We start from the raw sequence: 47,125 nt of genomic DNA on the forward strand, positions 1-47,125 counted from the left end.
CGGGCCGCGCGGGGGGGGGCATCCCTCGCGCGGCCCGACCGGTCGAGCGGGTGGGTCAGGGCGCGGTGCGCACCCGGACCACGGTCGACCAGGTGGAGTTCCCGGCCAGGTTCACCGCCGCCGCCCGCACGTAGTACGTCGTCGCCGGTCGCAGGTTGGCCGCGGTGTAGCTGGTCGCGCCCGATGATGCGCTCACCGACCTCGAGCCCGCTCCGATGAAGCTCGTCGTACGACTGACCTGCACCAGGTAGCCGTCGGTCGGCACGGTCACCGGGATGCCCGGCGTGAGGGTGACGGGAAGGCTGGTCCTCGTCGGCACGCCCGCCTTCACGCCCGGAGCGACCGGGGCCGCCATCGGCGGTGTCGGCGCGTTGGCCGACGCCGTGATGCCGACGGGTGCGGAGTTGGGCGAGCTGACGGCGCCCACCTGGCCCGAGATCCGGTAGTAGTACGTCCCTCCGGGCGAGACGTTCGAATCCGCAAAGGTGGTGGGCAGTACGCCTCCCCTCGGCGCAGTGAGTCGAGTGCTGTTCAGGTTTCCGACGAAGGCGGCGTTCGTGGCCCGTTGGACCGTGACGGCGGTGTAGGCCGCGGCGTTGGTCCACTTGAGGGTCACGATGCCCCTGCCGGGCGTGCTGGCGAAGGTCGCCGTCAGACCGGTGGGCGCATCGACCGCCGCGGTCCTCACCGTGAACGTGCTGCTCCAGCTGGAGTAGCCGCTCTTGGACTCGGACCGGAGCCGGTAGTAGTAGGTCGTCAGCTTGGTGAGGCTGGTGTCGACGTACGCCGGGCCGCCCGCAGGCACGTTCATCGCCTTCACGCCGACCGTGAACGTCGAGTTCGTCGCCCGCTGCAGCGTCCAGTTGCTGACGACCGGGTTGCCCGATCCCGGCTGAGTCCAGGCCAGTCCGACCGTCGTGGCCTGCACGCCGCCCGGCGAGCTCGTCAGACCGGTCGGCACCGGCGGCGCCGCGTTGACGACCATGGGTCGCATGAAGTCCATCTCCTCGTGGCTGAGCATGTGGCAGTGCCAGACGTACTCCCAGCCGTAGTCCTTCACCGAGTTCGGGACCGTGAGGGCCTGTCCGGTCAGCGGGTCGAACGTGCTGATCGGTGAGCCGATGGGCATGGACGGGTCGATCGGCCGGATCGAGTCGGGGAGCTTGAAGGGCAGGACCGGGATCTGTGGGCGCAGCGCCACGATCGTGTCCTCCAGCGGGTGCATGAGGACGGTGTCCTTCCAGCCCACCTCACCCGGCTCCGGCGCGTACTTCGCGCCGTCCCAACCGACCCGGTTGACGAGCTGCACGTCGAACAGGTGGAAGTGCACCGGGTGGCTGTCGACACCGTTGTGCGTGATCTTCCAGATCTGTGTGCCGTCACCGAGGGTTCCGATCTGCGCGCCGACCTGGTGTGGGTCGAGGACCTCGGTGGCCGGCTCGGCATAGCCGAAGGGCACCGTGGTCTGCACGTTGGCATTGGTGTTGGGCATCTCCGCACCGAGCGTGGCGTTCATCCGACCCCAGGTGGGGTCGAACTCCTCCACGATCGCCTTGGGCTGCATGCCCATCGTCACCGCGCTGGTGCCCCCGACCGGGGTGAAGGTCTTCGTCGTGTCGGCGAGGTTGGTGTAGTTGTTCGAGGTCGTGCTGACGGTCGAGGTGCCGACCGCGGTCGGGGTCGTGACGCCGTTGCCGCTCGGGTCGAGCGACCAGTCGTAGCCCTGGGGAAGGCTCAGGCCGTTGTAGGCCAGCTGCGGGACGATCGGCGCCGGCTGGTCGGCCTGGTAGGCCGTCTTCAGCGCCGCCGCCACCGCTTCCGTGGTGGTGCCACCGCTCTTCCCGAGGGTGGAGTCCACCTGGAACTGCAGGACGGTACGGGTGTTCGGGCCGTAGCCGGGCTGCGTGGTGGGCGCGCCGCCGGAGGTCGTCTGGTCCGGGTCACCGGTGTAGTAGTCGTTGCGCGGGTCGATCGCCGGGTCGGCTGCCGGGGCGTCGTTGTAGAGCACCAGCTTGGCGCCGTCGGGCACCTTGCTGAAGTCGACGAGGACGTCGGCGCGCTCGGCCGGGGCCAGCATCAGGCCGTGGTGCAGCACGTCCAGCACGATGATGTTGCGCCGGTTGTACTCGTAGTCCAGCGGCTGCGCGCTGATCGTCGCCGGCGTCGGCAGGAACCCGCCGTCGTTGCCGATCTGCAGCATGTCCGGTCCCGCGGCGTTGCACGCAGGAACGCCACCGTCGCGTCCGTCGTGTGGCCACGTGGCCTGCTGGGCCGCGGTGCAGCCGTTCGCCGGGTCCTTGAGAGCCGTCGGGGACGCGTCCATCATCGGCACCTCTCCGGCGTTCGCGTCGTTGAGGACGAGCCTGCCGGTGGTGGGGTCCTTCTTCCACATGTCCGCGTTGCTCTTGGCGTAGAACAGCGACAGGCTCAGGTGCCGGTCGTTGCTGCCGTTGAGGATCCGCAGCCGGTAGACCTTCTGTCCGACCTTCTGCGTCGGGTAGGGCGTGCCGTTGACCAGCATCGTGTCGAAGAACGACTCCATGGTCTGGGAGACGTTGCCGTCGGTCCCGTCGGCGTTCGGCCGGTCGAAGCCGGGGTTCTGGGCGTTCTCACAGGCGTTGCTCGCCGGGTCGCAGCTCGGGTCGGAGAGCGGGTTGGCGACCGGGTCGTTCTTCAGGCCGGTGAACGGCGGCCAGAACCAGGGTCCGTAGTCCCAGCGGCCCATCGCGTTCGCACCGTTGTCGTTGGTGGGGTTCTGGTTGGTCATGTAGACGTGCGGCATCCACAGGTTGCCCTTGCCGCCCCACTTGCTCTTCTGCCAGGTCGGGTCCTCGGCGGCCAGCTGGCTGTCGTTCGGGACGAAGGTCTTGTCCTGCAGGACCAGTGGAATGGTGTCCGCGCCGTCCTGGATGTCAGCCGTGGCCGACTCGAACGCCTTCTCCGCCGCGTCGTGGATGATGTACGGCGCCTCCTCGCCGGCATACACGTTCAGTCGCGTGATGCCGTACGAGTGGTCGTGGAAGAACATCATCCGGGCGGACTGCTGGTTGGTGTAGTAGAAGGTCTCGGAACCGTCGCCGGGGTTGTTCGACGTGTGGGTGGCGTCCTGCTTCGCGGACGCGTTCCCGTTCTGGTCGAACCACATGTCCGGCACGTAGGAGACCGAGACGCCCTTGGGGTAGGCGGTGTTCTCGCCGGTCGGGGTGATCCACTGGTGCGGCGTGCCGTCGCTGATCCACGGCGTCTTGCCGCCGTGCAGGTGGATGGTCGCGCGGTTCTGGGCGTAGTCCATGGGCTTGCCGTTGGTGTTCATGCCCAGCGGACCCATGCCGGCGCCCATGACGTTGGTGTCGACCGGCAGGAAGAGGTCGCCGCAGCCGGCGGTGGTGTTGATGGCGGTGCCGTTGATGGTGCCGTTCTGCTGCGGAAGGGTCGTGCGGTCGCAGGAGGCACCCTGCGACTGGGGCAGCATGTTGACGAACTTGACGCGGACCGGGTGGCCGGCCGTCGCCTCGATCATCGGGCCCATGTACTGCGGTGCGTCCGGGGCGACGTCGTTGACGCCACCCGCGTCCGTGCCCTTGTTGAGCTGGACGTAGAGCCGCAGCGTGGTCGGTGGCAGGTCCTTGTGCAGCTGCTTCTGCACCTCGACCAGGCCGATCTCGTAGTAGTCGCTGCCCGGGAAGGTCTTCGTGTCCGGGTGTGCGACGGAGATGTACTGCCCCAGGTCGTTGGCGTTCGCGCTGCCGACGCCCGGCAGGCTGTCGACGAACTTGCGGATGCCGCTGCCGTCCAGGAAGTAGCCCGCACCGCCGCCGTCGACGGTGATGCTGTCGATGGTCCCGGAGACCGATGCGGTCGCGGCCGCGCCACTGCCGGAGGTGGTGCTGCCGAAGGCGACCGTCACGGGGTGCGATGCGTCGTAGCCCGAGCCCGCGTGGTCGATGGAGATGCCTGAGACGGCGCCCGTGCTGTCGATCATGACGGTGCCGGTGGCGAGGTCGGTGCCGGTGGCGGGTGCGCTGAAGGTCACGGTGGGCGGGTTGGCCGGGTCGTAGCCCGTGCCCCCGTGCGTCACCGACACGCCGGTGACGCCGCCGACGACGGTCGCGTGCGCGGTTGCGCCGCTCCCTCCGCCGTCGAAGGTGATCGTCGGGTTCGGACCGTAGCCGGAGCCCCCGTCCGCCACCGTCACGCCGGTGACGACGCCGTTCTCGACCACCGCGCTCGCCGTGGCTCCCGTGCCCGTGGGGTCGGTGACCGCGACGCTCGCACCGCCGGTGGGCAAGGGGCTGTCGGCGTAGTTGGGGGTGTTGCCGAAGTAGTCCGGCTTGCCGCCCGGGTCCAGTGCCGGCGCCGCAGCGGCAGCGGCAGCCGCGGTGGCCGGCGCCGCAGCCGCGGTAGCGGTGCTCTGCGCCGCAGCGGGGGCGAGCCCGGCAACGGCCGCTGCTCGCTTCGTGCCCTTCGCGGCGGCAGCCTGGACCTGCAGCGCCGAGGCCTGGCCATGAGCTGCGTGCTTGCGGGTGTTGCCGGTGACAGCGCGCTTGGCGTAGTCGGCCGCGGTGACGGTGCCGCCGTGGCCAGAGCTCGACGTGCCGCGGTGCGGGGCAGTCGACGCGGCGAGCACCGGCGCTGCCGTCAGCGCCAGCGACGCCGGCGACGACGACAACGTCGTCGCCGCGGCGACCGCGAGCAGCCCTCCGCTCAGCGTCAGGGATCTGAACTTTCCGTGCATCTGTGCCTCCTGCTGTGAACGAGTGCGCATCTCGAGCAGCGCCGCGCCCGGAAGAGGGCGTGAGGTAGCGCGGGATGTGCTGAAGGGCCGTGCTCGGCTGCCGATGTGGTGCCGGGGCGGGTGGGCCACGCGGACCCCGGACGTCTGCCGTGCGAATGTCCGCGAGATGACGCCGGCGCCGGCCCTTAGCTGATCCAGCGTGGTAACGGCGTCATCAGTGACCTCCGTGACGGAGGTGTTTGTGGAATGCTTGAACTGTGCGCGCCGCCCTCACGCCGCGACCTCCAGTTCGCCGTAGCCGTCATTTAGCCCTCATCCGGCCGTCATGTCCGGCTCACCGTTCCGACCAGACCGCCCGCAACGCCGCGTGACGACCGCATGCCGAGGCCCTGGGGTCGCTCTCTGTGGGACTCGGCGTTCGTCGCCGCACGAAGGAGATTCGCGCTGTACTGGGAGACGTGGGCGGCAGCGGGCCGTCCGGAGAAGGGACTCGACGTGCACGGGCGGACACGGCGGAGGCTCAGCGCGGCGCGCGCCGCGACCACCGCGTTCGCCGTCGGTGGCCTGCTGCTGGGCTCGGCGGCCGGAGCCGTGGCGGCGGGGCCGCCGACCCCGACACCGACTCCCGCCCCCCTGCTCTCACCCCTGGTCCCGGGAGCGAGCAGCCCCTCCAGCGCGGCCGCAGCGTCCGGGCCCTCCGGCTCGCAGACACCGATCGGGCCGGGGTTCGGTTCGGTGGCCGGGGACCTCGTGCTCCCGGTCTTCGACGAGATCCGGGTCGCGGCCACCCTCTCGGTCGAGAACTCGTCCCCCGTGCCGGCGGCGGCGCTCGAGCCCGGAGGTGGGACGAGCAGCAACCCGACGCCGTGGACGCCGCGCGCGGTCGTCAAGATCCCCATCGCGGTGCCGCTGCCACGCAAGACCACGGGCGCCAGGAGCACCCTGACCAAGGACGAGATCATCTGGACGGCCTACGTGTCCGCGGCCCAGCGCCAGCGCAGCTGCCACATCCCCGTCATGCTGCTCGCCGCCATCGGCGAGGTCGAGTCGTCGTCGCTGCGCGGGCGCGCCCTCGACGCGTCGCACGACGCCACGCCGCCGGTGATCGGCCCCGCGCTGTCCGGTGGCGGATTCTCGGCGATCCGTGACACCGACGGCGGCCGCTGGGACGGGGACCCCGTCTGGGACCACGCCGTCGGCCCGATGCAGTTCATCCCCGCCACGTGGCGCATCTGGGGCGCGGACGGCAACGGTGACGGGGTCGCCGACCCGCAGAACATCGAGGATGCGGCGCTGGCCGCGGCGAACTACCTGTGCGCCGGTGGCCGCGACCTGTCCCGGCCCGCCGACCTCCAGGCCGCGATCCTGTCCTACAACCACTCGCAGCAGTACCTCGCGACGGTGCTCGGCATCGTCCAGGCGGTCGACTCGGGCCAGCTCGCAGGCCCCTGACCCGGCCCGACGGCATACGCGCATTCCCACCGGTTCGGTGGGATAGGGCCGCACTCTGGACCCGTTTGGGCAGTGATAAGTGCTGGTTATACATTCGATTACATGACCGTCACCGACTCCGCGACCGACACGGCCCCGGTGCGCCCCGGCACCCGACCGCCCCGAGCCGGCCGCTCCAACGGGCAGTGGAAGGTCGACGGCACCGAGCCGCTCAACGCCAACGAGACATGGAAGCAGGAGGAGGGTGGCCTCGGCGTCCGCGAGCGGATCGAGCAGGTCTACTCGCGCGAGGGCTTCGCCTCGATCCCGCCGCAGGACCTCTCCGGACGGTTCCGCTGGTGGGGGCTCTACACGCAGCGCCGGCCCGGCATCGACGGAGGCCGCACGGCCCAGCTCGACGACACCGAGCTGTCCGACGAGTACTTCATGCTCCGCGTGCGCCTCGACGGCGGCGCGATCAGCCTCGCCCAGCTGCGCGTCCTCGCCGACATCAGCCACGAGTTCGCCCGCGGCACCGCCGACATCAGCGACCGCCAGAACATCCAGTACCACTGGATCCGGGTCGAGGACGTGCCCGAGATCTGGCGGCGGCTCGAGGCCGTCGGCCTGCAGACGACCGAGGCCTGCGGCGACACCCCGCGCGTCATCCTCGGCAGCCCGCTGGCCGGCGTCGCCGACGACGAGATCATCGACCCGACGCCCGTCATCGACGAGATCCTCGACCGCTACGTCGGCGACCCCGAGCTCGCCAACCTGCCGCGCAAGTTCAAGTCGGCGATCACCGGCCACCCGAGCCTCGACGTCGTCCACGAGATCAACGACATCTCCCTCGTCGGGGTCGTCCACCCCGAGCTCGGCGCCGGCTACGACCTCTGGGTCGGTGGCGGCCTCTCGACGAGCCCTCGCCTCGCCGAGCGCGTCGGGGTCTTCGTCCGGCCCGAGGAGGCCGCCGAGGTCTGGCACGGCGTCATCCGGATCTTCCGCGACTACGGCTACCGGCGCCTGCGCAACAAGGCCCGCCTCAAGTTCCTCCTCGCCGAGTGGGGGCCCGAGAAGTTCCGCCAGGTCCTCCAGGACGAGTACCTCGGCCGCGAGCTGCCCGACGGTCCGCCGCCTGCACCGGCGAGCGGCCCCGGCGACCACGTCGGCGTGCACCTCCAGAAGGACGGCAGGCGCTACATCGGCGCGGCCCCGACCGTCGGGCGCATCAGCGGCGACGTGCTCACCGGTCTCGCCGACCTCATGGAGCACGTCGGCTCCGACCGGCTGCGCCTGACCCCGCACCAGAAGCTCGTCGTCCTCGACGTCCCGGGCCGCCTCGTGCGCGGCGCCGTCACCCGCCTCGACAGGCTCGGGCTCAGCACGGCGCCGAGCCCCTTCCGCCGCCACACCATGGCGTGCACCGGCATCGAGTTCTGCAAGCTCGCCATCGTCGAGACCAAGGCGACGGCGGCGAGGACGATCGCCGCGCTCGAGCAGCGCCTCGCCGACGTCACCGAGCAGCTCGACACCCCGATCAGCCTCAACGTCAACGGCTGCCCGAACTCGTGCGCCCGCATCCAGGTCGCCGACATCGGGCTCAAGGGCCAGCTCGTGACGATCGACGGCGAGCAGGTGCCCGGCTTCCAGGTGCACCTCGGCGGCGGCCTCGCCTCCGTCGACCGCGACGAGGCCGGCCTCGGACGCACCGTCCGGGGCCTCAAGGTGACGGCCGACGACCTGCCCGACTACGTCGAGCGCGTCGTGCGGACCTTCCTCGACCAGCGCGAGACCGGCGAGAGCTTCTCGTCGTGGACCCGCCGAGCAGACGAAGGAGCACTCCTGTGACCGCAGTCCCCCTCGCCACCCCCCGGGTCCCGCGCAAGCGGCGCACGGACGCCGAGCTCAAGGCGATCGTCGACGACTTCAACGCCACCCTCGCCGCGGACCCCGATCGCGAGCCGACGGCCGACGAGGTCGCGGCCTGGGCGGCCTTCCACTTCGACGGCACCCTCGCGGTGGCCTGCTCGATGGCCGATGCCGTGCTGCCGCACGTGGTCTCGCGCTTCGCCCCCGGCGTCGACGTGCTCTTCCTCGAGACCGGCTACCACTTCTCCGACACGATCGTCACCCGCGACATCGTCGCCGAGGACCTGCCGATCACCCTCGTCAACGTCATGCCCGAGCTGACCGTCGCCGAGCAGGACGAGAAGTACGGCGCGCGGCTCTACGAGCGCGACCCGGCCCTCTGCTGCCAGATGCGCAAGGTCGAGCCGCTCGCCCGGACCCTCCCGCTCTACGAGGCGTGGGTGACCGGGGTGCGCCGTGAGGAGTCGCCGACGCGGACCGACACCCCCCTCGTCACCTGGGACGACAAGAACGGCCTCGTCAAGATCAACCCGCTCGCCGCCTGGACGTTCGACGAGCTCCTGGCGTATGCCGGTGAGCACCAGGTCGAGGTCAACTCCCTTCTCTCCGACGGCTACCCGTCCATCGGCTGCGAGCCGTGCACCCGCCGGGTCGAGCCCGGCGAGGACCCCCGCGCCGGCCGCTGGGCCGGCTTCGCCAAGACCGAGTGCGGACTCCACACATGACGACCACCACCCCGACCACCCGGATTCCTGCCGACGACGGCGCCACGGGTGACACGGCATACGCCCGCTCCGGCGCGAAGAGCGCCGACGACCGGCGCCTGACCCACCTCGACGCGCTCGAGGCGGAGGCGATCCTCGTCATCCGCGAGATGGCCGGCGAGCTCGAGCGCCCGGCGCTGCTCTTCAGCGGCGGCAAGGACTCCGTCGTCATGCTCCACCTCGCGACGAAGGCCTTCTGGCCGGCGCCGATCCCGTTCCCGGTGCTGCACGTCGACACGGGGCACAACTTCCCCGAGGTGCTCGCCTACCGCGACGAGACGGTCGAGCGGCTCGGCCTGCGGCTCGTCGTCGCGAGCGTGCAGGACTACATCGACGACGGCCGGCTCCGTGAGCGCGCCGACGGCACCCGCAACCCGCTGCAGACCGTGCCGCTGCTCGACGCCATCAACGACAACCGTTTCGACGGCGTCTTCGGCGGCGGCCGGCGCGACGAGGAGAAGGCGCGCGCCAAGGAGCGCATCGTCAGCCTCCGCGACGAGTTCGGCCAGTGGGACCCCAAGAACCAGCGGCCCGAGCTGTGGAACCTCTTCAACCCCAAGCACCGTCCGGGCGAGCACGTGCGCGTCTTCCCGATCAGCAACTGGACCGAGGTCGACATCTGGCGCTACATCGACCGCGAGGACATCCCGCTCGCACCGCTCTACTACGCCCACGAGCGCGAGGTCTTCCGGCGCGACGGCATGTGGCTCGCCGTCGGTCCCGTGAGCCGGCCGCGTGACGACGAGCCGGTCGAGACACGGCTCGTGCGCTACCGCACCGTCGGCGACATGTCGTGCACGGGGGCCGTCGAGTCCCCGGCCACGACCAACGCCGAGATCGTCGTCGAGGTCGCCGCCTCGACCCTGACCGAGCGCGGCGCCACGCGCGCCGACGACCGGATCTCCGAGGCCGCCATGGAGGACCGCAAGAAGGAGGGATATTTCTGATGTCCACCACCACGCCGCTCCTCGACCCGGCGGCTGTCGCCGGTGCCGCTCGCGGCACCCTGCTGCGGCTCGCGACCGCCGGCTCGGTCGACGACGGCAAGTCGACCCTCGTCGGCCGCCTGCTCCACGACACGAAGTCGGTGCTGTCCGACCAGCTCGCGGCCGTCGAGCGCGTCTCGCGGGACCGCGGCCTCACGGCGGCCGACCTGGCCCTCCTCACCGACGGCCTGCGCGCCGAGCGCGAGCAGGGCATCACCATCGACGTCGCCTACCGCTACTTCGCGACGGCGAACCGCTCGTTCGTCCTCGCCGACTGCCCCGGGCACGTGCAGTACACGCGCAACACCGTCACCGGCAGCTCGACGGCCGACGTCGTCGTGCTCCTCGTCGACGCCCGCAAGGGCGTGCTCGAGCAGACCCGTCGCCACCTCGCCGTGACGGCGCTGCTCCGGGTGCCGCACGTCGTCGTCGCGGTCAACAAGATCGACCTCGTCGACTTCTCGCAGGAGGTCTACGACCGCGTCGAGGCCGAGGTGCAGGCGGTGGCCCGCGAGCTCGGCGTCGTCGATGCCACCGCCATCCCGGTCAGCGCCCTCGACGGCGACAACGTCGCAGCGCGTTCGCCGCGCACCCCGTGGTACGACGGGCCCAGCCTCCTCGAGCTGCTCGAGGCGCTGCCCCCGTCGGACGACCCCGCGAACGAGTCCTTCCGCCTACCGGTGCAGCTCGTCATCCGCCCCCAGGGTGCGGCCCGTGACGAGGCCCATCGCGACTACCGGGGGTATGCCGGCCAGGTGGCCTCGGGCGTCGTGCGCGTCGGTGACGAGGTCGTGGCCCTTCCCTCGGGTCGCCGCACGACCGTCACCGGCATCGACCTCGGCGAGCGGTCGCTCGACGAGGCGTTCGCGCCGCAGTCGGTGACGCTGCGCCTCGCCGACGAGATCGACATCTCGCGCGGTGACGTCATCGCCTCGGCCGACGACGCGCCGGAGCCGACCCAGGACATCAAGGCCGTCGTCTGCTGGCTCGGTGACGCGCCGCTGCGCCCGGGTCAGCGGCTGCTCCTCAAGCACGGGTCCCGCACGGTGCAGACGGCGGTCCGCACGCTCGACGGGGTGCTCGACCTCGACGACCTGCACACCGTCCCGTCAGAAGCCTTGTCCCTCAACGACATCGGTCTGGTGACCCTGCGCCTCGCTGCGCCGGTCCCGGTCGAGAACTACTCGACCTCCCGTCGCGGCGGTTCCTTCCTGCTCATCGACGCCCACGACGGTCGCACCGTCGCCGCCGGCATGGTGGGCGCGACGCTGCCCACCGCGGCGCCGGCCCCCACCGAGCCCGAGGGTGACGAGGTATGGGAGATCTGAAACCGGCCCTGCCGGTCGTCCTCGACCTGACCGGCCGGCTCGTCGTCGCCGTCGGGGGCGGCCCGGTGTCCGCGCGGCGCGTCCGGGCCTTCCTCGACGAAGGCGCGGTCGTGCGCGTCGTCGCCCCCTGGCTGTGCGAGGACCTGCGCGACCTGGCCGTGGCCGGCCGGGTCGAGTGGCTCGAGCGTGACTACGCCGGGCCCGCCGACCTCGACGGTGCGTGGTTCGCCCACACCGCGACGGGCAAGCCGTCCGTCGACCGCGAGGTCGCCGCGGACGCCGAGGCGCTCCGCGTCTGGTGCGTCGACGCCACCGAGGCCGCCGGCACCACGGCGAGTGTCACCGCCCGCGCCGACGTGACGACCCCCGACGGCCGGGTCACCGTGGCCACGTATGCCGCGGGCGACCCCGGCCTCGCCGTGACGGTCCGCGACGGGGTCGAGCGGGCGCTCGTGTCGGGCACGCTCGACCTGCGCCGCACCCGCACGCACGGGCGTCGCGGCTGGGTGGCGCTCGTCGGTGGCGGCCCCGGCATCGACGGTCTGCTCACCGCCCGCGGCCACGAGCTGCTCGCCTCGGCCGACGTCGTCGTCGTCGACCGCCTCGCCCCCCGGTCGGTCGTCGACCGGCTGCCCGCCTCGGTCCGGGTCATCGACGTCGGCAAGACGCCCGGCCACCACCCGGTGCCCCAGTCGCGGATCAACGACATCCTCGTCGAGGAGGCGCAGCGGGGCCTCGGCGTCGTCCGGCTCAAGGGCGGTGACCCCTACGTGCTCGGTCGCGGAGGCGAGGAGCGCGACGCGTGCGAGGCACACGGCATACGCGTCGAGGTCGTGCCCGGCGTGACGAGCGCGGTGAGCGTGCCTGCGGCTGCAGGGATCCCGGTCACCCACCGTGGCGTCGCGAGAGGCTTCACGGTCGTCACGGGCCACGAGGACATCCCGGTGCTGCCGACCGGCGGCGACCACACGCTCGTGCTGCTCATGGGGGTGACGCAGCTGGCGCGCACGACCGAGCTGCTCGCCCTGCACGGCCGCTCGCCCGACTGCCCCGTCGCGGTGGTCGAGCGCGGCTTCGCCCCCGACCAGCGCACCACGGTCGGCACGGTCGCCACGATCGCCGACCTCGCGCGGGAGCGCGGCGTCAGAGCCCCGGCCGTCGTGGTCGTCGGCGACGTCGTGCGGCTGGGCCCCGACTGGCAGCAGCGCTGACCCGTCCCGCTCAGCAGCGCCCGTCCCGCTCAGCAGCGCCGGAGCGCTCCACCGCCCCTGAGCCGAACCACCGCCGCTGAGCCGAACCGCCGTCGTTGAGCGGGCTTGGCCCGCACGGCCACCGTCGGCTACTCTCGTGGAGACATACCCCCATGGGTATCAAGACGTGAGGAGAGACCACCATGTGCCGTGCCGCCACCTGCAAGACCTGTGGCAAGACGACGTGGGCCGGCTGCGGCCAGCACGTCGACCAGGTCATGCGCAACGTGCCCGCGGGCCAGCGCTGCCCCGGACACGCCCCGACGGAGCAGTCCTCGTCCGGCTCGGGCTCCGGCTTCCTCGGCCGCTTCTTCGGCCGCGGCTGACAGCTCGCCGGGCGTCAGCCGAGAGAGGCGACCTGCGCCTCGACGATCTCGGCGAGCTGGGGCCACCGGACCGCCTCGGCGCGACCGCCCAGGGCCCCCACGACGACGGTCTGCCCCGCCGCGCACCACAGGGTGAGCTGGCGGGCGTGCTCGCCGTCGAGGACGAAGGGCAGCTCGGCGGCCTCGACGTGGCCCGCGCCGGTCACGGGCGGCGGTGTCACCGTGCGCATCTCCCCGACATCCGACACCCCCTTGCTCTTCGGCATCGTCCGCGGCAGGGACCGCAGCTCGGTGACGGCTGCGCGCGCGTCCTCGGGTGACGCGAACGGGATGACCTGGAGGAAGAGGTCCGCGCGGCCGACCTCCTGGTAGCCGCGCAGGCTCGTGACCGAGCGCACCGCCCGGGCCCGGGTGATGGCCTCGCTCGTGCTCCCGCTCGCGCCCGTGCGGTAGGTCCGGCCGCCACGTGCCACCCACGGGCCTCCGGGCACGGCACCTGCCGGGAGGCAGACGTTGCGCGACCCGATCGACCTCAGCTGCGCCAGCATGACCCGTCCGATGTTCGTCACGCGGTCACGATATGCCGCGGAAGCCGCAACGTCCGGACGTGGGACGGGAGGGTGCGACAGGATGTCAGGGGCCGCAGCACGGAGCGCACGCGCCGGCGACCAGCCACCCGCCCGACCTGACGAGGACGACGATGCCCGAGACGCCACACCCCGAGAGTGCCCCCCGCCTCCCGGAGACCGAGGCCCGACGCCTCGATGACGCGGCGACCCGGCTCGTCGACGTCGCCGCCCACTCGCTCGACCCGGCGGGCGGCTTCGGCTGGCTCGACGACGCGGGACGGCTCACGCCGGGGCGCCCCGCCGAGACGTGGGTGACGTGCCGCATGACGCACACCTTCGCCCTGGCCCACCTGCACGGCGACGCCCGCGCCGCCGACCTCGTCGACCACGGCGTGCAGGCGCTGCGCACGACGCTGCACGACGACCGCCACGGTGGCTGGATGTCCGTCGCCGGCCGGCCGGACGGCGGCAAGGAGGCGTATGCGCACGCGTTCGTCGTCCTGGCCGCGGCCTCCGCCACGGGGACGGGCCACCCCGACGGACGGGCGTTGCTCGACGACGCGCTCGGCGTCATGGTCGACCACTTCTGGGACGAGGACGAGGGCCTCGTCGTCGACCAGTGGGACGCGTCGTGGACCCGGCTCGACCCCTACCGCGGCGTCAACGCCAACATGCACACGGTGGAGTCGTTCCTCGCCGCGGCGGACGCGACGGGCGATCGCGTCTGGCTCGACCGCGCGACACGGGTGCTGACCCGCGTCGTCGACGGCTTCGCGCGGTCGCACGACTGGCGCCTGCCCGAGCACTTCGACGAGCAGTGGCGGCCCATGCTCGACCACAACGTCGACAACCCGGGGCACCCGTTCCAGCCGTACGGCGTGACGATCGGCCACCTCATCGAGTGGTCGCGCCTGTCGCTGCACGTCGCGACGGCGCTCGGCGACGCGGCGCCGGCCTGGCTGCCCGGGGCGGCGCGCGACCTCTACGCGGCCGGCGTGCAGCGCGGCTGGGACGTCGACGGCGCCCCCGGCTTCGTCTACACGACCGACTTCCACGACCGTCCGGTCGTGCGCGAGCGCATGCACTGGGTCGTCGCCGAGGCGATCGCGGCCGCCTGGACGCTGCACCGGGCGACGGGTGAGGCCGCCTACGCCGAGGACTACGACCGCTGGTGGGCGTATGCCGTCCGCCACCTCGTCGACGCCCGTGACGGTTCGTGGGTCCACGAGCTCGACGCGCACAACGAGCCGTCGAGCGTCGTGTGGTCCGGCCGGCCCGACGTCTACCACGCCTACGAGGCCACGGTGCTGCCGCTGATGCCGGAGGCGGCGAGCTTCATCGGGGCGGCGCGCGGCGGCTGGTGAGGTCGGGTACGCACCGGGTGCACGACTCCACCGAGCCCGAGAACCGCTGAAAGGCAGTCATGCACGACGAGATCCCCCTGACCGTGGGGCGCGTGACGCGCGTCCTGCACGAGCGTCTCCTCCCGGCCGTGCACTCCGAGTCGGTGCCGCTCACCGTGGAGTGGCACGAGCTGCCCGGCGAGCCGATCGCACCCGCGGAGGGTCTGCGGCTCGACTTCACGCCCTACGAGGCGGGCACGCCGTGGGGTGCGGCGTGGGGCACGACGTGGTTCCGGCTCACCGGTCGCGTGCCGGCGGAGTGGGCCGGCCGGCGCGTCGAGGTGGTGGCCGACCTCGGCTTCGACCGCGACATGACCGGCTTCCAGTGCGAGGGCCTCGTCCACCGTGCCGACGGCACCCCGGTGAAGTCGCTCAACCCCCGCAACCAGTGGGTGCTCGTCGCCGACGAGGCCGAGGCGGGGCAGGCCGTCGAGCTCTACGTCGAGGCGGCCTCGAACCCGATCCTCGTCGAGGGCCACCCGTTCCGGCCCACGAGCGAGGGCGACATCGTCACGAGCTCGTCCCGGCGGCTCTACACGACGGGCCGGCTCGACCTCGCCGTCTTCGAGCCGGAGGTCTTCGAGCTGGCGCTCGACGTCGAGGTGCTGCTCGAGCTGCAGGCCGAGCTCCCCGCCGGTCCGCGCCGCATGCAGGTGCTCCAGGCCCTCGACGACGCCATGGACCGCATCGACCTGCAGCACATCGCGGAGACGGCTGCCGACGCCCGCGCGGCGCTCGCCGACGTGCTCGCCCGCCCGGCCGAGGCGAGCGCGCACGAGATCTCGGCGGTCGGCCACGCCCACATCGACTCGGCCTGGCTGTGGCCGGTGCGCGAGACGATCCGCAAGGTCGCCCGCACCACCTCATCCATGACGACCCTCATCGACGAGACCGACGACTTCGTCTACGGCATGTCGAGCGCGCAGCAGTACGCCTGGCTCGAGGAGCACCGGCCCGAGGTGTGGGAGCGGGTCAAGGCCGCGGTCGAGGCAGGCCGGTTCCTCCCGCTCGGCGGCATGTGGGTCGAGAGCGACACCGTCATGCCGTCCGGTGAGTCCCTGGTGCGCCAGTTCCTCTACGGCCAGCGCTTCTTCGAGACCGAGCTCGGCGTCCGGTGCCACGGGGTCTGGCTGCCCGACAGCTTCGGCTACTCGCCGGCGCTGCCGCAGCTGATGCGCCGGGCGGGCTTCGACTGGTTCTTCACGCAGAAGATCTCGTGGAACCAGGTCAACACGTTCCCGCACCACACCTTCCTCTGGGAGGGCATCGACGGCTCCCGGGTGCTCAGCCACTTCCCGCCGATGGACACCTACAACTCCCAGCTCTCGGGTGCGGAGGTGGCGAGGGCCTCACGCCGGTTCCGCGAGAGCCGCGTCGCGACCGGCTCCATCGCGCCCGTCGGGTACGGCGACGGTGGCGGCGGCACGACCCGCGAGATGACGGGCAGGGCGCGCCGGCTCGCCGACCTCGAGGGCAGCGCCACGGTGCGCTGGGAGCACCCCGATGCCTTCTTCGACCGGGCTCGGGAGCAGCTCCGGCCGGCCCCGGTGTGGGTCGGTGAGCTCTACCTCGAGCTGCACCGTGCGACGCTGACCTCGCAGCACCGGACCAAGCAGGGCAACCGGCGCACCGAGCACCTCCTCGTCGAGGCGGAGCTGTGGGCGGCCACGGCCGCTGTCAGGGCGGGGACGGCATACCCCCACGACGAGCTCGACGCGCTGTGGAAGCAGGTGCTGCTCCAGCAGTTCCACGACATCCTGCCGGGCACCTCGATCGCGTGGGTGCACCGCGAGGCCGTCGAGCAGTACGCCCGCGTCACCGAGGCCGCCGAGGCCCTCGTGGCGCGCTCGCTCGCCGCGCTCGTCGGCGACGGCGACCTGGCCGTCGAGGCCAGTGCCGCCCCCTTCGAGCGTGCGGGCGTGCCGGCAGGAGGAGCGGTCGTGCGCGTGGCCGCCACGACGCCGAGGACGTATGCCGTGTCCCTGGCCGAGCGCGACGGCGGCTGGGTGCTCGACAACGGCGTCGTCACGGTCACCGTCTCGGACGAGGGCCTCATCACGTCGGCCGTCGACGCGGCGACGGGCCGTGACGCCATCGCACCGGGGCGCGAGGGCAACCTGCTCCAGCTCCACCAGGACCTGCCGAACATGTGGGACGCCTGGGACGTCGACCGCCACTACCGCAACCGCGTGACCGACGTGCGCGACGTCAGCAGCCTGTCGGCGTCCGTCGACGACGACGGTGTGGCGCGGGTGGTCGTCGAGCGGCGCATCTCAGCGGAATCGACCGTGCGACAGACGCTTTCGCTCGCTCCGGGTGCCCGTCTGCTCGAGATCGACCAGGAGACCGACTGGCACGAGACGGAGAAGTTCCTCAAGGTCTCGTTCCCACTCGACGTCCGCGCCGAGCACGTGGCCGCCGAGACGCAGTTCGGCTTCCACCGCCGCGTCACGCACACCAACACGAGCTGGGAGGCGGCGAAGTTCGAGGCGTCGATGCACCGCTACCTGCTCGCCGAGGAGCGGGGCTTCGGCGTCGCGCTCGTCAACGACTCGATCTACGGTCACGACGTCACGCGGGACGTCTCCGGTGACGACGTCGTCACGACGCTGCGCCTGTCGCTGCTGCGCGCGCCGCGCTTCCCCGACCCCGCGACCGACCAGGGCGTGCAGACCCACCGCTACGGGCTCGTCGTCGGGGCCGACACCGAGGTCGCCACGCGCGAGGGAGCCCTCCTGGGCACCCCGGCGCGCGTCGTCACCGGGGGCCACGGCGTCGAGCCCCTCGTCACGGCGGCCGGAGAGGGCATCGTCGTCTCCAGCGTCAAGGAGGCGGCGGACCGCTCGGGCGACCTCGTCGTCCGCGTCTACGAGGCACTCGGTGGTCGGGCTCGCGGGTCGCTGCGCGTCGACCTGCCCGTCGCCTCCGTCGCGACGACCTCACTCCTCGAGGAGCCGCTCGCCGACGGCGCCGTCGCCCTCGTCGACGGAGCCGTGCCGCTCGAGCTCGGGCCCTTCGAGGTGCGCACGCTGCGGCTCGTCCGCGCCTGACCACGCCCGACCGCGCCCGACCGCGCCATCGGGCCACGCCGGGTCGCGCAGCCGTCGCTCCGTCAGCCGACGGCGGCGAGCACCCGGTCGATACGCGGCAGCGTCACGGGGTCGTCGGGGATCTCGAGGAACCACCGGGCGAGTCGCTCGCGCTCCGACTCACTGCTGGCCCCGACCCAGCGCGAGCACGCGAGCTGGCCGATGTGGGCCTGCTCGGCCACGAGCATCGTGAAGTGCCCGCGACGGGTGACGCGTCCCGGACCACCGGCGTCGCGGTATGCCGTGTGGATCCGCCGCGCCCGCGCCGAGTCGTCGTCGCCGAACTCGAAGAGCACCATGGCCAGCTCCTGGCTCGGGTCGGCCGGTCCGAGGTTCTCGAAGTCGACGACGCACACCCGTCCGTCCGCCGTGGCGAGGACGTTGTCGGCCCACAGGTCGCGGTGGCAGACGATGGTCGACTCGTGCGGCTCGATGACCGACTCGACGGCGACGAGCTCGTCGACGAGCGCGCCGAGCTGACCGGCGAAGGGGGCCTGCTCGTCGAGCACCCGCTGGTGCAGGTCGCGCCACCGCTGCTCGCCGAAGCCCGTGGCGAACCAGTTGTCGACCGGCTCGTCGGTCGCCGGCGCAGCCCGGTGCAGGGCCGCGAGGGTGACCCCGACGGCAGCCGGGTCGAGCCGGCGGGTCCGGCCGCGCAGGTCGACCCACTCGAAGACCCGGACGGCGGTGTCCGCGACCGTGGTCGCGACGGCACCCGAGGTGGTCCGGACGACTCCCGGCGTGACGACGCCCTCGGTCCGGGCGGCCTCGACGAGGTCGGCGTCCCGCGACACGTCGTCGAGGTCCGGGGTGGCGAACCACTCCTTGACCGCGTGGCTGCCCTGCCCGGTGTCGAGCCGCCACACCTGACCGAGCTGGCCGCGCGCCACCGGACCGGTCAGGACGGCCGTCCCGCCCAGACCGTAGGCGTCGGCGACCTCCTGCGCGTCCCCCGGGGCCAGCACCGGATGCCGTCCGGTCTCAGGAGTGCCGGTTCACGGCAGCAGGCGCCAGACGGCGACGCCCACCGTGACGACGGCGAGGACGAGGGAGGCCCACCCGAGCGGGGAGCGCCCGGCCCGGCCGCGGCCGAGGAGGAGCAGCAGGGCGGCGAGCACCGACAGCACCGCCGCGAGGACGGTCTCCTCGGCGCCGAGGTCGATGGTCCGGATGAGGATCGTGTCGGTGAGGCCGTGGCGGGTGAGGTAGCCGAGCACCCGGATGAGGAAGAAGGCCCACCAGCCGACGGTGATCCAGAAGAGCGCGACGCCGATCTGGCCGAGCAGCGGGTCGATCGGCTCCTCGTCGACCCACTCCCCGTGGAGACCTGCGCCGGGCTGCGCGGTGCCCGTGGACGTGGCGGGGCTCCCCGGCCAGACCGGCTGCCCGGCATACGGGTTCGGCGGCACGGGCAGCTCGCGGGTCGGGTCGAAGAGCGGGAGCGCCTGCGTCCGCGCGGCCGGAGCAGTGGCCAAGGCGGCCGTCTGGGGCGCCGCGGGGACTCCCTCGCCGCGCGGCGTGCTGGGGATGGGCACGGTGAACTGCTGCTCCGGTGCGGCCGACCCGCTGGACCCGCCCGCCGCGGGGGTGTCGCTCATGGCGACAACGTACCTCGCGGCACGCGGCACGCGGCCCGAGGTTGATGCTGCCCCGGCGAGGATTTTCCGGAAGGGTGTCGTATCAGGGCGGGCCCGTTCGTGGAACCAGTGTGAGGAGGCCGCACCGGCCGCCCGCGCGAGGGCCGGACCGGCCACGCCCAGGACCAGGAGGAGACGAGCATGACCGAGTACCTGATCACCTTCAACGACGAGTGGGTGCAGGAGCACACCCAGGACGAGATCGGCGCCAAGGCCGCAGCGGCGCGGGTCGTCCTCGAGGAGATGCAGGCCCAGGACGTCCTGATCTTCACCAACGGCGGCCTCGACCGCGAGACCGCGATCTGCAGCGTCGTGGCGGTCGACGGCGAGCCGGTCTTCACCGACGGGCCCTACGTCGAGACCAAGGAGCACCTCGGCGGGTTCTGCGTCGTCGAGGTCGCGGACGACGAGGCGGCGCGCTACTGGGCGGCGCGCCTCGCGACCGCGCTCGACTGGCCGCAGGAGGTCCACCGGTTCCGGGGGCCGGGGCACGAGCGCCGCCGCCGCCGTTCCGCCGAGGCCACCGCGTCCGGCTCCGGTTCGGTGTGACCGCGATGCCGCGCTACCTGCTCTCCGTCTTCGGGCCCGCCGACCCCACCGAGTTCGGCACCTACCCCTCGCGCGAGGAGATGCTCGACGCGTTCGCCGCGACCGGGGCCTTCAACGACCGGCTGCGGGACGAGGGGCGCCTCGTCTTCGCCGACGGCCTCGAGCCGGCCTCGACGGCCACGACCGTCGACGGGCAGGCCGAGCGCCCGACCTTCACCGACGGCCCCTACCTCGAGACGAAGGAGCACCTCGGTGGCTTCTGGGTCATCGAGGCGGCCGACCTCGACGAGGCCCTGGCGCTCGCGGCCGAGGGCTCCAGGGCGTGCCGCGGCACGGTCGAGGTGCGGCCGTTCCGCACCGAGGAGTCCGTGCGCGCCCTGACGGAGGACTGAGCCGCACGTGCACGCCGCCGGCGTCGAGGAGGCGATCACCAGGGTCCACCGTGAGGAGTGGGCCCGGGTGGTCGCCGCCCTCGCCCGGCGCTTCGCCGACCTCGACGTCGCCGAGGAGGCCGCCGCCGAGGCGTTCGCCGCGGCCGCCGAGCGCTGGCCGCGTGACGGCGTGCCGCCCAACCCCGGCGGGTGGATCACCACCACCGCCACCCGCAAGGCGATCGACCGGTTCCGTCGCGAGTCCCAGCGCGACGCCAGGCACCAGGCGGCCCTCATGATCCAGGACGACACCCCGGCCGAGGTCCTCGGTCCGGTCGAGGACGACCGGCTGCGCCTCGTCTTCACCTGCTGCCACCCGGCCCTGTCGATGGAGGCTCGCGTCGCCCTGACGCTGCGCCTCCTCGGTGGGCTCACGGTCGGCGAGATCGCCCGCGCCTTCTTCGTCCAGGAGTCGACGATGGCGCAGCGGATCACCCGGGCGAAGGCCAAGATCGCCGCGGCGCACATCCCCTACCGCGTCCCGTCCGCGGCCGACCTGCGTGAGCGGGTGACCGGCGTGCTTGCCGTCGTCTACCTCGTCTTCAACGAGGGCTACCTCGCCGGGGAGGGTGACGACGCCGTGCGGGTCGACCTGACCGACGAGGCGATCCGTCTCGGCCGCCTGCTCCGGAGTCTGCTCCCGGACGACGGGGAGGTCACCGGCCTGCTCGCCCTGATGCTCCTGACCGACGCCCGCCGCGCTGCCCGCGTCTCGCGCACGGGCGAGCTCGTCACCCTCGAGGAGCAGGACCGGAGCGCCTGGGACCGTGCCCTCGTCGCCGAGGGCCGCGCGCTCGTCGACGAGCGGCTGCGGGTCGTCGCGGCCGGCGGCGAGCGCCCGGGCCGCTACCAGCTGCTGGCCGCCGTCAACGTCGTGCACACCGATGCCCCGTCGGCCCGCGACACCGACTGGTCCCGGGTCGTCGCCCTCTACGACGCGCTGCTGCGCCTCGACCCGTCACCCGTGGTGCGGCTCAACCGGGCCGTCGCGCTCGCCGAGCTCGACGGTCCCCTCGTCGGTCTGGCCGAGGTCGACCGCCTCGGCGACGTCCTCGGGGGCTACCACGCCCTGCACGTCGCCCGGGCCGACCTGCTGCGTCGGCTCGGTCGCAGCGCCGAGGCGCGGACGGCATACGACCGCGCCATCGAGCTGACCGGCAACCCGGCGGAGCGGGCCCACCTCGCCCGGCGGCGCGACCAGCTCGTCAGCGCAGGTCCTCCGACAGGGCCACGATGACGCCCTGGGGTGCGCGGACGTAGCAGAGCCGGTAGACGTCCTCGTAGCGCACGACCTCACCGACGAGCTCGCCCCCGTGGGCCCGCGCCGCCTCGACGGCGGCGTCGACGTCGTCGACCTCGAACATGACGCTCCGCAGCCCGAACGTGTTGCTCGGCGCCGGCTGCGGCCCCTCGGCCACCGCCGCCGGGGAGTGGAACTTCGTCAGCTCGAGCCGGCCGTGGCCGTCGCGCGTGCGCATCATCGCGATCTCGACCCGGACGCCGTCGAGGTGGTTGATCCGGTCGACCCACGTGCCCTCGACGGGCGTCTCGCCCTCGAGCTCGAGGCCGAGCGCGGTGAAGAAGGCCTTGGCCGAGGCGAGATCGTCGACGACGACGCTGACGTGGTGCATGCTCCGGATGCTCATCGGGTGTCTCCTTCGGTCGGTGGCGACGAGGGGGCCGCGGCGGTCACGTCGTCGTCGGCCCAGCGTGCCCCTTCTCGGGGTCGAGGTGGGCGCGGCGGCCTTCCCGGTCGAAGACGACGATGATCTCGAGCGGACCGTCCAGCGCGGTGAGCGCGTGGGGCACCATCGTCGAGAACTGCGCCGACTGACCCTCCTCGACGACGAGCACCCGTTCGCCGAGCTGGAGCCGGGCGGTGCCCGACAGCACGGTGAACCACTCGTGCCCGGGGTGCACCCCGGGTCGGGCTGCCGGGCGTCTGGCGGTGATGCGCATCTTCGCGACCACGAGTCCGTTCGGCTCGTCCTCGCGGGTGAGCAGCCAGGTCGTGTGGCCGTGGGCGGCGTTGCGCCGTGGGTGGATGACGACGTCCTCGTCGCTCGTCAGCTCGACGAGCTCGTCGATGCTCGTGCCGAGCGCGCGGGCGATGGGGCTCAGCTGGTCGATGGCGATCCGCCGGTGACCGGTCTCGATCCGGCTGAGGGTCGACGCGCTGAGACCGCAGCGCCCGGCGAGGGCGTCGAGGGACCAGCCGCGCGCCAGGCGCAGCCCGCGAATGCGGGCGCGGATCACGGTCTCGAGGTCGATGTCTTGCGTCATCGGCAAGATCGTATGCCGTGTGCGCACGACCTTCGTAGCGTGGCCGTCATGGCGCAGCTCCCTTCCCACGACCGGCAGCACTCCGAACCCGCGACGACCCACGGCCACGGGCATGGCCACGGCCACGGCCACGGCCACAGCCACGGGCACGGGCACGGGCACGTTGGTGGACTCGACGTCCACGACGCGGGTGCCGGCGGTGACGACCTGCTCGACCTCGACGGCCAGGTGCTCGAGACGTCCTGGGGCGAGGCGCTCGACCGTGTCGTGGCCGTCTTGGGCGGCGTCGGGGTCAGCGGCGCGGTCAGCGGCGGGGTCAGCGGCGGTCCGATCCGGGTCGTCGACCTCGGGGCCGGCACCGGCACCGGCACGGTCGGCCTGGCGCGGAGGATCCCGGCGGCGCACGTCGTGGCCGTCGACGTCGTCGAACGCTCGCTGTCGCGCCTGGCCGCCAAGGCGCAGACCGCCGGAGTCGGGGACCGGGTGAGCACGCTGGTGGCCGACCTCGACGACGGCTGGCCCGATCTCGGCCCCGTCGACCTCACGTGGGCCTCGATGTCGCTGCACCACCTCGCCGACCCCGTGCGCTCGCTGTCCGAGCTGCGGCGCATCACCGCGCCGGGTGGGCTCGTCGCGGTCTCGGAGTTCGACGAGCCGGTGCGTTTCCTGCCCGACGACCTCGGGGTCGGCCGACCCGGCTTCGAGGACCGGGCGATGGCCGCGCTCTCCGCGGTGCACGCCGACGCGGTGCCGCACCTCGGGGCAGCCTGGGCCGACGTGCTCGCCGCCGCCGGCTGGACCGTCGTCGACGGGCACGAGGTCGTCATCGACGAGCGTTCGCCCGAGCACCCGCTCGCGGGCCGCTACGCCCGGGCGCGGTTCGAACGGCTCGCCCAGGGTATCGACGGAGGCCTCGACCCCGAGGACGCACAGACCCTGGCCGCGCTGCTCGACGACGACGGTCCGCACGCGCTGCTGAGCCGCACCGACCTCCACCTGCGCGGCATACGCTCCCTCACCGTCGCGCGGGCCTGACCGAAGGCGCCCGACCGCCGGGGCGGTGGGACGGCCCGGCTAGGAGACGACCGGGGTGACGCGAGGCCGGACGCGCACCACGGCGCGGGTCAGGCGCGGGACCGCCACGGGCAGCCGCTCCTCGGCCGCGACGACGATGGCGTCCGCGGCGGCGAGGCTGAGGTCGGCGCCGACCTCGACGACGGCCTCGCCGTGGATCTCGTGGCCGACCCAGCGCAGCCGCACGTCGTCGACGGCGACGACCCCGGGCACCACCGCGAGCGCGGCCTCCGCGGCCTCGACGAGGTCGGGCTCGATGCCGTCCATGAGTCGGCGGAAGACGTCCCGGGTGGCAGTGCGCAGCACGAGCAGGATCGCGACGGTGATGAGCAGCCCCACGACGGGGTCCGCCCAGGTCCAGCCGAGCGCGACGCCGCCCGCGCCGACGAGGACGGCGAGCGAGGTGAGCCCGTCGGTGCGCGCGTGGTGACCGTCGGCGACGAGGGCCGCCGACCCGATGGCGCGGCCCTCGCGGATGCGGAAGACCGCGACGGCCTCGTTGCCGAGGAACCCGACGAAACCCGCGACGGCCACCCAGGCGAGGTGGTGCACCGGTGTCGGGGCGAGGAGCCGGTCGACGGCCTGCCAGGCGGCGACCACCGCGGAGAGCGCGATCATGGCGAGCACGAAGAGCCCGGCGAGGTCCTCGGCGCGACTGTAGCCGTGCGTGTAGCGGCGGTTCGTGGCGCGACGTCCGATGACGAAGGCGATCCACAGCGGGATGGCCGTCAGCGCGTCGGAGAAGTTGTGGATCGTGTCGGCCAGCAGCGCCACCGAGCCCGAGGCCACGACGACGAGCAGCTGCAGCACGGCCGTCGCACCGAGCCCGACGAGGCTGATCCGCACGGCGCGGATGCCGCGGGCGCTCGACTCGAGGGCGGCGTCCAGCGAGTCGGCGACCTCGTGCGAGTGCGGCGTGACCGCGTGGCGCACCCGGGCCCACCGGCCGGAGCCGTGGTCGTGCGGATGGTCATGGTCGTGCGCGTGGTCGTGCGCGTGGTCGTGCGCGTGGTCGTGCGCGTGGTCGTGCGCGTGGTCGTCCGGTGGGTCGGCGAGACCGTGGTGGTGGGGGACGGCCCGCTGGGCGGTCGCGTCGGATGCCGAGACCGGGCCGTGGGGTGAGGACATGGGTCGAGACTATCTGCACACCTGCGAAGGTACGAAGTCACGTAGGCTTGCGGCATGCACGACGGACTCCCGGACCTGTCCATGCCCGACGACGAGCAGACGCACCTGGCCGCCGAGACCTTCCGCATGCTCGCCGACCCGACCCGGATCAAGCTCCTCTGGGCCCTGCTGCAGGGCGAGTCGTCGGTGACCTGCCTCGCCGACCTCGCCGGCGTCAGTCCCACCTCGGTGAGCCAGCACCTGGCCAAGCTCCGCCTCGCCGGCCTCGTGCGCGGGCGCCGCGAGGGGACCTTCATCTACTACACCGCGGCCGACACCCACGTGCACGCCCTCCTGGCCGAGGCGCTCTTCCACGCCGACCACACCGACCGCGACCTCGGCACCGAGGCCGACCACGAGCACCGGTTGCCGGCCGTCCGGTCCGGCGACGTCAGCCCGAGCGCCTGAACCGGCGACGCCGACGACGGCATACGACGGGTGGGCCGGGCGCGGCTCGGCCGACCGTCATCCGACGGGGTCAGCCAGTCGCCAGCCCTCGGCGACGACCTCGTCGACCGCGGCCACGGCCGCGGCGAGGCGCTCCTCGTGAGTGCCACGCACCTCGACCCACCCCACGTCGCGGGTCGCCAGCTCCTCGCGCAGGCGGCGCCGTCCCCCGCGTGGGTCGTCCTCGGCGCCGTTATCCAGGTCCGGTGCACCAGGGGCTTCGTCCGCGATGAGGACGTAGAGCGCGGGCGCTCGACGCTGCGCGGCACGTCGGAGCTCCGTCGGGGACGGCCGTGGCCCGGGGTGCGCCAGCCACGGGGCCGACGTCAGCACGTCGGTCTCGCAGAGGACGAGGGGCCGGGGTGCCGCGGCTGCTGCGGCGTCCTCGAGCGCCGCCTGCTGACGGGCAACGAGGTCGAGCTCCGCCGCGTGCCAGGGGTCGGCCGGGCCTCCGGGTCGCTGCTCGATCCACTCGCGCCGGAGGTCGGGAACCACCGTCGTCCCGTAGTGGGCGCCGAGCGCCTCGGCCAGGGGCGTGGCACCTGCCGGCCGCGTGCCGACGACGACGATCCGCTTCGCGAACCAGGCGCGCACCGGTGTGGGCAGCGCCCACCACGACCCGGCGACGTCGGCACGGACGGCGGTGCCGGAGATGGGCGTCGAGGCTCGTCCCGGGTCGACTTGCACCCAGGTGGCGCCGAGCCGGCGGGCCAGCTCCTCGCCGTAGGCGTCACTGGTGAAGACCGCGTCGACCGGACCGTCGAGGTGGGAGCCGATGATCTCGAGGTGCAGGTCCCAGACGGCGGGAGAGTCGAAGTCCACCTCGTGGTCGTCCGGCGCCGCGACCACCCGTGCCGTCGGGTGCTCGGCCTGCACCCAGCCGACCCGCACGTCGACGGGGATCGACTCGACGCTGTGGGCCATGACCTCCACGGTGACCCGGTCGCACGAGCTCGTGGCCGCCCTCACGAGCGCCTGGTGCCCGGCATGGAACGGGTAGAACTTGCCGATCACGAGCCCGTGCCCGTGCCGCGCGCTCGACGCCTCGGTCCGGTCCATGACGCGCAAGGTACAACGCGGGAGGGGCGGAAGGGGCCGGGACGACGAGGTCGGGCGGTCACGAGCCTCAGGCGGGGAAGCCGGGAGCGGGCTCGTGACCGCCCGACGTTCGAGCGACCGGTCGTGAAGGTGTCAGGCGAAGGGGATGAGGGCCACCGGAGCCGATGTCGGCTGGTCGGAGCCGCCGGGCGGCTCGACCGTGACGCCGGCAGCCTTGGAGTGCGTGGCGTCCCCGGCGAGCACGACGACCTGGTCGCCACCGGCCGGCATGAGACCGGCCGAGGCCATGTGCCCGGTCGCGTCCTCGAGCCAGAGCTGGAAGACCTTGCCGGACGGCGGCTGGGACATGCCCGACGTGATGAGCACGGCCTTCTGCAGCGACGTGGAACGCACGACGGTCGCCGTCGAGCCGTCCTGCAGCCGCTTGCCGAAACGCATGGCGTCGGGGGCCGCGAGCACCTGGTCGGCGATCGCCTGCTGCGGGTCCTTCTCGACCTGGCGCCACACGGTGAACCCGCCGATGGCGAGCACTGCCACGGTGGCGGCCGCGACGACGAGCCTCCAGCCGCGGGCAAACCCGCGGGCGGAGCGGGACCGGCGCCGGTCGGCGAGCTCGTCGCCACGCTCGACGCGCGGTTCGGCGGCCGCCGGGGCCGGGAGCGACGGGGTCGGAGCCGGGGCGGTGGCCGGTGGGGTGGACGTGACGCCCTCGTCGGCCGGCTGCTCCTGCGGAGCGGCCAGCGGCGGCAGGGGACGCACGGTCGCGATCTCGGCGAGCACCTTGGCCCGCAGCGAGGCCGGCGGACCGACCTCGGTGAGAACCGACAGCTCGTTCGCCGCGGCGACGAGGCTCTGGACCTCGGCCTGGCAGACCGGGCAGCCGGCCAGGTGGCGCTCGAACCGCGCCCGCTCGATCTCGTCGAGGGCGTCGACGGCATACGCGCCGGAGAGCGCGTGGATGTCCTCGCTCACAGGGTCACCCCCAACGTGTCTCGTAGTCTGATGAGTCCATCTCGGATGCGTGTCTTGGCGGTCCCGAGCGGTAGGTCGAGCATGGTCGCTACCTCCGTGTGCGTGTATCCCGAGAGGTAGGCCAGCTCCAACGCCTGCCGTTGGACCGGGGTGAGCGTCTCCAACGCCCGATGAACCCGCTCCGCATCGAGCCGTTCGACGACGGCCTCCGCAGTCGAGTCGTGGGTGACGTCCTGGTTGCTGGCGCCATAGCCCTCGTCGCGGTTGCGGGCCGCCTCCGCCGACCGGACCCGGTCGACGGCCTTGCGGTGGGCGATCGTGAGCATCCACGACATCGCCGCACCCTTGCTCGGATCGAAGCGGGCGCTGTGCCGCCAGATCTCGAGGAAGACCTCCTGGGTGACCTCCTCGGACTGTGCGGGGTCGCGCACGACCCGACGGACGAGACCGAAGAGCCGGGAGGAGACCGCGTCGTAGAGATCTGCGAACGCCGTCTCGTCCCCGGTCGCCGCTCGGTGGAGCAGCTGCTCCAGCTGGACTGGGCGGGCGGGCCCCTCCGGCGACTCATCGCCGGAGGGGACCACCGAGAACCGTGACATGGGGTCCATTGTGTCGCCCGTCGTCGCTTTCTGCGTCAGCCTGGTCGGCAGACGATCAGGGCATCAGCACGCCGTCGATGATGTAGACCGTGGCGTTGGCCGTCGGGACGTTGCCGCAGATGATCTTCGCGTCGGCCTTGCCGACGGTGAAGTTCTGGCCCGAGCCCTTGACGGTGATGGTCGTGCCGGCGAGCGTCTTGTGGTCGCCCGCGAGCTGGTCCGGCGACAGCTTGCCGGCCACGACGTGGTTGGTGAGGATCTTGGTGAGGGTCGGCTTGTCGGCCAGGACCTTCTTGAGGTCGGCGGCCGGGATCTTGGCGAACGCGTCGTTGACGGGCGCGAAGACCGTGATCTCGGGGGCCGAGTTCAGGGTGTCGACGAGGCCGGCCTGCTTGACGGCGGTGACGAGGGTCGAGAGCAGCGGGTTGTTGCTCGCGGCGGTCGCGACCGGGTCGGTGGCCATGCCGTTGAACGAGCCCTTGCCGTCCTTCGGCACGGCCGCACAGCCCTCACCGAAGACGGCCGAGGAGGCGTCCATCGAGGTGGACGAGGACATCGTGTCGGACGGCGTGCTCGTCATCGAGTCCGAGGACGTGGCGGCAGGGGTGCTGCCGGCGCCTGCGGAGGCGGTGTTGTCGCTCGAGCTGCCACAGGCCGCGAGGCTCAGGGGCAGGGCGATGGCGAGGGCGACGAGGCCGGTACGGGTCTTCATGCTCTTCATGTCATTCACTCCTTGTGAGGGGGGCGTCTCTTGGTGCACGGTCATGAGGGGTTCGGGGCCGCTGTGGCTCCGGATTGCTTGTCGGGCAAGTTTTTTCGCGGAGTTCTGGCCGTAGGCGTTCACGCGACGGTCACCACCACCTCCTGGATGCCGCTCGACCCGCTGGGGAACGGCGTGGCTCGCGCAGTGATCTGCGCCTGACCCTTGAGGTCGGTCGCACGCACCGAGATCCGGTGCAGTCCGGGCTTGGCGTCCCACGGGAGGTACCACTGGCGCCAGTAGTCGATGCCGACGTCGGGCCCGAGCTTGGTCTCCTGCCAGGCGCCGTCATCGATCTTGACCTCGACCTTGCCGACGCCGCGGTGCTGGGCCCAGGCGACGCCGCCGATGGCGGTCATGCCGGCCTGGATCGTCGACAGCGGTGCCGGGGTGTCGATGCGGGCGCTCGTCTTGATGGGGGCGTCGGTCGCCCACTGCCGCTTGGTCCAGTAGGACTGGTCCGCGGCATACGTCGTCAGGGTGAGCTTGGTCAGCCACTTCGTCGCTCCGACGAAGCCGTAGAGGCCGGGTGTGATGAGGCGGGCCGGGAAGCCATGGGTGTCGGTGAGCTGCGCACCGTTCATGCCGATGGCGATCATCGCGTCGCGTCCGTCGCGCACGACCCCGAGCGGGGTGCTGATGGTGAAGCCGTCGACGGCGGTGCTCAGCACCTGGTCGGGGTTGCCCTTGATGCCGGCCTTGTCGAGGACGTCGGTCAGGCGCACCCCGAGCCAGCGGGCGGCGCCGATGTAGCCGCCGCCGACCTCGTTGGAGACGCAGGTCATGGTGATGTCGCGCTCGATGAGCGGCATGGCGGCCAGCTCGGCGAAGGTCAGGGTGAAGGGCTTGTCGACCATGCCCCCGACCTCGAGGGTCCAGCTGTCGACGTCGACCTTGGGCACGGTGAGGTTGGTGTCGACGCGGTAGAACTTCTCGGTCGGGGTGCGCAGGGGCGAGATGCCCGAGACCTTCGTCTCGAGCCCGGTCGGCAGGGCCTTGGCCTTGTCGGCGGCGGCGGGCAGCACGACCTTCTTGATCGTCTGGGCCCCGCTGCGCAGCTGGCCGCCGACGGCGGCGAGCACCGAGACGGCGGTGACGCCGAGGGCGGCCCCGAGGAAGCGACGGCGGCCGGTGACGCTGCCCTCGCCCTTCCGCGGTTCTGCGTCGGTGTCGGAGCTCGAGTCGGCCTCGTGGCCGGCGCGCGCGCCGGCTGAGGTGGCGGCTGAGGTGGCGGCCAGGCGGGCCAGCCACACGAGGGTGGCGACGCCGGCGGCCATCGCGGCGAGCGAGGGCAGCGCGTCGAGCGGGCGGGCCGCGGGCCGCAGCAGCGCGGCGGCGCCGGCCAGCCCGGTGAGCAGCACGATGAAGCCGACGGCCACGGGCAGTCGGCGTCGAGCGAGCAGGCCGGCCACCGCGGCGAGGACGAGCGTCACGACGAGCACCGACCCCTGGAGGATCAGCTTGTCGTTGGTGCCAAAGGTCGCGATCGCCCACTCCTTGACAGGGGTGGGGGTCAGGTCGATCACGGTCGACCCGATGGCGAGCACCGGCGACGATGCTGGAGCGAGGAAGCCCGCGACGAGGTGACCGGCAGCGATCCCGGCAACCGCGGCGAGGATCCCGCTGAGGGCAAGTCGTAGGCGCATCATGGGAGGTGCTTCGACGCCGACGGCCCGGACGGATTGTCCGGAACGCGCGAGGGACGTGCCGACGGGGTGCGGTTCGCGTGCCGGCGAGGTGCGGGAAGAGCGCCGGCACTGCGGGTGTTGACCGCACGTGAAGAAGATCGGATTCCTCTCCTTCGGTCACTGGAACCCCTCCCCGCACTCGGGGACGCGGTCGGCGGCCGACGCCCTGCTCCAGTCCATCGACCTCGCGGTCGCCGCCGAGGAGCTCGGTGCCGACGGGGCCTACTTCCGGGTGCACCACTTCGCCCGCCAGCTCGCGTCGCCGTTCCCGCTGCTTGCCGCGGTCGGCGCTCGCACGAGCCGCATCGAGATCGGCACCGGGGTCATCGACATGCGCTACGAGAACCCGCTCTACATGGCCGAGGACGCCGGCGCCGCCGACCTCATCTCCGGTGGACGACTCCAGCTCGGCATCAGCCGTGGGTCACCCGAGCAGGTCGTCGACGGCTTCCGCTACTTCGGCTACGAGCCGACCGACGGCGACCACGCAGCCATGGCGCGCCAGCACACCGAGGTCTTCCTCGAGGTCCTGTCCGGCAAGGGCTTCGCCGAGCCGAACCCGCGCCCGATGTTCCCCAACCCGCCCGGCCTGCTCCGCATCGAGCCGCACGCGCCGGGGCTGCGCGACCGCATCTGGTGGGGCGCCGGCAGCCGGGCCACGGCCGAGTGGACGGCCGAGCAGGGGATGAACCTCATGAGCTCGACCCTCCTCACCGAGGACACCGGGGTCCCCTTCCACCAGCTGCAGGCCGAGCAGATCCAGCGCTTCCGCGACGCGTGGACGGCCGCCGGCCACGAGCGCGAGCCGCGGGTGTCGGTGAGCCGCAGCGTCTTCCCCATCGTCAGCGACACCGACCGCGCCTACTTCGGCCGCGAGTCGGCGAGCCAGGACCAGGTCGGCATCATCGACGGTGGCACCGCCCGCTTCGGCAAGACGTATGCCGGTGAGCCCGACCAGCTCGTCCGTGACCTCGCGGAGGACGAGGCGGTCGCCGCCGCCGACACCCTGCTCATCACCGTGCCCAACCAGCTCGGCGTCGACTACAACGCCCACGTCATGGAGAGCCTCCTGACGCACGTGGCCCCCGAGCTCGGCTGGCGCTGACCCCAGCCTCCCGACAACCCCCACCGCAAGGCGAGTGGGCACTGTGATGCACCGAGGTGCCCACTCGACGTTGCGAAGTGCCCACTCGACTGGGTCAGGGGCGGGCGAGCAGGCGCCTCAGGGTCGAGCCGTAGGCGGCGCCGGCGACCCTCGACACGAGGGGGTCGAGGATCGCCGGCACGCCCCGCACGCCGATCTGCTGCGTCCACCGGACGCTCGACCCGGCGGCGGTCGGTGTCACGACGAGGTCGATGGACCCGCGGACGACCTTGCCCTCCTTGCGGATCCGCGCGTGCCCGGCTGAGGTCGTCGTCGGGGCGACGATGGAGTCGACGACCATGACGTCGTCGAAGCCGATCGGCCCGACCGCCGTGCGGGCGACGAAGCGCGAGCCGTCGACGAGGTCGGCGGCGGTCATGGCGTCGCCGGTGACCGTGGTGAGCGGGATGACGGCCGTGTGTGCCGTGAGGTCGAGGATCCGCCTCCACGCCTCGGGTGCGGACAGGGGTGGGGCGAGGTGCACCTCGAAGTCGGCCATGGCCACAGTCTGTCCGGTCCGGCTCCGGGTGACAGCCCGTGACACCTGTCACGGGCAGGAGGTGACGCCTGCTGCTGCCGGCTCGTGCCCTGCCGCGGGAGAGTGGAGCCATGACCACCTCCCACTCCTCGACCGCCGGTGCCTCGGGGGCGCCGGCGGTCGAGCTGCGTTCGCTCGTCAAGACCTTCCCTCCCCGACGCGGCTCGCACGACTCCGAGGTCCGTGCCGTCGACGGCGTCGACCTGCGCATCGAGCCCGGCGAGGTCGTCGCCTTCCTCGGCCCCAACGGGGCCGGCAAGACGACGACGCTCGACATGGTCCTGGGGCTCACCGACCCGACGAGCGGCTCGGCCGAGGTCTTCGGCCGCCGTCCGCGACAGGCGGTCGTCACCGGGTCCGTCTCGGCGGTGCTCCAGACGGGGGGCCTGCTGCGCGACCTCACGGTCCGCGAGACCGTGCGCATGATCGCCTCGACGTATGCCGTCAGCTCCCCGGTCGACGAGGTCATCGACCGCGCCGGGCTGAGGTCGCTCGCCGACCGTCGCGTGTCCAAGTGCTCCGGCGGTGAGCAGCAGCGTCTGCGCTTCGCCCTGGCGCTGCTGCCCGACCCGCGGCTGCTCGTCCTCGACGAGCCGACGGCGGGCATGGACGTGTCGGCGCGCCGGGACTTCTGGGACACGATGCACGCCGACGCGAGCGCGGGCCGCACCGTCGTCTTCGCGACGCACTACCTCGAGGAGGCCGACGCCTTCGCCGACCGGATCGTGCTCATCGCCGGGGGCCGCATCGTCGCGGACGGGACGACGGCCGAGATCCGGGCGCAGGCCAGTGGCCGCACCGTCTCGGCGACCCTGCCGCCCGGGTCGGTGGCCGAGTCCGTCGCGCGGCTGCGGGTCGTCGACGGCGTCCGGGACGTCGAGGAGCGCGGCAGCCGGGTCGTCGTGACGGCGGCCGACTCCGACGCGGTCGCCCGGCTGCTCCTCCTCGATCTCGGCGGCACCGACCTCGAGATCGTCACCGCCGGCCTCGAGCAGGCCTTCATGACCCTGACCGGCGACTCCCGCGACGCGGGCGTCGTCCTGGCCCACGACGAGGAGCTCGCCCGATGAACGCCACCTTCACGATGCTCGAGATGCGCCGCATCACCCGGGACTGGGCCGGCATGTTCTTCACGGCCGTCCTGCCGGCCTTCTTCTACCTCATCTTCGGTGCGACGGTCAGTGCCAAGGACGCCAGCATCGGCAACGGCAACGTCGCGATGTACGTCATGATCAGCATGGCGGCCTACGGCGCCGTCACGGCCACGACGAGCATCGGCGGCAACGCCGCGGTCGAGCGTCAGCAGGGCTGGGGTCGCCAGCTCGGCCTCACGCCGCTGGCCGACTCCTCCTACATCGCCATGAAGGCCCTGATCGCGATGACCGTGGCCGCGGTGCCCGTCGTGCTGACCTTCACGCTCGGGGTCCTCACTGGGGCGCGGGGCTCCGCACAGGCGTGGGCCCTCAGCGCCGTGCTCGTGCTCGTCGGCTCGTCGGTCTTCGCGCTCTACGGCCTGCTCATCGGCACGGCGTTCCGCTCCGAGGCGGCCGTGGGTGCGGCGGCGGGCACGCTCGTCATCTTCGCCTTCCTCGGCAACCTCTTCATCCCGCTGTCGGGCGCGCTGCTCTCCTTCGCGAAGCTGACCCCGCTCTACGGGTATGCCGCCCTCGCCCGGTACCCGCTCACGGAGGGCTTCCTCCCCGACGGATCGCGCGACCCGCTGTGGCTGCCGATCGTCAACGTGCTGGCCTGGCTCGCGATCTTCGGCGCGCTCGCCGTGGTGCTCGTACGCCGCGGCCGGGAACGCCAGTGACCGAGTCACCGGGACGCAACCCGTGGGAGCGCTACGGGTGGGTGGTGCGGGGCGTCTGGCTCGTCTTCCTCGTCTTCCCCGTCCTCGACCTCGTCACGACGCCACGCCCGGTGTGGCAGGTCGTCGTGGGCCTGGCGCTCGTCGTCGTCTTCGCCGTCGCCTACGTCCGGGGCTCCTCGCACCTCGAGCGCACCTCCCGCCGCGGACTGCCCACGGTGCGCGGGGCCACGGTCTGTCTCGCGGTCCTGCTCGGCTGCACGGTCGGCTCCGCGCTGCTCATCGGGGCGGGAAGCCTCGGCTTCCTCCCCTTCGTCGTGGCGTTCGGGATGTTCGCGCTGCCGATCCTCCCGGCGATCGGCATCGGCGTGGCAGCGACGCTCGTGGCCGGGGCGGCCGCTGTCGTCACCGACCCGGGCGAGGGCACGTGGAGCGTCGCGATCATCGTCTTCGCCGTCGGGGTCATGACCGGTGGCGTCCGGCTCGTCGCCGACCGCGGCGAGCAGTACGAGCGGATGTCACGCGACCTCGCCATCGTCGAGGAGCGCGAGCGCGTGGCGCGCGACGTGCACGACGTGCTGGGCCACTCGCTCACGGTCGTCACCGTCAAGGCCGAGCTCGCCGAGCGCCTCGTCGACCTCGACCCGGAGCGCGCCAAGGCCGAGCTGGCGGAGATCCAGGCGCTGAGCCGCCAGGCGCTCGCCGAGATCAGGGCGACCGTCGGAGGCCTGCGGGTGGCTCGTCTCGGCGACGAGCTGGCCTCTGCCAGGACGGCGCTCGCCGGGGCGGGCATCGAGGCCCACGTGCCGGACGACCCCGGGGCCGTCGACCCCCGCCACCGCACGGTGCTGGCCTGGGTGCTGCGCGAGGCGACGACCAACGTGGTACGCCACAGCGACGCCGACACGTGCTGGGTCGAGGTCGGGACGAACCGCCTCACGGTGCGCGACGACGGACGCGGCATCGACGGGCGACCCGAGGGAAACGGCATACGCGGGCTGCGTGAGAGAGTCGGTGCCGCGGGAGGCCGGCTCTCGCTCGAGACCGGCCCCGAGGGCCATGGGACCGTCCTGGAGGTGACGCTGTGAGCGAGACGATCAAGGTGCTCCTCGCCGACGACCAGGCCCTCGTGCGTGGGGCGCTCGCGGCGCTGCTCGCCCTCGAGCCAGACCTCGAGGTCGTCGCCGAGGTGGGCCGCGGCGACGAGGTCGTCGAGGCGGCGCGCGCCTCGGGGGCCCAGGTGTGCCTGCTCGACATCGAGATGCCGGGCATCGACGGCATCGCCGCCGCCGCCGAGGTCCGCGCCGCGCTGCCCGGCGTGCGCACGCTCGTCGTGACGACCTTCGGCCGGCCCGGCTACCTGCGTCGCGCGCTCGAGGCGGGCGCGTCGGGCTTCGTCGTCAAGGACACGCCGGCGCGCCAGCTCGCCGAGGCCGTCCGCCGCGTGCACGCCGGGCTGCGCGTCGTCGACCCCTCCCTCGCCACCGAGTCGCTCGTCGACGGAGCCAACCCGCTCACCGAGCGCGAGCGCGAGGTGCTCTCGGTCGCGCTGCGCGGGGGCACCGTCGCCGCGATCGCCGGGGTCGTCCACCTCTCGCAGGGCACGGTGCGCAACCACCTCAGCTCGGCCATCGGCAAGACCGGCACGTCGACCCGCGCCGAGGCCGCCCGCGTCGCCCAGGACCGAGGCTGGCTCTGACCTGTCGATCCGGCGCGCCACCGATCGACGTGGTGGTGGAGGCTGGGACCGACCCGGCACACGACGCAAGGAGCAGCCATGCGCTACCTCATGGTGCACAAGATCGACGAGTCCCGCCCCGAGGCCTCGAACCCCAGTCCCGAGTTCCAGGCCGCCATGGGCGCCTTCATGACCGAGTGCGCCGAGACCGGCGTGCTGCTCGCCGCCGAGGGCGTGACGCAGAGCAGGGACGGCGCGGTGCTCCGCAAGACCGAGGGCGGCGGGGTCACCGTCACCGACGGTCCCTTCACCGAGGCCCGTGAGGTCATCGGCGGCTTCGCGCTCGTCAACGTCGAGAGCAAGGAGCAGGCGCTCGAGCTGGCCGGACGCTTCGCCTCGCTCTTCGACGAGGTGTCGGTCGAGGTGCGCCGCGTCCACGAGTTCGAGGACCTGCCGCAGGGCTGACGCGGCCGCGCCGTGGAGGTTCGCCCCCGTCGAGGGGAGCGGACCTCCACGTAGCCGTGCGGGGCCCGGCGGTCGTATGCCGTCAGGCCGAGGCGGTCGCCGCCGTGCTGCCCGCGCCCGTGCCCGATCCCGCGGCTCGGCGGGCCATGAGGGACGTGACGAGCTCGACGACACCGATGACGATGAGCATGATGCCCGCGATCCGGGCGAGCAGCACGAGGGAGGACCCGGGGAAGATCGCGACGACGAGTCCGCCGAGGATCGAGATGACGCCGCTGACGATGAGGAAGACGCGGGCGCCGGTCGTGCGGTCCGAGCCGAAGCCCTGTGCGAGCGACGCGATGCCCTCGGCGATCCAGCCGGCCGCGATGAAGATCGCGATGACGAAGAGCGACGTACCCGGGCGGAAGAGGCAGATGATGCCGGCGATGATCGACAGCACGCCGAGCACCATCGAGACCGGCCTGAGCCAGCCCGGGTCGGCGGGCAGGTCCCGGCTCACCGAGAGCCGCACGGCCCCGGCGACGATGAGCTGCAGGCCGAAGGTGATGGCCACGACGAGCAGCGTCGCCTTGGGCCACAGCAGGACGAGGACGCCCAGGACGACGGACACGATGCCCATGGCGATGAGGGCTCCGGACCAGCCGGTCGAGGTCGTGGCGCTGGACCAGGCGCTGGCCGCCTCGCGGCGCGTCCTCGGCGTGGTGTCGGGGTGGTCGACCGGATCGGGTGAAGACGGGTTCGGGACGGTGCTCGACATGTCAATCTCCGTAAGGGGTGAGGTGCTGCCCGAGATGCGACATGTCCAGTCTCGTCCCTCACGCCCGACGGCGCCCGCGTTTCGTCGCGACCCGCCCGACGGCATACGCCGGTCCGTGGCACGGCCCGGGGAGGACCGATAGCGTCGGCGGGGTGAACATCATCTTCGTGGAGCCGTCGTTCCCCGCGAACCAGCGTCGGTTCGTGCACGCGCTCGCCTCGGTGGGCGCGAACGTCTACGGGATCGGCGAGAGCGACGAGGCGCACCTCGGTGACGAGGTGCTCGGTGCCCTCCGCGGCTACTACCGCGTCGGGTCGGTGACGAACGTCGACCAGATGATCGAGGCCGTCCGCTACTTCCAGGGGAAGGTGTGGATCGACGCGCTCGAGGCGACCGTCGAGGCCCACACGATGCCGGCGGCCCAGGTGCGCGAGGCGTGCGGCATCCCCGGCACGAGCGTGCGCACGACGTGGCTGTGCCGCGACAAGCCGTCGATGAAGGAGGCCCTGCGCCAGGCGGGCGTGCCCACCGCGGCGAGCGCGGCCGTCGACTCGGCCGACGAGGCGCGGGCCTTCGCAGAGCGCGAGGGCTACCCGCTCATCCTCAAGCCGCGCGCGGGCGCCGGCGCGCAGGGCACGGTCCGCGTCGACAGCGACCACGACCTCGAGCAGGCGCTCCAGGGCTATGCGCGCGAGGGCGCGTCCTCCATCGCCATCGAGGAGTTCGTCGAGGGTCACGAGGGCTTCTACGACACGATCAGCCTCGACGGCCGCGTCGTGCACGACTGGGCGACGCACTACTACCCCAACGTCCTCGAGGCGATGCGCCACCGCTGGATCTCGCCGCAGTTCGTCACGACCAACCGCATCGACGAGCCGGGCAACGCGTTCTACGCCGAGGTGCGCGACCTCGGGCGCCGGGTCATCGAGGCTCTCGGCATCGAGACGTCGGCCACGCACATGGAGTGGTTCTACGGCCCGAAGGGCTTGAAGTTCAGCGAGATCGGGGCGCGGCCGCCCGGCGTCGGCGCGTGGGACGTCTACTCCGCCGCCAACGAGGTCGACGTCTACCGCGAATGGGCGCACGTCATCACCCACCGTGCCCCCGAGCAGCAGATGAAGCGGACGTATGCCGCGGGCATCGTCGCGCTGCGCCCTGACCGCGACGGGTCGGTGACCGGCTACTCCGGCATCGACGAGATCCAGTCCCGCTACGGGGAGTGGGTCATCGACGGCCACTTCCCACCCGTCGGGCACGGCACCCAGGCGGTCGAGGCGGGCTACATGGCCAACGCGTGGGTGCGGCTGCGCCACCCCGACTTCGACACGGTCCGGGCGATGCTCGACGACGTCGGTCGCACGATCCGCATGCACGCGGGCTGAGCGCGGCTGCCTCGCACCGATGTCGACGACGATCCTGCTCGGACCCCAGCGCTTCACCACGACGGTGGGCTCCACCGTGCGCGCCCTCGGCGTGACCGGGCGCATCGCCATGGTCAACTCCGGCTGGGAGGAGCGCGAGTCCGACGACGCCGAGCTCGCCGGCCATCTCGACGGTCGCGGCGTCAACCTCCGGCTGCACCACCGGATGATGGACGTGCTGTCCAAGGACGAGCACTTCGCCGCAGCGGCCCGGGCGTTCCGCGACCGCATGGACGAGCTGCGCACCTTCTACGGCATCCGGCTGCAGGCGGCGATCGACGCGGTGCAGGCCGTCGCGCACCGCACGTCGATCCACGCCGTCGGGCCGATCGCCGAGGAGTCGGCGATGGAGGCGGTCCGCGAGGTCGACCGCTGGTACGCCGCCGAGCTCGACGAGCTGTACCGCTCGGTCCGCGCCACCGCGCCCCCCGACGAGAGCGGCACCATCGGCTGGCACCGGGGCGAGATCGGCGCGGTCCTCGACGAGTGCGAGGCGGTCGTCATCGCGGGCGGCAACGTGCGCACGCTCCTGTGGACCCTGCGCGTCTTCGACGTGGAGCTGCGTCCCGAGCAGTCGGTCGTGGCGTGGTCGGCGGGCGCGATGGCGCTCACCGACGAGGTGGTCCTCTTCCACGACTTCGCGCCCCAGGGCGTCACGGCGGCCGAGCTCCACGACCGGGGGCTCGGGCGGCTGCCCGGGATCGTCGCGCTGCCGCACGCCAAGCGGCGCCTCCAGCTCGACGACCACGAGCGGATGTCGGTGCTGGCCAGGCGTTTCGCCGAGCACCGGCTGCTGCTGCTCGACGATGGGGCCGTGGTCCGTTTCCCCGACGGCGCCACCGACCTGCCGGCCGGCGCTCGCGTCCTCGACCGCACCGGCCACGTCACCGTGGTGGGGGCCGCATGAGCGCCATGGAGCGCCTGGCCGTCAACCGGCTGCGCGAGCGGCTGCCGCTCGACGGTCCGACGATCGACCGCTTCGTCGAGCGCTACGGCTGCCCGATCATCGAGGGTGAGCGCGCGACCTTCCTCTACCGCGGTGACGTCGACGAGGTGTGGATCCGGCACCGGGTGGTCGGGCTGCCGGACCCGTTGCCGCTCAAGCGGATCGGCGAGTCGGACCTGTGGTCCGTGACGACCGTGCTGCCCGAGGGGTCCCGGGTCGAGTACCAGGTCGAGATCCGCAAGGGCGAGCACTACGAGCGCTTCAACGACCCGCTCAACCCTCGGCTCGCGCACAGCCCGATGGGGTCGTCGTCGGTGTGCGCGGCGATCGGCTACCGCGTGCCCGAGTGGGTCGCCTTCGACCCCGAGGCGCGCCAGGGCACCCTCGTCGAGGAGCAGGTGCGCAGCAAGGCCCTGCGCCGTGACCAGCCGGTGCAGATCTACCTCCCGGCCCGCTTCAACCGGGCCCAGCGCTATCCGCTGCTCGTCGTCCACGACGGTACCGACTACCTCGAGTTCGCGGCGATGAAGACGGTCCTCGACAACCTCATCCACCGGCTCGACATCGACCCCCTCGTCGCCGTCTTCGTGCCGCCGCGCGACCGGCTCAAGGAGTACCCCAACCACGCGCCGCACGCCCGGTTCGTCGCGCGCGAGCTCGTGCCGCTGCTCACCGATCGGCTGCCCCTCGTCGACACGCCGGAGGCGCGCTGCCTCATGGGCAGCTCGTTCGGCGGCGTCGCCTCGCTCTCGACGGCGGTGCGCTACCCCGGCCTCTTCGGCTCGCTCCTGCTCCAGTCGGCCTCGCTCGTCTTCACCGACATCGGCTTCGACCACGGCGGCGGCCCGGCGTTCGACCCGGTCGTGAAGTTCGTCAACCGCTTCCGGGAGAAGCCGTCGGCCGTCGTCGACCGGATCTTCATGTCGTGCGGCGTCTACGAGCCGCTCATCACGCCGAACCGGTCGATGGTGCCGGTCTTCCGGCAGACCGGCATGACGGTGCGCTACACGGAGTCGCGCGACGGCCACAACTGGGAGAACTGGCGCGACCGTCTCGGCGACGGCCTGTCCTGGCTCTTCCCCGGACCCCAGAAGTTCGTCTACGAGTGAATGCAACGGAGAGGGCAGGCAGCTCATGAAGGTGACCGACCGGTGGTACTCCGACCGTCTGGGCCAGGACATCAGCGTCGCGAGGTGGGGCACCTTCGGCGCGCCCGTGCTCCTCTTCCCGACCGCGGGCGGTGACGCGGAGGAGGTCGAGCGACACCACCTGATCGCCCACCTCGAGCCCCTCCTCGCCGCGGGCCGCGCCAAGGTCTACTCGGTCGACAGCGTCGCCGGCCGGGCCCTGGCCCAGCACCGGGGCACCGTCGAGTACCGCCTCGCTCTCTTCAACGCCTACCACGAGACGATCGCGCGGGAGGTCATCCCCGCCATCCACTCCGACCTCGGCGGGCAGCGCGTCCCCGTCACGGTCGCCGGCTCGTCCATCGGCGCCTTCAACGCGCTCGCGATCACCTGCCGCTACCCCGAGCTCGTGCACTCGGCGGTGTGCATGAGCGGGACGTACGCCATCGAGCAGTTCCTCGACGGCCACGTCAACGACGACCTCTACTTCAGCTCGCCGCTGCGTTTCGTGCCGGGGCTCGAGGGGCCGGCCCTCGACGTGCTGCGGACCCGCATGGTCGTGCTCGCCTCGGGCAGCGGCCGCTGGGAGGACGTCGGCGAGTCCCGTGCCGTCGCCGACGTGCTCGGCAGCAAGGGCATCCCCAACCGGGTCGACGACTGGGGCCCGGGCTACGACCACGACTGGCCGACCTGGTGGTCCATGCTGCCGCTCTACCTCGACGACCTGCTCCCGTGACGGGACGCCCCTTCCTGCTCCTGACCTCGCGGGTCGACGACGCGCTGGCGGCGCAGGAGCGGGCTGCGTTCCTGCGCCTGACCGGCCTCGGCGACGACGCCGTCGTGCACGTGCGCCTCGAGCAGGGACCCGTCCTGCCCCTCGACGTGACGGCATACGCCGGGGTCGTGCTGGGCGGCAGCCCGTTCACGGTGAGCGAGCCCGACTCGGCCAAGTCGGCGACCGAGCGCCGCGTCGAGGGCGAGCTGACCGTGCTCGTGCGCGAGCTCGTCGAGCGGCAGGTGCCCTACCTCGGGCTCTGCTACGGCGTCGGCGCGACGAGCCTGGCCCTCGGCGGGGTCGTCGACCGCACCTACGGCGAGCCCGTCGGCACGACGACGGTGCGGATCACCGACGCGGGCCGAGACGACCCCGTCTTCGGCGCGCTGCCCGACACCTTCGCGGCCTTCGTCGGGCACAAGGAGGCCGCGACCGAGCCGCCCCCGGGCGCCGTCGTCGTCGCGACGAGCGACGCCTGCCCGGTGCAGGCCTACCGGGTCGGGTCGTGCGCCTGGGTGACGCAGTTCCACCCCGAGCTCGAGGTGGAGACGTTCGTCGAGCGGATCCGGGCGTACGCCCACCTCGGCTACTTCCGACCGGACGAGCAGGACGCGATCATCGACGTCGTCCGCGCCGCCGACGTCTCGGCGGCCCACGACGTGCTGCGCCGGTTCGTCGCCGCGTTCCGCTGAGCCGCTCGGACCACACCTCGGAGAACCCGCCGGAGCCCGCCGGAGCCCGCCGCGCAGCGCCCCTCCCGTCGCCGCGGCGTCGTAGCGTACGTCGCATGGACGCGATGAGCACCGCCCCGTCGACCGACCGCAGCACCCACCCCGCCGACGTCCACGACACCATCCGCGTGCAGGGCGCGCGGGAGAACAACCTCAAGGACGTCAGCCTCGAGCTGCCCAAGCGCCGGCTGACCGCCTTCACCGGGGTCTCCGGCTCGGGCAAGAGCTCGCTCGTCTTCGCGACGATCGCCGCCGAGTCGCAGCGGATGATCAACGAGACCTACAGCGCCTTCGTCCAGGGCTTCATGCCGTCGCTGGCCCGTCCCGAGGTCGACCTCCTCGAGGGCCTGACGACGGCGATCATCGTCGACCAGGAGCGGATGGGCGCCAACCCGCGGTCGACGGTCGGCACCGCGACCGACGCCAACGCCATGCTCCGGATCCTCTTCAGCCGCATCGGCACGCCGCACATCGGGCCGCCGACGGCGTTCGCCTTCAACGTGCCGACCCGGGTCGCCAGCGGGGTCATGAAGACCGACCGCGGCAACCGGCAGGAGACCTCGGTCGTACGCGAGGCGGTCTACCAGGGCGGCATGTGTCCCCGCTGCGAGGGGATGGGGTCGGTCAACGACTTCGACCTCACGGCCATCTACGACGAGACGAAGTCGTTGGCCGACGGGGCGCTCCTCGTCCCCGGCTACAGCATGGACGGGTGGTACGGCCGGATCTTCAGCGGCGCCGGGCTGCCGATGGACAAGCCGATCGCCTCGTTCACCGACCGACAGCGCCAGAAGCTGCTCTACGGCCAGCCGGAGAAGATCAAGGTCGAGGGTGTCAACCTCACCTACGAGGGCGTCCTGTCCAAGGTGCAGAAGTCGATGCTCTCCAAGGACCTCGACGCCATGCAGCCGCACGTGCGCCGCTTCGTCGAGCGCGCGGTGACGTTCACGACCTGCCCGGACTGCAACGGCACCCGTCTCTCGCAGGAGGCACTCTCCTCGCGGATCAGGGGCAAGAACATCGCCGACCTCTGCTCGATGCAGATCAGCGACCTCGCCGTCTGGCTGCGTGACCTCGACGACGCCTCGGTCGCCCCGCTGCTGCGCGGGCTGCAGCACCTGCTCGACTCCTTCGCCGAGATCGGTCTCGGCTACCTCTCGCTCGACCGGCCCGCCGGCACCCTGTCGGGCGGCGAGGCCCAGCGCACCAAGATGATCCGCCACCTCGGCTCGTCGCTCACCGACGTCACCTACGTCTTCGACGAGCCGACGATCGGCCTGCACCCGCACGACATCGCCCGGATGAACGCGCTGCTGCTCCAGCTGCGCGACAAGGGAAACACCGTCCTCGTCGTCGAGCACAAGCCGGAGACGATCGCCATCGCCGACCACGTCGTCGACCTCGGGCCGGGGGCCGGCACGGGAGGCGGCGAGGTCGTCTTCGAGGGCACGGTCGAGCAGCTGCGCCGCAGCGACACGGTCACCGGCCACCACCTCGACGACCGGGTCAGCCTCAAGGAGTCGCTGCGCGAGGCGACCGGCGCGATAGAGATCCGTGGGGCGGCGACGCACAACCTGCGCGCCGTCGACGTCGACATCCCGCTCGGGGTGCTCTGCGTCGTCACGGGGGTCGCGGGCTCGGGCAAGAGCTCGCTGATCCACGGGTCGGTCGCCCAGCGCGAGGGCGTCGTCGTCGTCGACCAGGGCGCGATCCGCGGCTCCCGCCGGAGCAACCCTGCCACCTACACGGGTCTGCTCGAGCCGATCCGCAAGGCGTTCGCCAAGGCGAACGGCGTCAAGCCTGCGCTCTTCAGCTCCAACTCCGAGGGCGCGTGTCCGGCCTGCAACGGCGCCGGCGTCATCTACACCGAGCTCGGTGTCATGGCGACCGTCGAGTCGACGTGCGAGGAGTGCGAGGGCCGGCGCTTCCAGGCGGCGGTGCTCGACTACGAGCTCGGCGGACGCAACATCGCCGAGGTGCTCGCCATGCCGGTGACCGAGGCCCTGGGCTTCTTCGCCGAGGGCGAGGCCCGCACCCCGGCCGCCCACGCGATCCTGACCCGGCTCGCCGACGTCGGCCTCGGCTACCTGACGCTCGGCCAGCCGCTGACGACGCTGTCCGGTGGTGAGCGCCAGCGCCTCAAGCTCGCCGCGCAGATGGCCGAGAAGGGCGAGGTCTACGTGCTCGACGAGCCGACGACGGGCCTGCACCTGGCCGACGTCGACAACCTGCTCGGCCTGCTCGACCGGCTCGTCGACTCCGGCAGGTCGGTCGTCGTCATCGAGCACCACCAGGCGGTCATGGCCCACGGCGACTGGATCATCGACCTGGGTCCCGGCGCCGGGCACGACGGCGGCACCGTCGTCTTCGAGGGCACGCCGGCCGACCTCGTGGCGAGCCGCTCGACCCTGACCGGTGAGCACCTCGCCGCCTACGTCGGCGGCTGAGGTCCGCGGGGGTATCACCGCGGCGGGCCGGGCCCTCTGACGGCAAGGGCCCGTGGGGTCGGGCCCCTCCCTTCCGGAAGGACCGCCCGTCATGAGCGTCACCGACGTGTTCCCCCTCATCAAGGCCCCCGAGGCCTGGCCGGTCCCGGTCGTCGCGACGGTCGCGATGGTCTGCCTCGCCGGCCTCGACCTCGCCGGCGCGATCTTCGCCAAGGAGTGGGCGGTCAACGGCAGCGTGCGGGCCCTCGTGCTCGGCGTGGGCGCCTTCCTCGTCCTCTTCTGGGTGTATGCGTCGTCGCTGAGGTACGCCGAGCTCGCCCTCGTCACGATGGGCTGGGTCGTCATGCTCCAGGTGGGGCTCGTCCTCGTCGACCGCTGGCGCTACGGCGTGGAGCTGCCGACGGGCAAGTGGGTCGCCATCGCGGTCGTGCTCGCCGCGCAGGCCTACCTCGTGCTCGCGCCCAGCGCAGCGGAGGCGGGCGCCGCCGCGGGCGCTGGCGGCTAGACTCCGGAGCACGGACGGGGTGTTCCGGGTCTGCCGTCGTCCCACCTGCCGTCGTTGTCCGCGTGCCCACGCGCAGTCCCACAGTCCGGCCCGGGTCCACACCCCGGCCGGGTGCCTCGAAGGAAGTCCATGCGTCGACGTCTCGTCCGCCCCACGGTGGTGGCGGCGGTCGGCGTGCTCGCGCTGGCCACGGCGGCCTGCACGACCGGCGCCACCGACGCGTCCACGCCCGTGGCCACCGACGGGACGACTCCCGGCGTCGCCACGACAGGGCCCACCCCCACGACGCCGGCGGCGCCGCTCGTCGTCGGGGCGGTCTTCGACCACTCGACGCTCGACCCGACGCGCCAGTTCGACCGCAGTGGGGCCCTGCTGACGCACTCGCTCTACGAGACGCTGACGACCCTCGACCCCGACGACCCGACGAAGGTCGTGCCCGGGATGGCCGAGTACACCCTCTCGCCCGAGGGTCGCTGGTTGACGCTGCGGCTGCGCAAGGGGCTCGTGTTCTCCGACGGCACCCCGGTGACGACCGACGACGTCATCTTCAGCCTCGAGCGCGCCAAGGGCCTGACGGGGCCGGCGGCGTCGATCATCGGCACGGTCTCGACGACGAAGGTCGACGACCGCACCTTCACCCTCAGCTCGACCGGGTCGAACTTCGCGCTGCCCGCGATCCTCGCCAACCCGGCCTTCGGCATCCTCAACTCGGCCGCGGTCAAGGCGCACGGCGGGACCATCGGCCCCGGTGACACCGCCGGCGGCTACCTGTCGCAGCACTCGGCGGGGTCCGGTCCCTACGTCATCGAGAGCGTGCGCGGGTCGTCCGAGGTGCGGCTCAAGGCCAACCCCCTGTGGACGGGGGCCAGGCCGGCCTTCCCCGAGATCGTCCTTCGCAACCTCGACGCCAGGAGCCAGCTCGCCGAGCTGCGGGCCGGACGCATCGACATCGCCCTCGACCTCTCGCCGAACCAGGCCGAGGGGGTCGACGCCGGCACCCAGACCTCGGCGGTCACGGTGACGACGATGCGCTCGAGCTCGCTCGTCTACCTCACCCTCGGCCGCGACAAGACCCTCAACGCGTGGACGGCCAACCCCGACTTCGAGGAGTCGGTGCGTCGCGGCCTCGACCGTGAGGCGCTGTCCCGGGTCGCCGAGGGCTCGACGCCGGCGGCCGGCCTCATCCCGGCCGGCATCGTCGGAGCGCTCGAGGACCTCGCGCCGACGCCCACACCGTCGGCGACCGGAGGGGCGGCAGGCACCGGGGGCACCGGGGCGACCGGCACGCCGGGTCCCGCGACCTCCCCGCCCACGTCTCCCCCTTCGTCGACGGCCACCCCGACGACGCCCGGTCCGTCCATGACGACGGGCGCCAACGGCATACCGACTCCGGTGGTGACCCTGCCGCTCGTGCCGGCCCGCGACCTCGAGGCCGCCAGGGCGGCGTTGCGCCGGTCGGGCTACCGGGGGCAGCCGATCCCGCTGTCGTATGCCGCCGACCTGCCCATCCAGGGCATCCCGACGACGGCGCTCGCGACGGCCGTGCGCTCGCAGCTCGCCCAGGTGGGCATCAAGGTGCAGCTCAACCCGGCGCCGGCGGCCCAGGCGATCGCCGCCTACCGCTCGGGGCGGACTGCCTTCAGCCTGTGGAGCTGGAGCCCGGACTACCCGGACCCCGAGAACTACCTCGCGTTCGCGCCGGGTGAGCTCGTCGGCTCTCGGGCCGGCTGGGCCCGCGGCACCGACCAGGTCATCGACGACCTCACCGACGCCGCGCGCTCCTCGGTGGGCGACAACCGGGCCGGGGCGTATGCCGCGTGGCAGCTCGCGATGAACGAGCGCAGCCCCTTCGTCCCGCTCCTGCAGCCCTCGACCCGTTTCGCGAGCGGCGACCGCGTGACGGCGGTGCCGGGCAACCCGGTCTGGACCCTCGACCTGGCCCGCATCCGCTGAGGTTCGCCGAGGTCCACTGAGGTCCGCTGGGGTCCACTGGGTCCGCTGGGGTCCGGCGTCGCCCGTGGGGGTGCTCCGGGTAGGGCTCCCCAGGGGCGCGCGGAGGGGTGGCTGGGCCGGATTATGCGATCCGGCGAGGCTTCTGTAATGTTCTCTTCGTCAGCCCGACAGGGAGGAACGGACGCCACCGCGGAGCGAGTGATCGCGAGCGAAGTTGGCCGGTCCCGGGGTTGACGAGATGGTCCGAGGCACTCGACTTGATCGGGTAGCCTTGGAGAGTAGGAACCGCTGAACCAAGCGGGTCGGAGCCGGGCGATCTGAAGATCGTTTCGCGGCTTTTGACTCCCAAGCTTGAGGCGGGATAACTTTGAAGGGTTGCCCCTGAGGCTGGCTCATTGAGCCGGGTGAA

Annotated in this window: 42 protein-coding genes; 28 read left to right on the forward strand and 14 right to left on the reverse strand. The window is 72.5% G+C overall.

Going from position 1 to position 47,125, the window contains the following annotated elements:
- Positions 1-55: 55 nt before the first annotated feature.
- Positions 56-4,735 (reverse strand): fibronectin type III domain-containing protein, encoded by a 4,680-nt coding sequence (locus TAE01_RS17625; RefSeq protein ID WP_186815270.1) that lies wholly within the window; start codon positions 4,733-4,735, stop codon positions 56-58.
- Positions 4,736-5,230: 495 nt separating this feature from the next.
- On the opposite strand from TAE01_RS17625, the gene TAE01_RS20970 reads away from it, so the two are divergent.
- From TAE01_RS20970 to TAE01_RS17665, 7 genes are all read left to right on the forward strand, one after another.
- Positions 5,231-6,187, forward strand: coding sequence for a lytic transglycosylase domain-containing protein (locus TAE01_RS20970; RefSeq protein WP_246111437.1), 957 nt, complete (start codon positions 5,231-5,233; stop codon positions 6,185-6,187).
- A gap of 102 nt (positions 6,188-6,289) precedes the next feature.
- Positions 6,290-8,014: a nitrite/sulfite reductase gene (locus TAE01_RS17640; protein ID WP_147068124.1), complete on the forward strand. Its 1,725-nt coding sequence runs from the start codon at positions 6,290-6,292 to the stop codon at positions 8,012-8,014.
- Positions 8,011-8,760: a phosphoadenylyl-sulfate reductase gene (locus TAE01_RS17645; RefSeq protein WP_147068125.1), complete on the forward strand. Its 750-nt coding sequence runs from the start codon at positions 8,011-8,013 to the stop codon at positions 8,758-8,760. Before TAE01_RS17640 ends, TAE01_RS17645 begins: the two co-directional genes overlap by 4 nt.
- Positions 8,757-9,746, forward strand: a complete 990-nt coding sequence (cysD, locus tag TAE01_RS17650; protein WP_147068126.1) for a sulfate adenylyltransferase subunit CysD — start codon at positions 8,757-8,759, stop codon at positions 9,744-9,746. The genes TAE01_RS17645 and cysD overlap by 4 nt, the downstream gene beginning before the upstream one ends.
- On the forward strand, positions 9,746-11,113 hold the full coding sequence (locus tag TAE01_RS17655) for a sulfate adenylyltransferase subunit 1 (protein ID WP_147068127.1): 1,368 nt from the start codon (positions 9,746-9,748) through the stop codon (positions 11,111-11,113). Before cysD ends, TAE01_RS17655 begins: the two co-directional genes overlap by 1 nt.
- Positions 11,101-12,324 (forward strand): uroporphyrinogen-III C-methyltransferase, encoded by a 1,224-nt coding sequence (cobA, locus tag TAE01_RS17660; RefSeq protein WP_147068128.1) that lies wholly within the window; start codon positions 11,101-11,103, stop codon positions 12,322-12,324. Before TAE01_RS17655 ends, cobA begins: the two co-directional genes overlap by 13 nt.
- Positions 12,325-12,506: 182 nt before the next feature.
- Entirely contained in the window at positions 12,507-12,689 is a 183-nt protein-coding gene (locus tag TAE01_RS17665) for a DUF8730 family Cys-rich protein (RefSeq protein ID WP_147068129.1), read from the forward strand.
- Between the two features lie 14 nt (positions 12,690-12,703).
- Here the strand turns inward: TAE01_RS17665 and TAE01_RS17670 are convergent, their stop codons facing one another.
- Positions 12,704-13,258, reverse strand: a complete 555-nt coding sequence (locus tag TAE01_RS17670) for a hypothetical protein (protein ID WP_147068130.1) — start codon at positions 13,256-13,258, stop codon at positions 12,704-12,706.
- Positions 13,259-13,389: 131 nt separating this feature from the next.
- Between TAE01_RS17670 and TAE01_RS17675 the strand changes: the two genes are divergently transcribed.
- Positions 13,390-14,622, forward strand: a complete 1,233-nt coding sequence (locus tag TAE01_RS17675) for an AGE family epimerase/isomerase (RefSeq protein WP_147068131.1) — start codon at positions 13,390-13,392, stop codon at positions 14,620-14,622.
- A gap of 59 nt (positions 14,623-14,681) precedes the next feature.
- On the forward strand, positions 14,682-17,711 hold the full coding sequence (locus TAE01_RS17680) for an alpha-mannosidase (protein ID WP_147068132.1): 3,030 nt from the start codon (positions 14,682-14,684) through the stop codon (positions 17,709-17,711).
- A gap of 62 nt (positions 17,712-17,773) precedes the next feature.
- Here the strand turns inward: TAE01_RS17680 and TAE01_RS17685 are convergent, their stop codons facing one another.
- Both TAE01_RS17685 and TAE01_RS17690 read right to left on the reverse strand, forming a co-directional pair.
- On the reverse strand, positions 17,774-18,715 hold the full coding sequence (locus TAE01_RS17685) for a phosphotransferase enzyme family protein (protein WP_147068133.1): 942 nt from the start codon (positions 18,713-18,715) through the stop codon (positions 17,774-17,776).
- Positions 18,716-18,745: 30 nt separating this feature from the next.
- A complete protein-coding gene (locus TAE01_RS17690; protein WP_147068134.1) occupies positions 18,746-19,348 on the reverse strand; it encodes a hypothetical protein in 603 nt (200 codons plus the stop codon).
- A 180-nt stretch (positions 19,349-19,528) separates the two neighbouring features.
- Here TAE01_RS17690 and TAE01_RS17695 point away from each other — a divergent pair, with 180 nt between their 5' ends.
- Genes TAE01_RS17695 through TAE01_RS17705 form a run of 3 tightly spaced genes read left to right on the forward strand, consistent with a single transcriptional unit; the run spans position 19,529 to position 21,604 of the window.
- Positions 19,529-19,936 carry a YciI family protein gene (locus TAE01_RS17695; RefSeq protein WP_147068135.1) on the forward strand — a complete coding sequence of 136 codons (408 nt, stop codon included), beginning with the start codon at positions 19,529-19,531 and terminating at the stop codon, positions 19,934-19,936.
- A gap of 5 nt (positions 19,937-19,941) precedes the next feature.
- Positions 19,942-20,328: a YciI family protein gene (locus TAE01_RS17700; protein WP_147068161.1), complete on the forward strand. Its 387-nt coding sequence runs from the start codon at positions 19,942-19,944 to the stop codon at positions 20,326-20,328.
- A 7-nt stretch (positions 20,329-20,335) separates the two neighbouring features.
- The gene (locus TAE01_RS17705) at positions 20,336-21,604 is read left to right on the forward strand and encodes an RNA polymerase sigma factor (RefSeq protein WP_147068136.1); all 1,269 of its coding nucleotides are present in this window, start codon (positions 20,336-20,338) and stop codon (positions 21,602-21,604) included.
- Here TAE01_RS17705 and TAE01_RS17710 read toward each other — a convergent pair.
- Both TAE01_RS17710 and TAE01_RS17715 read right to left on the reverse strand, forming a co-directional pair.
- On the reverse strand, positions 21,573-22,013 hold the full coding sequence (locus TAE01_RS17710) for a VOC family protein (protein WP_186815271.1): 441 nt from the start codon (positions 22,011-22,013) through the stop codon (positions 21,573-21,575). The genes TAE01_RS17705 and TAE01_RS17710 overlap by 32 nt on opposite strands.
- Positions 22,014-22,056: 43 nt before the next feature.
- Positions 22,057-22,650, reverse strand: coding sequence for a helix-turn-helix domain-containing protein (locus TAE01_RS17715; protein WP_147068137.1), 594 nt, complete (start codon positions 22,648-22,650; stop codon positions 22,057-22,059).
- Between the two features lie 48 nt (positions 22,651-22,698).
- On the opposite strand from TAE01_RS17715, the gene TAE01_RS17720 reads away from it, so the two are divergent.
- Positions 22,699-23,685, forward strand: a complete 987-nt coding sequence (locus tag TAE01_RS17720) for a class I SAM-dependent methyltransferase (RefSeq protein ID WP_147068138.1) — start codon at positions 22,699-22,701, stop codon at positions 23,683-23,685.
- 39 nt (positions 23,686-23,724) lie between these two features.
- Here the strand turns inward: TAE01_RS17720 and TAE01_RS17725 are convergent, their stop codons facing one another.
- Positions 23,725-24,852: a cation diffusion facilitator family transporter gene (locus TAE01_RS17725; protein WP_147068139.1), complete on the reverse strand. Its 1,128-nt coding sequence runs from the start codon at positions 24,850-24,852 to the stop codon at positions 23,725-23,727.
- A gap of 54 nt (positions 24,853-24,906) precedes the next feature.
- Here TAE01_RS17725 and TAE01_RS17730 point away from each other — a divergent pair, with 54 nt between their 5' ends.
- Positions 24,907-25,299 carry an ArsR/SmtB family transcription factor gene (locus TAE01_RS17730; protein ID WP_147068140.1) on the forward strand — a complete coding sequence of 131 codons (393 nt, stop codon included), beginning with the start codon at positions 24,907-24,909 and terminating at the stop codon, positions 25,297-25,299.
- A 57-nt stretch (positions 25,300-25,356) separates the two neighbouring features.
- Here TAE01_RS17730 and TAE01_RS17735 read toward each other — a convergent pair whose 3' ends face one another.
- From TAE01_RS17735 to TAE01_RS17755, 5 genes are all read right to left on the reverse strand, one after another.
- Positions 25,357-26,397 (reverse strand): AAA family ATPase, encoded by a 1,041-nt coding sequence (locus TAE01_RS17735; RefSeq protein WP_147068141.1) that lies wholly within the window; start codon positions 26,395-26,397, stop codon positions 25,357-25,359.
- Positions 26,398-26,529: 132 nt separating this feature from the next.
- Positions 26,530-27,369, reverse strand: coding sequence for an anti-sigma factor (locus TAE01_RS17740; RefSeq protein ID WP_147068142.1), 840 nt, complete (start codon positions 27,367-27,369; stop codon positions 26,530-26,532).
- Positions 27,366-27,977: an ECF RNA polymerase sigma factor SigK gene (gene sigK, locus TAE01_RS17745; RefSeq protein WP_147068143.1), complete on the reverse strand. Its 612-nt coding sequence runs from the start codon at positions 27,975-27,977 to the stop codon at positions 27,366-27,368. Before sigK ends, TAE01_RS17740 begins: the two co-directional genes overlap by 4 nt.
- Before the next feature lie 46 nt (positions 27,978-28,023).
- On the reverse strand, positions 28,024-28,689 hold the full coding sequence (locus tag TAE01_RS17750) for a fasciclin domain-containing protein (RefSeq protein WP_147068144.1): 666 nt from the start codon (positions 28,687-28,689) through the stop codon (positions 28,024-28,026).
- Between the two features lie 119 nt (positions 28,690-28,808).
- Complete coding sequence (locus TAE01_RS17755; protein WP_147068145.1) at positions 28,809-30,377, reverse strand: molybdopterin-dependent oxidoreductase; 1,569 nt, start codon at positions 30,375-30,377, stop codon at positions 28,809-28,811.
- Positions 30,378-30,504: 127 nt separating this feature from the next.
- Between TAE01_RS17755 and TAE01_RS17760 the strand changes: the two genes are divergently transcribed.
- A complete protein-coding gene (locus tag TAE01_RS17760) occupies positions 30,505-31,521 on the forward strand; it encodes an LLM class flavin-dependent oxidoreductase (RefSeq protein ID WP_147068146.1) in 1,017 nt (338 codons plus the stop codon).
- A gap of 94 nt (positions 31,522-31,615) precedes the next feature.
- On the opposite strand, the gene TAE01_RS17765 is transcribed toward TAE01_RS17760, so the two are convergent.
- Positions 31,616-32,059, reverse strand: a complete 444-nt coding sequence (locus tag TAE01_RS17765; RefSeq protein WP_147068147.1) for a hypothetical protein — start codon at positions 32,057-32,059, stop codon at positions 31,616-31,618.
- A gap of 110 nt (positions 32,060-32,169) precedes the next feature.
- Here TAE01_RS17765 and TAE01_RS17770 point away from each other — a divergent pair, with 110 nt between their 5' ends.
- The 5 genes from TAE01_RS17770 (at position 32,170) to TAE01_RS17790 (ending at position 36,051) form a co-directional block, all read left to right on the forward strand.
- The gene (locus tag TAE01_RS17770; RefSeq protein ID WP_147068148.1) at positions 32,170-33,168 is read left to right on the forward strand and encodes an ABC transporter ATP-binding protein; all 999 of its coding nucleotides are present in this window, start codon (positions 32,170-32,172) and stop codon (positions 33,166-33,168) included.
- Positions 33,165-33,911 (forward strand): ABC transporter permease, encoded by a 747-nt coding sequence (locus TAE01_RS17775; protein WP_147068149.1) that lies wholly within the window; start codon positions 33,165-33,167, stop codon positions 33,909-33,911. The genes TAE01_RS17770 and TAE01_RS17775 overlap by 4 nt, the downstream gene beginning before the upstream one ends.
- The gene (locus TAE01_RS17780) at positions 33,908-34,996 is read left to right on the forward strand and encodes a sensor histidine kinase (RefSeq protein ID WP_147068150.1); all 1,089 of its coding nucleotides are present in this window, start codon (positions 33,908-33,910) and stop codon (positions 34,994-34,996) included. Before TAE01_RS17775 ends, TAE01_RS17780 begins: the two co-directional genes overlap by 4 nt.
- Complete coding sequence (locus TAE01_RS17785) at positions 34,993-35,607, forward strand: response regulator transcription factor (RefSeq protein WP_147068151.1); 615 nt, start codon at positions 34,993-34,995, stop codon at positions 35,605-35,607. The genes TAE01_RS17780 and TAE01_RS17785 overlap by 4 nt, the downstream gene beginning before the upstream one ends.
- A gap of 78 nt (positions 35,608-35,685) precedes the next feature.
- On the forward strand, positions 35,686-36,051 hold the full coding sequence (locus tag TAE01_RS17790; RefSeq protein ID WP_147068152.1) for a YciI family protein: 366 nt from the start codon (positions 35,686-35,688) through the stop codon (positions 36,049-36,051).
- An 82-nt stretch (positions 36,052-36,133) separates the two neighbouring features.
- On the opposite strand, the gene TAE01_RS17795 is transcribed toward TAE01_RS17790, so the two are convergent.
- Positions 36,134-36,811, reverse strand: a complete 678-nt coding sequence (locus TAE01_RS17795; protein ID WP_186815272.1) for an HdeD family acid-resistance protein — start codon at positions 36,809-36,811, stop codon at positions 36,134-36,136.
- Between the two features lie 152 nt (positions 36,812-36,963).
- Between TAE01_RS17795 and TAE01_RS17800 the strand changes: the two genes are divergently transcribed.
- The 8 genes from TAE01_RS17800 (at position 36,964) to TAE01_RS17835 (ending at position 46,716) form a co-directional block, all read left to right on the forward strand.
- On the forward strand, positions 36,964-38,193 hold the full coding sequence (locus TAE01_RS17800; RefSeq protein ID WP_147068154.1) for an ATP-grasp domain-containing protein: 1,230 nt from the start codon (positions 36,964-36,966) through the stop codon (positions 38,191-38,193).
- Between the two features lie 19 nt (positions 38,194-38,212).
- Positions 38,213-39,139, forward strand: coding sequence for a Type 1 glutamine amidotransferase-like domain-containing protein (locus tag TAE01_RS17805; protein ID WP_147068155.1), 927 nt, complete (start codon positions 38,213-38,215; stop codon positions 39,137-39,139).
- Positions 39,136-40,287, forward strand: a complete 1,152-nt coding sequence (locus TAE01_RS17810) for an alpha/beta hydrolase-fold protein (protein ID WP_246111438.1) — start codon at positions 39,136-39,138, stop codon at positions 40,285-40,287. The genes TAE01_RS17805 and TAE01_RS17810 overlap by 4 nt, the downstream gene beginning before the upstream one ends.
- A gap of 25 nt (positions 40,288-40,312) precedes the next feature.
- Positions 40,313-41,041, forward strand: coding sequence for an esterase family protein (locus tag TAE01_RS17815; protein ID WP_147068156.1), 729 nt, complete (start codon positions 40,313-40,315; stop codon positions 41,039-41,041).
- Positions 41,038-41,772, forward strand: coding sequence for a glutamine amidotransferase (locus tag TAE01_RS17820; protein WP_147068157.1), 735 nt, complete (start codon positions 41,038-41,040; stop codon positions 41,770-41,772). Before TAE01_RS17815 ends, TAE01_RS17820 begins: the two co-directional genes overlap by 4 nt.
- Before the next feature lie 104 nt (positions 41,773-41,876).
- A complete protein-coding gene (locus TAE01_RS17825; protein WP_147068164.1) occupies positions 41,877-44,258 on the forward strand; it encodes an ATP-binding cassette domain-containing protein in 2,382 nt (793 codons plus the stop codon).
- Positions 44,259-44,349: 91 nt separating this feature from the next.
- Entirely contained in the window at positions 44,350-44,763 is a 414-nt protein-coding gene (locus tag TAE01_RS17830) for a hypothetical protein (RefSeq protein WP_147068158.1), read from the forward strand.
- A 129-nt stretch (positions 44,764-44,892) separates the two neighbouring features.
- A complete protein-coding gene (locus TAE01_RS17835; RefSeq protein ID WP_147068159.1) occupies positions 44,893-46,716 on the forward strand; it encodes an ABC transporter substrate-binding protein in 1,824 nt (607 codons plus the stop codon).
- The last annotated feature ends 409 nt before the right edge of the window (positions 46,717-47,125 follow it).

This window comes from Terrabacter aerolatus (assembly GCF_007991735.1).
In the GTDB taxonomy this organism is placed as follows: Bacteria; Actinomycetota; Actinomycetes; order Actinomycetales; family Dermatophilaceae; genus Terrabacter; species Terrabacter aerolatus.

Coding starts and splice junctions, on each gene's coding strand:
- TAE01_RS17625 (WP_186815270.1), bottom strand. CDS start 4,735: ATGCACGGAAAGTTCAGATCCCTGACGCTGAGCGGAGGGCTGCTCGCG.
- TAE01_RS17640 (WP_147068124.1), top strand. CDS start 6,290: ATGACCGTCACCGACTCCGCGACCGACACGGCCCCGGTGCGCCCCGGC.
- cysD (WP_147068126.1), top strand. CDS start 8,757: ATGACGACCACCACCCCGACCACCCGGATTCCTGCCGACGACGGCGCC.
- TAE01_RS17655 (WP_147068127.1), top strand. CDS start 9,746: ATGTCCACCACCACGCCGCTCCTCGACCCGGCGGCTGTCGCCGGTGCC.
- cobA (WP_147068128.1), top strand. CDS start 11,101: ATGGGAGATCTGAAACCGGCCCTGCCGGTCGTCCTCGACCTGACCGGC.
- TAE01_RS17665 (WP_147068129.1), top strand. CDS start 12,507: ATGTGCCGTGCCGCCACCTGCAAGACCTGTGGCAAGACGACGTGGGCC.
- TAE01_RS17675 (WP_147068131.1), top strand. CDS start 13,390: ATGCCCGAGACGCCACACCCCGAGAGTGCCCCCCGCCTCCCGGAGACC.
- TAE01_RS17680 (WP_147068132.1), top strand. CDS start 14,682: ATGCACGACGAGATCCCCCTGACCGTGGGGCGCGTGACGCGCGTCCTG.
- TAE01_RS17690 (WP_147068134.1), bottom strand. CDS start 19,348: ATGAGCGACACCCCCGCGGCGGGCGGGTCCAGCGGGTCGGCCGCACCG.
- TAE01_RS17695 (WP_147068135.1), top strand. CDS start 19,529: ATGACCGAGTACCTGATCACCTTCAACGACGAGTGGGTGCAGGAGCAC.
- TAE01_RS17700 (WP_147068161.1), top strand. CDS start 19,942: ATGCCGCGCTACCTGCTCTCCGTCTTCGGGCCCGCCGACCCCACCGAG.
- TAE01_RS17710 (WP_186815271.1), bottom strand. CDS start 22,013: ATGAGCATCCGGAGCATGCACCACGTCAGCGTCGTCGTCGACGATCTC.
- TAE01_RS17715 (WP_147068137.1), bottom strand. CDS start 22,650: ATGACGCAAGACATCGACCTCGAGACCGTGATCCGCGCCCGCATTCGC.
- TAE01_RS17720 (WP_147068138.1), top strand. CDS start 22,699: ATGGCGCAGCTCCCTTCCCACGACCGGCAGCACTCCGAACCCGCGACG.
- TAE01_RS17725 (WP_147068139.1), bottom strand. CDS start 24,852: ATGTCCTCACCCCACGGCCCGGTCTCGGCATCCGACGCGACCGCCCAG.
- TAE01_RS17730 (WP_147068140.1), top strand. CDS start 24,907: ATGCACGACGGACTCCCGGACCTGTCCATGCCCGACGACGAGCAGACG.
- TAE01_RS17735 (WP_147068141.1), bottom strand. CDS start 26,397: ATGGACCGGACCGAGGCGTCGAGCGCGCGGCACGGGCACGGGCTCGTG.
- sigK (WP_147068143.1), bottom strand. CDS start 27,977: ATGGACCCCATGTCACGGTTCTCGGTGGTCCCCTCCGGCGATGAGTCG.
- TAE01_RS17750 (WP_147068144.1), bottom strand. CDS start 28,689: ATGAAGAGCATGAAGACCCGTACCGGCCTCGTCGCCCTCGCCATCGCC.
- TAE01_RS17755 (WP_147068145.1), bottom strand. CDS start 30,377: ATGATGCGCCTACGACTTGCCCTCAGCGGGATCCTCGCCGCGGTTGCC.
- TAE01_RS17765 (WP_147068147.1), bottom strand. CDS start 32,059: ATGGCCGACTTCGAGGTGCACCTCGCCCCACCCCTGTCCGCACCCGAG.
- TAE01_RS17770 (WP_147068148.1), top strand. CDS start 32,170: ATGACCACCTCCCACTCCTCGACCGCCGGTGCCTCGGGGGCGCCGGCG.
- TAE01_RS17775 (WP_147068149.1), top strand. CDS start 33,165: ATGAACGCCACCTTCACGATGCTCGAGATGCGCCGCATCACCCGGGAC.
- TAE01_RS17790 (WP_147068152.1), top strand. CDS start 35,686: ATGCGCTACCTCATGGTGCACAAGATCGACGAGTCCCGCCCCGAGGCC.
- TAE01_RS17795 (WP_186815272.1), bottom strand. CDS start 36,811: ATGTCGAGCACCGTCCCGAACCCGTCTTCACCCGATCCGGTCGACCAC.
- TAE01_RS17805 (WP_147068155.1), top strand. CDS start 38,213: ATGTCGACGACGATCCTGCTCGGACCCCAGCGCTTCACCACGACGGTG.
- TAE01_RS17810 (WP_246111438.1), top strand. CDS start 39,136: ATGAGCGCCATGGAGCGCCTGGCCGTCAACCGGCTGCGCGAGCGGCTG.
- TAE01_RS17815 (WP_147068156.1), top strand. CDS start 40,313: ATGAAGGTGACCGACCGGTGGTACTCCGACCGTCTGGGCCAGGACATC.
- TAE01_RS17825 (WP_147068164.1), top strand. CDS start 41,877: ATGAGCACCGCCCCGTCGACCGACCGCAGCACCCACCCCGCCGACGTC.
- TAE01_RS17830 (WP_147068158.1), top strand. CDS start 44,350: ATGAGCGTCACCGACGTGTTCCCCCTCATCAAGGCCCCCGAGGCCTGG.
- TAE01_RS17835 (WP_147068159.1), top strand. CDS start 44,893: ATGCGTCGACGTCTCGTCCGCCCCACGGTGGTGGCGGCGGTCGGCGTG.